The sequence below is a fragment of the Pseudomonas sp. BF-R-01 genome (genome assembly GCF_019946615.1).
In the GTDB taxonomy this organism is placed as follows: domain Bacteria; phylum Pseudomonadota; class Gammaproteobacteria; order Pseudomonadales; family Pseudomonadaceae; genus Aquipseudomonas; species Aquipseudomonas migulae.
The window spans coordinates 1-57559 of sequence record NZ_JAGYFX010000038.1; the positions used below are offsets into that span (position 1 = coordinate 1).

Consider the following 57559-nt stretch of genomic DNA (forward strand, 5'->3'; position numbering starts at 1 on the left):
GGCTCCTACAGTTTTTTTTAGCGTATGGGAGATTTTCGATTGTTCACACCAATCCCGGTCACGATCCTCAGCGGCTTCCTCGGCGCCGGCAAGACCACGCTGTTGCGCCACCTGCTCAAAGCCGAGCACGGCCTGAAAATCGCCGTGATCGAAAACGAATTCAGTGACGCCGGCATCGACACCCAACTGTTGGGCGACGAGCCGGTGCAAGTGATGACGCTGTCCAACGGCTGCGTCTGCTGCACCATCCACACCGACCTGACCAAAGCGCTTTACCTGTTGCTCGAACGCCTGGACAGTGGCGAAATCGCCTTCGACCGTCTGGTGATCGAGTGCACCGGCCTGGCTGATCCGGCACCGGTGGCGCAAACCTTCTTCATCGACGAAGAACTGCGTGAGCGTTACATCCTCGACGGCATCATCACGTTGGTCGATGCAGCGCACGCCGACGTACACCTGACCCAAACCATCGCCCAGGCGCAGATTGGTTTTGCCGACCGCTTGCTGGTGAGCAAACGCGATCTGGTGGACGAGCCGACCTTCACCGCGTTGAGCGAGCGCCTGACCCGTATCAACCGTCGCGCGCCGATTCGCGTGGTCGACCACGGCCAGATCGATCTGGCCGAACTGCTCGATGTGCGCGGCTTCAACCTCAATGCCGACCTGGGTGGCGGCGTGAGTTTGCGCCCGGTCAGCAAAGCGCCTTCCATCGACCGCATTTCCAGCCTGGTGCTGCGCACCGACAAGCCGCTGGATATCGACAAGCTCAGCGAGTTCATGAACGAACTGCTGGAAGAACATGGCAAGCAGTTGCTGCGCTACAAAGGCGTGCTGAACATCCTTGGCGAGCCGCGGCGCATGGTGTTTCAGGGTGTGCTGAAGTTGTATGGCTTCGACTGGGACACGGAGTGGGCAGAGGGCGAGGCGCGGGAAAGTGTGATTGTGTTTATTGCCGATGAATTGCCGGAAGAGAAGATTCGCGAGGGGTTTGCGCGGGTGGCGGCGGATTGAATCGTTTCGTTGGTCAGTGATAACGCCTTCGCGGGCAAGCCTCGCTCCTACAGTCGGTGATATCCGTAGGAGCGAGGCTTGCCCGCGAAAGCGATCTAACCAGCAACACGATCCTGACTAAGCCCAAGTCCTGAGTTCAGCAATATTTCCTCAAGATCATCCAGGTGCCCGCTTAGCAGCGAGACCGCCTTCACCGCATCCCCACGCGCCACCGCATCCAGAATTGCGGAATGCACCCGCCAATCGCAATAACCCTCCACCGATACATCAAACTGCGCAATCGCCAGTGAAGTGAGTGGCACCAGGCTGCCCAGAAAATGCGCCAACGGTGCATTCCCCGCCATTTCGGCCAGCTGCAGATGAAACGCCCCCGCCAACCTGATCGCCGAGCCATGCGCGGCACATTGGCGCTCGCGATCAATCAACCCACGCAGACACTTCAAGTCTTGCGCACGGGGCTGCTGGCACGCCAGCCGCACCACCGTGGTTTCGGTCAGCCGCCGCGCATGCAGCGTCTGCCGGACTTGCTCATGATCGAGCGCAGCGACTCGGGGACGATGGTGAGTGCGCAACACGATGATCTGCTGATGGGACAGCTGCGTCAGCACCCCGCGCATGTCACTGCGGCGAGCGCCGAACATCTGCGCCAGGCTTTCTTCGGTAAAGCGACTGGCCGCATCGATGCGCTGTTCAAGAATGGCGTCGAAGACTCGCGAGTAGAGATCATCCGTCGGCGCGGGGAAGGGCAGGGCAACAAGAGTTTGCGCTGAAGCGAAGCTGTTCATGGCCTGTCTCCGGTTCCAAGAGGGTTCAACTGCCGAGGTTGTCGTCCGGGATATTCAATTCGATGCCCATCCGCTGGCCTTCGCGAAGAATGTGCCGACGCATTTCGGCACTCGCCAGGGCGCTGTTTTTGCTGCGGATCGCGCGTACCACGGCTTCGTTTTCTTCGAGGCGTTCGGCCAGATGCTCGGGGGAGTTGCGCAGCACCTCGGCGCTTTGCTTGAGGGCGTTGCTGGTCTGCTGTACCACGCTCTGGAAAATCGGGTTCGAGGTCAGCGTGAACAGCTCTTCGTGGAACGCGATGTAGGCGTTGACCCCGGCTTCGCTGTCGTTCGCCTCCAGGGCTTCGCGCATGTCCATCAGGGTCAGGCGCAATTGTCCGACTTCCTTGCTGCTGATCGACTGCGCCACCAGGCCGACGATAAACGGCTCAAGGGTGTAGCGCAGTTGCAGCACGTCTTCCAGGCTCGCGCCGGCCACTGCACTGTCGTGGCTTTGGCTGTCAGCCAGTTGGGCATCGAGCACCACCACGCCTTTGCCCGGCATCGAGCGCACCAGGCCGAGGGTTTCCAGGACGATGACCGCCTCGCGCAGGCTCGGGCGGCTGATGCCCAGTTGCTCGGCCAGTTCACGTTGCCCCGGCAGCATCTCGCCGGAGCGCCATTGCCCACGTGCCAGCGCAGCACGAAGTTTTTCCACTACTGAATTTACGACGGTTGACGAGGTAATCACTGTTCGCTCCAAGTCGCGATAATGTGCCCGCCCAAAGGCAGGCACACGTTGTTTAAAATTCCTGCTGGTGCGCGGGCGCGACCGGTTTTCGAGGCTGGAAGGTATAACCCACCTGACCGGAAAGCACCTTGTTTGCGCGTTGGATATCGATGTCTTTTTCCCATCGGGCGATGGCCACGGTGGCCACGCAGTTGCCGATCAGGTTGGTCAGCGCGCGGCCGATGCCCATGAACCAGTCCACCGCCAGTACCAGCACCAGACCGACCACCGGAATCGCCGGGATGGCTGTCAGTGTCGCTGCCAGAATCACCAGTGCCGAGCCGGGAATCCCGTGAGCCCCTTTGGAGGTGATCAGCGACACCAGCAAAATGGTCAGCAAATCAGTCATGGCCAACGGCGTACCGGTGGCATTGGCGATGAACACAATGGCCAATGTCAGGTAGATCGAAAAACCGTCGAGGTTGAATGAGTAACCGGTGGGAATCACCAACCCGACCGTTGAACTGCCGATGCCCAGGTGTTCGAGCTTGCGCATGATTTGCGGCAGCACGGCGTCGGACGAGGCGGTGCCCATGACGATCATCAGTTCTTCGCGCAGGTATTTGAGCAGTGGCCACATGCGCAGGCCGGACAGGCGCATCACCAGGCCGAGAATCAGCGCCACGAACGCGACACACGTCAGGTAGAAAAGACCGACCAGGCTGCCCAGGTGTTGCAGGGAGTCCAGGCCATATTTGCTGGTGGTGAAGGCAATTGCGCCGAACACGCCGATCGGCGCCAGGCGCACGATCATGCCCATGATGCGGAAAATCACGTGGCTCAGCTCATTGATCAGCCGGGAAATGCCCGACGCGGCTTCGCCCACCAGGTTCAGTGCGCTGCCGAACAGCACTGAAAACAGCAGGACCTGCAGAATGTTGTTGTCGGCAAAGGCGCCGATCACCGAAGTCGGAATCAGGTCCATCAGGAACTGCGTAGTGGTGTGCATGTGCTGGCCGCGCTGGGCGATGTCGCCCATGTCGGCGGCAGACAGCTGCTCCAGATGAATGTTCGCGCCGCTGCCGATGCCGGTGCTGAAGGCGAACACCAGGCCAATCACCAGGGCGATGGTGGTCAGCACTTCGAAGTAGATCACCGATTTCAGGCCGATGCGCCCGACCTTCTTCAGGTCGCCGGCACCGCTGATGCCGCTGACCACCACGCAGAACACGATCAGGCCGATGAGCATCTTGATCAGTTTGATGAAACCGTCGCCGAGGGGTTTGAGCTGGGCGGAGTATTCGGGAAGGGTCAGCCCGCAGACGATGCCGAGCACCAGTCCGAGAACCACTTGAAGGAAGATTGAACGCGAGCACCATCTGAGCATGGGAGGAATCCTGGTCGGTGTCCTGGCTGCCGTGCGCTGCGCGCATCAGATTCAGGACTTAATTATTGTGGTCTTACCGGTATGTCCAGTGCAGGCGCAGTCTACGCCGGATTTTTTTACGATTACAAGTGAAAACCTGAAAATTGGCATGACCGGTCTGACCAGCGAAGCTGGGTGTGTAGGAGCCGGCTTGCTGGCGATGGCGCCCAAAAGATCAATGCAAGGCTCAAGAACAAGCGCTCCAGCCAGCCGGCACCCACAAATCGCAGGCGAAAAAAAACCGGCCATCACTGGCCGGTTTTTTCTAACTACGGTCTAGCGGTGCAATTAAGCGCCGTACACCGGCAGCTTCTTGCAGATAGCCTTGACCTTCTCACGAACGGCGTCGATCACCGCTTCGTTGTTCAGGTCAGCCAGGATGTCGCAGATCCAGCCGGCCAGCTCTTTGCACTCTGCTTCCTTGAAGCCGCGAGTGGTCACAGCCGGGGTGCCGAAGCGCAGGCCGGAGGTGACGAACGGGGAGCGTGGATCGTTTGGCACGGAGTTCTTGTTCACGGTGATGAATGCTTTGCCCAGAGCGGCGTCAGCGTCTTTACCGGAGATTTCCTGCTTGATCAGCGACAGCAGGAACAGGTGGTTTTCAGTACCGCCGGAAACCACGTCGAAACCGCGCTCGATGAAGACGCTGGCCATGGCCTGGGCGTTTTTCACCACTTGTTGCTGGTAAGCCTTGAACTCAGGCTGCAGCGCTTCCTTGAAGCAGATCGCTTTAGCTGCGATCACGTGCTCCAGCGGGCCACCCTGGGCGCCCGGGAATACTGCGGAGTTCAGCTTCTTCTCGATGTCGGCGTTGGCGCGAGCCAGGATCAGGCCGCCACGTGGACCGCGCAGGGTCTTGTGCGTGGTGGTGGTCACGACGTCAGCGAATGGCACCGGGTTCGGATAGACGCCAGCGGCGACCAGACCGGCCACGTGGGCCATGTCGACGAACAGGTAGGCGCCAACCTTGTCAGCGATTGCGCGGAAGCGCGGGAAGTCGAGGATCTGCGAGTAAGCAGAGAAACCGGCCACGATCATTTTCGGCTTGTGCTCAACGGCCAGGCGCTCGACTTCGTCGTAGTCGATCAGGCCATTGGCGTCGATGCCGTACTGAACGGCGTTGTACAGCTTGCCGGAGGACGAAACGCTGGCACCGTGGGTCAGGTGACCACCGTGAGCCAGGCTCATGCCCAGGATGGTGTCGCCAGCTTGCAGCAGGGCCAGGTAAACGGCGCTGTTGGCTTGCGAACCGGCGTGCGGCTGAACGTTGGCGTAATCGGCGCCGAACAGTTCTTTGGCACGGTCGATGGCCAGTTGCTCAACGACGTCGACGAACTCGCAACCACCGTAGTAGCGCTTGCCCGGATAGCCTTCGGCGTACTTGTTGGTCAGTACCGAGCCTTGAGCTTCCATCACCGCAGGGCTGGTGTAGTTTTCCGAAGCGATCAGCTCGATGTGTTCTTCCTGGCGCTGAGCTTCTTGCTCCATGGCGGCAAAAAGATCGGCGTCGTACTTGGCAATAGTCAAATCACGGCTGAACATGGCGGTCCTCAAGGATCGGGGCAGAAAAGGGGGGCATTCTAACCCAATGGGATTTAGATGGCATATGAAAGGGCATCATGTCGCAGACAAGTGGTGTTCATGCAGGAATCGGCGGCGATCGTGCCGGCCTCTTCGCGGGCAAGCCTCGCTCCTACAGTCGGTGATATCCGTAGGAGCGAGGCTTGCCCGCGAAGGGGTCATCTGCAGCACTACAAATTTCAATCGAACATGAACAACGCATCATTACTGAACTGCGCTTCAAACCGGCCCGCCGGCATCGGCCGCCCGAACAGGTAACCCTGAACCTCATCACAGCCATGCTCACGCAGAAAGTCCAGTTGCTCATGGGTTTCCACGCCCTCGGCGATCACCGCCAGGTTGAGGCTGTGGGCCATGGCAATGATTGCCCGGGCGATCTGCGCATCCTGTTCACCCGACGGCAAGCCATCGACAAAGGTTCGGTCGATCTTCAGCACGTCGATCGGGAACTGCTTGAGGTAGTTGAGCGACGAATAACCGGTGCCGAAGTCGTCGACCGCGATGCTCAGCCCGAGGTTTTTCAGCCCGGCCAGAATCTGCATCGCCTCGCTGACTTCGCGCATCAGGATACTTTCGGTCAGCTCCAGTTCCAGGCACGCCGGTGGCAGGCCTGTTTCCTTGAGGATGGTGGCGATCCGTGTGCCGAGCTGGCCGTCGGAGAACTGCCGGGCAGAGATGTTTACCGATACCTTCGGCACCCGCACCTTGGCCTGATGCCAGGTCTTGAGCTGACGGCACGCCTCGCTGATCACCCAGTCGCCGACGTCCACCACCAGACCCAGTTCTTCGAGCACCGGAATGAAATCCCCCGGCGGCACTAGGCCACGGCGCGGATGACGCCAGCGCAGCAAGGCTTCGGCGCCGGTCAGGCGTTTGCCGTCGCCGCTGAATTGCGGCTGGTAGTACAGAACGAATTCGTTCTGTTCCAGGGCGTGACGCAAGTCGCTTTCCAGCTCCAGGCGCTCGAGGGCGCTGGCGTTCATGTCCGCCTGATAGAACTGGAAGTTGTTCTTGCCGCGTTCCTTGGCGTGGTACATCGCGGTGTCGGCGTTCTTCATCAGCTGACTGAGTTCGTTGCCGTCCTGCGGGCTCAGGGCGATGCCGATACTGGCGGTGACGAAGAATTCGCGGCCTTCAAGCACGAACGGTTTCACCAGGCTGGCGAGAATCTGTTCGGCCACGTGAATCGCCCGATTGAGGGCGATTTCACGGTTGGCCCGCGGTTGCAGGAGCAAGGTGAATTCGTCGCCGCCCATGCGCGCCACGGTGTCGTCGTCATCGACGCAACCGAGCAGGCGCGTGGCCATTTCCTTGAGCATGCGATCGCCGGCGGCGTGGCCCAGGGAGTCGTTGATCGGCTTGAAACGGTCGAGGTCGAGGAACATCAGCACCACCCAGGACTTCTGCCGTTCCGCCGATTGCAGCGCGGTGTGCAGGCGGTCCTGGAATAGCGTGCGGTTGGGCAGGTGCGTCAGGGCGTCGTAATAGGCGAGGCGGTGAATCCGTTGTTCACTGGCCTTGCGCTCGCTGATGTCGCTGAAGAAACACACGTAACTGGCCAGATCGCCTTCATCGTCGAGCACCGCCGTGATGCCGACCCACGCCGGGTAATGCTCGCCGTTACGACGCCTGAGCCAGACTTCGCCTTCCCAGGTGCTGTGCTGATTCAATTGCTTGAGCACATAGCGCAGGTGCGCTTCCTGCTGCTCGTCGACGGTCAGCATGTTCGGCAACTGGTCGAGCACTTGCTCCACCGCATAGCCGCTCACGCGACTGAACGCTTCGTTGGCCTGCACGATGTAGCCTGCCGGGTCGGTGATCAGGATCGCCGACGTCGAGTGTTCGAATACCGTGGCCGCCATGCGCAGGTCTTTCTCGGCGCGGCGTTGCTGGCTGATGTCGCGACCGACACCGAGCACGCCTTCGAAGGCACCGTGTTCGTCCCAGACCAGCACCAGCCGCAACTCGATCGGAATCTTGCGCCCATCGGCACGCAGGCAGTCGAACAGGAACAGTTGGGTCTGCACCTGGCTGCGCAACAGCGCCAGTTGGTCGGGTTTGCCCAGCGCTTTGCTGACGCGGTCCATCAGGTTGTAGATGCCGGTCAACTGTTGCGGGTTGGCGATGGTCGACTGCCAGCCGTTCTGGAAAATCCAGTCGGTGTCGTAGCCCAGCACGGCTTGCACCGACGGGCTGACGTAGTTGAGCGAGAGCTTGCTGTCGGTGGAGAAAATCACGTCGCTGATGCTTTCGGCGAGCATCCGGTAGCGCTGCTCGCTGTCGCGCAGGGACTCACTGGCCTCGATTTGCTCGGTGATGTCCTTGGCCACGCCGATGATCCGTGTGACCTGGTCGTGTTTGTCCCGCGCCAGTGCCTGTTCACGAATATCGAAACGCCGCCATTTGCCGTTGCGGTGACGGAAGCGCAGTTGGCATTGCAGCAATTGCGTATAGCCCGCGTGCCGCTGGGTCTGTCGCGCGCGGTGGTAGTGGTCGGCATCTTCGGGGTGCAGCAGGATTTCCCAGAAGTACTCGCCCATCTGGTGCAGCTCGGTGCGGTTGTAACCGAGTGTCTGGCCCAGGTGGTGGTTGCTGAAGATCATGCGCTGGCTGATCACGTCCTGGACGTACAAATGATCCGGCACGGTGCGCACCACGTCGGACCAGAACCCTTCACGCTCAAGCAGCGACAGTTCGATGAGCTTGCGACTGGTGATGTCGCTGATGCTCAGGATCACCGCTTTATAGTCGTCCTGGTTTTCCGGCAGGCGCATCACCAGCCACAGGTGTTGATCGCGGCCATTGGCGTCTTGCAGTTTTATTTCCAGCTCGAACTGTTTCTGCTGGTTGAGTACCGCTTCGAGCACTTGATTGCCGATGGCGGTGCCATCCAGCGGATTGCCGTCGATCAGCAACTTCCAGGCTTGCTCACAGGAATTGACGTTGAGCAGTTGCAGGGCGACCTGGTTGACCTCGGTGATGCGCAGTTCCTGCAACAGTTGCTGGCGCTGTTCCGGGGTTTCCAGCCAGGCTTGCAGGTGTTCGGTGCTGAGCAACTGGTTTTTGTCGAAGACGTTCTTGAGGCCAGACACGTCGAGCACGCACAGGGCGACGCCGGTGCCTTCGAAAATATCCTGATAGCGCCGGCGACCTTCACTCACCTGGCGCTGACGACGGCGTATGTTCAACAGGGCGATCAGCGGCAGCAGAGAGAGCGCCAGCCCCAACAGGCATTTACCGATAAACGCCGGCAGCAGTTCTTCGATCACACGTTGCCGGTCGAACAACCCGCGCAGTTGCCAGTCGCTGCCGGTCAGGGGGACCGTCAGCACGCTGTTGGCCACATCATTCGCGGTCAGCTCGCTCGGCTTGGCCAGGGGCTGTGAATCATCGCGGCTGATGACCTGGTGATTGACGCGGTTTTCCACCAGCCACATTGGGCGGATGCCGGCCTCGCCTGGTTTGGTCAGTGACGAGAAAAAGCTCGGCGTCAGGCGCAGGACCCAATAGCCCCGAGAGCTGCCGCTGGCTTGATGCAGCAACAGGTGCACCACCGAACCGTTATCGGCGTTGCTGAAATAATGTGCCTGGGTACGGCTGCGGCGTACCAGTTCGACGAGGTAGTCGGCATCGTCGCTGTCGGTGGTGGTGTCGCTGATGACTTTTCCTGAGGGGCTCAACAACGCGAGGCTGCGCAGGTCGGGCAAGGACTTTTGCAGCTTGCGCAGCAGCTCCTGCTGTTCGTCGGCGCTTTGCGGCTGTTCGACGATCGGTAGCAGGTTGAGGGCGATCTGCGCATTGAGCGACATGTTCAGGCTGACTTGCGCCGCCAGATCGGCGGTGTAGTCGATGGTGTATTGGCGCTGGTTTTTCTGGGTTTCGCGCAGCTGATCCAGCAGTTGCCAGAACAGCAACGCGAGCAGCAAAAGCACGAGTGTCGCCAGCGCGCCCTTTAATGTTCCGCGCAGGGGGGAACCGGGCACAGCAGTCGGTGCACGGGTGGTCAAGGGCGGAGTGACATTAGACAAACTGTAATCCTGCGATTTAGCTGGACTGGCGCGACGTGCACTATAAGCCGGACGCCCGGAGGGCGGCTAGCATGCCTTGAGTTGTGGCAAAGTGCCAGACCCTCCCGGCTGGACTGCCTTCTGTCAATAAGGTAGCTTTGCCGGTTACGCGGGAGCGTTCCAGCTCCTAGAATCAGGTTTTTTCAGCGCGCAGCATTGATACCTATCAGTCGTCGACGCGCACGGCCTGGCCGGGCATCGCCTGCGCTCCAATCATTCATCTGTCACTGACCCAAGGTTCTCCATGGCTCAATACGTCTTCACCATGCATCGGCTGGGCAAAGTTGTTCCGCCGAAGCGGGAAATCCTGAAAAACATTTCGCTGTCCTTCTTCCCCGGCGCCAAGATCGGCGTGCTCGGCCTCAACGGTTCGGGTAAATCCACGCTGCTGAAAATCATGGCCGGCGTCGACACCGAGTTCGAGGGCGAAGCCCGTCCGATGCCGGAGTTGAACATCGGCTACCTGCCACAGGAACCGATCCTGGACCCGACCAAGACCGTGCGTGAAGTGGTCGAGGAAGCGGTCAGCGTGATCAAGAACGCCCAGGCACGCCTGGACGAGGTCTACGCGGCTTACGCTGATGAAGATGCCGACTTCGACAAACTGGCCGCCGAACAGGCCAAGCTCGAAGCCATCCTGCAAGCCAGCGACGGTCACAACCTGGATCGCCAACTGGAAGTCGCCGCCGATGCGCTGCGCCTGCCGGCCTGGGATGCCAAGGTCGAATTCCTTTCCGGTGGTGAAAAGCGTCGTGTGGCCCTGTGCCGCCTGCTGCTGTCCGCACCGGACATGCTGCTGCTCGACGAACCGACCAACCACCTGGACGCCGATTCCGTCGCCTGGCTGGAACACTTCCTCCACGACTTCCCGGGCACTGTCGTTGCGATCACGCACGACCGTTACTTCCTGGACAACGTTGCTGGCTGGATCCTCGAGCTCGACCGCGGCGCCGGTATCCCGTACGAGGGCAACTATTCGGGTTGGCTTGAAGCCAAGTCCGATCGTCTCGCTGCCGAATCCAAGCAGCAGTCGGCCCACGAAAAAGCCATGAAGGAAGAACTGGAGTGGGTGCGCAAAGGCGCCAAGGCCCGCCAGTCCAAATCCAAGGCACGTCTGCAACGCTTCGAAGAAATGCAATCGCAGGAATTCCAGAAGCGTTCGGAAACCAACGAGATCTACATCCCGGCCGGTCCGCGCCTGGGTGACAAGGTCATCGAGTTCAAGAACGTTTCCAAGGGCTATGGCGATCGCGTGCTGATCGACAACCTGTCGTTCTCCATGCCTAAAGGCGCCATCGTTGGCGTGATCGGCGGTAACGGTGCCGGTAAGTCGACGCTGTTCCGCATGCTGATGGGCAAGGAACAACCGGATTCGGGCAGCATCGAAGTCGGCGAAACCGTGCAACTGGCCTGCGTCGATCAGAGCCGCGAAGACCTGGACGGCAGCAAGACTGTGTTCCAGCAAATCTCCGACGGTTCGGATCAGATCCGCATCGGCAACTACGAGATCCCGTCGCGTACCTACGTCGGTCGCTTCAACTTCAAGGGCGGCGATCAACAGAAGTTCGTCAAGGACCTGTCCGGTGGTGAGCGCGGTCGCTTGCACCTGGCCCTGACCCTGAAAGAGGGCGGCAACGTCCTGCTGCTCGACGAACCGTCCAACGACCTCGACGTTGAAACCCTGCGTTCCCTGGAAGAAGCCCTGCTGGACTTCCCGGGCGCCGCCATTGTGATCTCTCACGATCGGTGGTTCCTTGACCGCGTCGCGACGCACATCCTGGCGTACGAAGACGATTCGCAAGCGGTGTTCTTCGAAGGTAACTACACCGAGTACGAAGCCGACCGCAAGAAACGCCTCGGCGAAGCGGCTTCCCAACCGCATCGTGTACGGCACAAGAAACTGGCCTGATTTCGGGTTGGTTGCATGAAAAAACGGAGCCTTCGGGCTCCGTTTTTTTTCGCATTTTTTCAGGTGTACCGAGGTGCATTCATCGCGAGCAAGCTTTGCTCCTACAGGGGACGCGATCAACTGTAGGAGCAAAGCTTGCTCGCGAAAGCGGAATCACTACTGGTGCATGATCCAATTTGTGAATCCCTTTTTAGGTGCGAAATCAGCCTGAAAATGGAGATTATTTATATCCTGCGCACCATTTAATTTCATAAACGCGACATTTTGCTCTATTACTGTGCGCACTCCGTTTGCTAAAGTCCGGCCCAATCTCTTCCAACGACAATAAATTTGCCGAGACTTTTCCATGATCGAATCCGTCGAAACCTTCCTTGCCCGACTGAAAAAACGCGACCCGGACCAACCTGAATTCCATCAGGCCGTCGAAGAGGTCCTGCGCAGTCTGTGGCCATTTCTCGAAGCCAATCCGCATTATCTGACCTCCGGCATTCTGGAGCGGATCTGCGAGCCGGAGCGGGCGATTGTGTTCCGTGTTTCCTGGGTCGACGATCACGGCAAGGTGCAGGTCAATCGCGGGTTCCGCATCCAGATGAACAGCGCGATCGGTCCGTACAAGGGCGGCTTGCGTTTCCATCCATCGGTGAACCTCGGCGTACTGAAATTCCTCGCCTTCGAACAAACCTTCAAAAACTCCCTGACCTCGTTGCCCATGGGCGGTGGCAAGGGTGGCTCGGACTTCGACCCGAAAGGCAAAAGCGACGCGGAAGTCATGCGCTTCTGCCAGGCCTTCATGAGCGAGTTGTACCGCCACATCGGTGCAGACGTTGACGTGCCGGCCGGCGACATCGGCGTCGGTGCCCGCGAGATCGGTTTCCTGTTCGGCCAGTACAAGCGCCTGAGCAACCAGTTCACCAGCGTGCTGACCGGCAAGGGCCCGAGCTATGGCGGCAGCCTGATTCGTCCGGAAGCCACCGGTTTCGGCTGCGTGTACTTCGCCGAGGAAATGCTCAAGCGCAGCGGTGAAGCCGTCGAAGGCAAGCGCGTAGCGATCTCGGGTTCCGGTAACGTTGCGCAGTACGCGGCGCGCAAGGTCATGGACCTGGGCGGCAAGGTGATTTCGCTCTCGGACTCCGAAGGCACGCTGTACTGCGAAGCGGGTTTGACCGAAGAACAGTGGCTGGCGCTGTTGGAGCTGAAAAACGTCAAGCGTGGACGGATCAGCGAGCTGGCCACGCGTTTCGGTCTGGAGTTCCGTGCGGGTCAGTGCCCGTGGGATCTGGCGTGCGACATCGCGCTGCCCTGCGCCACTCAAAACGAACTGGATGCCGATGCCGCGCGCACGTTGCTGCGCAACGGCTGCATCTGCGTGGCGGAAGGCGCGAACATGCCGACCACCCTGGAAGCCGTGGACCTGTTTATCGAGGCCGGGATTCTGTTCGCGCCGGGCAAGGCGTCCAACGCCGGCGGTGTCGCGGTGAGCGGGCTGGAGATGTCGCAGAACGCCATGCGTCTGCTGTGGACCGGCGGGGAAGTGGACAGCAAGCTCCACGGGATCATGCAATCGATCCACCATGCGTGCGTGCATTACGGCGAAGAGAACGGCCGCATCAACTACGTCAAAGGCGCGAACATTGCCGGTTTCGTCAAAGTCGCCGACGCCATGCTCGCCCAGGGCGTGGTTTAAGCCGGTTCGATGCAGATGATTTCGATCGTCTGATCGCCCGCCGGGCGTTGCCACAGCACCTCGTCGCCGAGTTGCGCCCCAAGCAATGCCCGGCCCAGCGGTGAACCCCAGTTGATCAGGCCCGCAGACGCGTCGGCCTGGTCTTCACCGACCAATTGCACGGTTTGCTCGGTGCTGTGCTCGTCGGCGAAGGTCACGCGGCTGCCGATCTGCACCTTTTGCGTTGAACTGGCGGCGGTCACGACCTGAGCGCTTTGCAGGCGCTGATTGAAGTAGCGCAAATCCCGCTCAAGGTCCACCAGGCGTTGCTTGTCGGCCTGTTCGCCTTGGGCCGATTGTTCATTGTGCAATTGTTGCAACCCGGCGACTTTTGCCTGCAACTGGGCAAGGCCTGCGGGCGTGACGTAATTGGGCTGCGTGCTGACCTGCCGTTCGACGGGCTGATCAACTTGCGCGGCGGCGTTATCTTCATTGACGAAGGCGCGACTCATGGTTTCCTCCCGTTATGAGGTTTAGGCCATGGTCACAGGCTTTTAGTTTCGGCGGATGTCTGTCAGCGACTCATTGCGAGCGAAACGCACGGGCGGCGTCCTGATCTTTCTGCTGTTGCCAGGCTTTTTCACGTTCGTCCCAGTGATGGCTGCGATAGTCCTCGCGGTCTTCGCTTTCGCGCATGGCCTGGCATTGGCGGAAACCATCGCTCCAGCCTTCGGCGTATGGCTTGTCCTTGAGATACCGCGGCACGTTCTTGCGAAATTCACCGGTGATCGCCCCGGCAGCCTGTCGACCACTGCTGCAGCCGTCATCGAAACCATCGGCGAAGGCCGGAGGATAACCCTTGGCAATCAGGTCTTCGTGAGTCGTCTGGCAACCCGCGCACAACAGCAACACACCCACCACACCCACACAACGCCACATCTCGGACTCCCGGCCGTTCAACGGCCTATGGTTCAAGTCTAGAAGTGCATTCGTGAGACCTTCGTGAAAGGCCTGTGATGAATCCGTTGAACAACACAGATCCCTTGTAGGAGCCGGCTTGCCGGCGATGGCATCAACACGGTCGCTCAGTTACACCGCAATGACGCCATCACCTGTAGGAGCCGGCTTGCTGGCGATCGCATCGACACGGTGTATCTGAATCACCGCAGTGATGCCATCGTCGGAACGCCGCCCGCAGCAAGCCGGCTCCTACAGGTCAGTAGTGATACCACTTCAGCTCAAGCATCACTTCATTCTCAGGTGTGGCCAGATGGCTGAATTCGCGCTGGGCGCTCAGACGCAGACCCAGGTTGCGCGACAATTCCCACTGCTGGTTCAGACTCAAACTACGGCGCACTTCGCCATTGGTGAAGAAATCCCCCTTGGCCTCCAGGCTGAAATTGCCCAGCGGGTTCTTCCATAGCACACCGCTGTTGAAACCCGCCGCGGGGGCGATGAAACCGGCGAAGTCGTTATTGTGTTCGACGCGCACGGTGCCCAAGGCAAAACCGAGCATGTCGTCGCCCAGTTGCCACGTGCCGCCACCACCGCCGTTGACATGACTGACGAGGGTTTCATCGTCATGTTTGCCCGGCACCCGCTCCAGGCCGCCGGTGACCTGCCACGACAGCGGTTGCAGCAGCTCGTTGCGCGGGGTCAGGGAGCGAATGGTCGCCAGATCCAGTTGCTGCAACTGCCACTGATTGCCTTCGTACTGGCGCAGTTTCATTTGCAGGATTTCGATCTGCGCGCCGAGGGGAAAGCTTTCCGAGTTGTCGTTGAGATCGTGATACGCCATGCGCAGGCCATATTCACCGAAGGCCTTGTCGCCCCGGGTGCCGAGGCCGGCCTGCCAGGTGCGCGATTCATGACCATCTTCGGGTAAGCCCGGTTGGGGGATGTCCAGCTCCGGCGCCGGGTTCTGGTTGATCGCCCGCAGCAATTCAAAACTGCGCTGAGCCCGCTGCGGGTCGCGTTCCTGGCCGTTGGCGCGGTAGCGTTCGAGTCGGTAAGCCGCGTCGATGATCAGCGCCTGACGTTCGCGCGGTTGGGCCTTGAACGCCGGTTCCTGCAACTGTTTCTGATCGGCGCTGACTTTCAGCACCCATTGCTGCTCTTCAGGATTCAACGGTTCGGCGCGGCTCAGCAGTTCGCGTTCGCGGGACGGCCGATACTGGATGGATTCCACCAGGCCGGCTTCTTTCACCGCTTTGACCGTGTCGGTGGGAATGGCGGTCAGCGGGAATTGTTCGGTCAGGCGCAGGCTTGGACGCGCCACTTGCAGCAGTTCCAGCAGGCGATAGGAGCAGTTTTCGTCGAAGAAGAAATAGTCGAACTGGATCTGCTTGAGTTCCCAGACGTGCTCGACCATGCGCTCGGTTTCCTGCTGCGTCAGGTTCAGCCGGTATTCCCACAGGTCACGATTTTCGAGGCTGCGGTATTCCGAGAGTTTTTCCTGATACGGCACCAGCGCAAACAGGCCCGGATAGCCGCCCATCAAACCTTTCCAGGCGTAGAGAATGCTGTTGTCGGAACCTTCGATGTAGGCGCCGAAGTTGATGGCGTAGCTGAGCAATGACGTCTTGTCGCTCTGCACATCCGCCTGATCGATGCGCAGCAGCGTGTGGCCGAACATCGATGACGGACTGTTCAAGTAGGCTGCCGGGAAAATCATCACCGCGCTGTGGGGCGAGACATCCTTGAACCATTGCTTGAATTCGGCACATTCCAGGGCCGGCAAGTCAGTCAGGTTAAGTTGCGCCTTGAGCCAGCGGGTACGCGCCGGGTAGACACATTGCGCATGCTTTTCGCCGGCACTGGCCGGTGCGTACAGCGCCTGTACGGTGGCCGCCAGTTCGTGGTCGGGGTGTTCGTTGCCATCGGGCGCCAGAAAGAACTTCCTGTCGCTGACATAGCTGCGCCAGCCACCGAGCTTGGCGGTTTCGTAATGCCCCAGGGAAATCCAGAAGGGGTCGTTGGCCAGTTGCTGCAAACGTTGATTGTCGATGTGAGGCGCGGCGGACAGCGGGGCGCAGACACAGAGCGCCAGCCAGGCAAGGCGTTTGAGCATAGTGGGCAACTTAAGTCGAAAAAAATAAAGACCCGGTACGGAAGATCCGTCCTTGTAGGAGCCGGCTTGCTGGCGATGGCAGCGCCGCGTTGTATCTGGACAACCGCGTTGATGCGATCGCCAGCAAGCCGGCTCCTACAATTGAACGGTATGGCCGAAAGAGGGCAGGTCCAAAAAATAAAACCCGCTCCCCGAAAGGAGCGGGCGGGTCGAGCTTAAGCTTGAGTTGCGTACTTGGCCAGACGAGGATCGGCCTTCAAAACGGCCAGGGTGTTGGTATGCACATCTTCTGCAGTCACGTCAGCCTTGCTGAAGATCTGCTGGAAGTGCTCGTGAGTCACAGCCGCGAAATGCGCACGGTCTTCCGGCGCCACGCCCAGTACCACGGCGTAGGTCGTCAGCGCTTCGCCGTTACCTTTAGCCATGTCTTCGGACAGCTCGTTCATCATGCCATTCATGGCAAACCAGGATTTGCCGCCATAAGTCAGCGACGCATTAGTCGCGCAACCGTTGGTACCTGAGGTCATACCGAACGTTGCGTTGCCGGAAGTGCCGTTGGTGGTGGATGCCAGGAAGTGTGCCGGGGTGCCACGCTGACCTTCGAACAGCATGTTGCCCCACCCGCAATCCGGGCCGCCTGGCGCCTGTGCCATAGCGTTGATGGATACAGCGGTGAAGAGAGTACCGAGAAGAATCCGTTTCATAGCTTTGTTCTCTTTATGTGCGTACCAATGGACAAGGGTTCTGGCCCGGCTCTGTACGAAAACTGCCTGCGCGACGATCAGGCTGCGTTGAAAATAGACTCGGAATGCTCATGTGGGTCCCCCACACTCCGCTTCCTCATCTGTTTTCGCCTTGCCTGATCGCCGCTCGGCGAGTTTTCGTACAGACCACTACGGCGCCAGTGGGCCGGTTATTGTTCCAGCCGCGCAGCTTGGAGTTTAGGCACGTTCCAAGGGTTCCGTTACTTTTTACGAAACATTCGTTGAAAACATTGATTTAGACCCGGCCCGCCTGGGGATGCCCGTTTGGCTATGCTTTGGCGAAAGGCGCGCCTTGCAAGTGGGGTATGGGCAGCGCCAGAATGCCGCTATCTGCCCCGCCTGATGTAAGGAAGCCCGATGCCTGATCCTGTTGCTGCCAGCTTGCGTCTAGCGCCCGAAGCGCTGACCCGTCCGTTTTCCGCTGAACAGTTCAGCTTCTCTACCACCAATGATCTGGAGCCCTTCCGCGGTGTGCTTGGCCAGGAACGTGCGGTCGAAGCCTTGCAGTTTGGTGTGGCCATGCCACGCCCCGGTTACAACGTATTCGTCATGGGCGAGCCTGGCACTGGCCGGTTTTCGTTCGTCAAACGCTACCTGAAGGCCGAAGGCAAACGCCTGCAGACCCCGGCCGACTGGGTCTACGTCAACAATTTCGATGAACCCCGCGAGCCGCGCGCCCTGGAATTGCCATCGGGCACGGCCGGCGCGTTCATCGGTGATATCAACGCTTTGATCGACAACCTGCTGGCGACCTTCCCGGCGGTCTTCGAACATCCGTCTTATCAGCAGAAAAAAAGCGCCATCGACCGCGCCTTCAACCAGCGCTACGACAAGGCGCTGGACATCATCGAGCGCCTGGCGCTGGAAAAAGAAGTCGCGCTGTACCGTGACGCGAGCAACATCGCGTTTACCCCGATGAGCGAAGGCAAGGCGCTGGATGAAGCGGAATTCGCCCAGTTGCCGGAAGCCGATCGCGAGCGTTTCCACGAAGACATCTCCGGCCTGGAAGAGCGTCTGAACGAAGAGCTTGCCAGCCTGCCGCAGTGGAAGCGCGAGTCGAGCAATCAGCTGCGCCACCTCAACGAAGAAACCATCACCCTGGCCTTGCAGCCGTTGCTGTCGCCGTTGTCGGAAAAATACGCCGAGAACGCGGCGGTGTGCGGTTACCTGCAAGCCATGCAGGTTTACTTGCTGAAAACCGTGGTCGAGCAATTGGTCGACGACAGCAAGGTCGATGCGGTGGCGCGCAAGATGCTGGAAGAGCAATACGCGCCGAGCCTGGTGGTCGGTCACTCGGCCAGCGGCGGTGCGCCGGTGGTGTTCGAGCCGCACCCGACCTACGAAAACCTGTTTGGCCGCATCGAATACAGCACCGATCAGGGCGCGCTCTACACCACGTATCGCCAGTTGCGTCCCGGCGCGTTGCACCGTGCAAATGGCGGTTTCCTGATCCTTGAAGCAGAAAAAATGCTCAGCGAGCCGTTCGTATGGGATGCGCTCAAGCGCGCCCTGCAATCGCGCAAACTGAAAATGGAATCACCGCTGGGTGAGCTGGGGCGACTGGCCACCGTGACCCTGACACCGCAACACATTCCGTTGCAGGTCAAAGTCGTCATCATCGGTGCCCGGCAGTTGTATTACACGCTGCAAGACCTCGATCCGGACTTCCAGGAGATGTTCCGCGTTCTGGTGGACTTCGACGAAGACATCCCGATGGTCGACGAAAGCCTGGAGCAGTTCGCCCAGTTGCTGAAAACCCGCACCTCCGAAGAAGGCATGGCACCGCTGACCGCCGATGCGGTGGCGCGTCTGGCGACCTACAGCGCGCGTCTGGCCGAGCACCAGGGGCGTTTGTCGGCGCGGATCGGTGACTTGTTCCAACTGGTCAGCGAGGCGGATTTCATTCGTCACCTGGCCAGCGATGAAATGACCGACGCCGGCCACATCGAGCGTGCGCTCAAGGCCAAGGCCACCCGCACCGGGCGCGTTTCGGCGCGGATTCTCGATGACATGCTGGCCGGGATCATCCTGATCGACACCGATGGCGCGGCCGTGGGCAAGTGCAACGGGCTGACAGTGCTGGAAGTCGGGGATTCGGCGTTTGGCGTCCCGGCGCGGATTTCCGCCACGGTGTACCCGGGTGGCAGCGGCATTGTCGACATCGAGCGTGAGGTCAACCTCGGCCAGCCGATTCACTCCAAAGGCGTGATGATCCTCACCGGGTATCTGGGCAGCCGTTACGCCCAGGAATTCCCGTTGGCGATTTCCGCGAGTATCGCCCTGGAGCAATCCTACGGTTATGTCGATGGCGACAGTGCGTCGTTGGGCGAGGCATGCACGTTGATTTCGGCGTTGTCGAAAACACCGCTCAAGCAATGCTTTGCAATCACCGGCTCGATCAACCAGTTCGGCGAAGTGCAGGCGGTGGGCGGGGTCAACGAGAAGATCGAAGGCTTCTTCCGCCTCTGCGAAGCCCGCGGGCTGACCGGTGAGCAGGGGGCGATCATTCCTCACGCCAACGTGGCGACGCTGATGCTGGACGAGAAAGTGCTGGCGGCGGTGCGCGCAGGGCAATTCCACGTTTACGCAGTGCGCCAGGCTGACGAAGCGCTGAGCCTGTTGGTCGGCGAGCCTGCCGGTGCGCCGGATGAAAATGGCGAATTCCCAGAAGGCAGCGTGAATGCGCGGGTGGTGGAGCGCTTGCGGGTGATCGCGGAAATGATCAGCGAAGAAGACCTGAAAGAAGCCGAGAAAGAAGCGGCACAGGAAGCGTTGGTCGAAGCCAAGCCGGCCTGACACAGAGGAGTCCCTGTAGGAGCGAGGCTTGCCCGCGAAGAACGATAACGCGGTTATTCCGGCAAACCGCGTCATGGCTTTCGCGGGCAAGTCGGATCGCCGCACCGCTCGCTCCTACAAGTGCCATCACTCTGACGTCAATATTCACACAATGACCATTCGGCGCCTTCTGGTCTCAGTTGGCGTGCGGGTCTGACTTTTCTTCTATTCTCAGCTCAAGGACATCGACAGTAATCACTGGATCGAGACAGTTCTCCCGTGGGAGCTGAATACCGGATCTACCGAGGGTCGCCGCCATGTCGCGCAACCTCTGCCTCACCCGTCAATGCCTGGGCCTTGTGACCCGTATCGAATGTGCCATCAAGCCATTGGCTGGTGATACGGGCATGTGGACTTTGCTTTTCGCCGCCGGAATGGCCGGCGAACAACCCTCAGCCATCAAAGCCCAAGGCCCGTTTCCTGGGCCCTTCGCGGCTGAATCGATCCTCGACACCATCGTTGAAAGCCTGACGTTGCATGGCTATGAACTGGCCGATGACCCGCAAATCTGGTGCCTGCACCTGCAAGCCCAGCTACGGGAAATCAATGGTGGGCGCTGCCGCAACATGGGCGGCTTCGAGTTCCGCCCCGATCACTGAGACGACTATTGGGCGAGGCTGGACGTATCAGCCTTGTCGAGTTTGACCTCGAATCCATATTGCACCGTGGTGAGATCGGTTCGCTGATAGGTTTCCAGCTGCGCTGGCTGGCCGTAGAAGTAATGCACGCTGAATAACGCCGGGCCCTGCGCACTTGCATCGTGAATGACCGAAAGAATCTCCTTGAGATAGTGGCCGCTGTCGTCCCTGGCGAAAAAGCGCCAGTCCTGGGCGGGGAACAGCTTCAGATCAACCACCAGTGCATTGCCTTTCAGTTCCAGGCCTTTGGGCAGCCGGTCTGTTTCAAGTGTCTGCTTGTCGACGGTGGCCAGGAACAGCGGCATGGAACCCACCGCAAACGCCGGCGTTTGTGCGAACAGGTTCAGGTCATAAGTGATGATGCCGCGCAGGGGATCGACCTGGTAAGCCTCGGGCGGCAGTTCGATCGGCTCGTCGCGTTGACCGCTGCTGTCCTCGGTAAAGAAACTGACCGGGCTATCGCCAGGGCTGAAGGACGTGCCGAGCAGTTCATCGTTGAAGCTTCGGGTGTGATCGAACTCGATGCGCGCCGCGCTCGGGTCGTCCACCGATTGGCGGATGCTGACGCTCTTCTTCAGTTGCTCCTCGCTGAGCGTTGCGCCTTTGAGCCAGGTCGGTGCCTGATCGTCGTACACGACCACGGGTAAAGTCAGTGGCTGGATGGTCTTTGCCGTGGTGTGTTGATCGAAGCGACGGATCGGCAGGTCCAGGTCCTTGCGCGTGACCGTGGCCGCCGAAAAGTCCAGCAGGCTGACTTCAAGGGTCTCGATCGCGCCGTTGAAATACACCTTGGAGTAATGCCTGGTTTGTTGCTTCTCAAACGCGCGTTGTTCCTCATCGAGCTGCCTTTCGAAGGCTTCGCTCCAGCTCTTCTGCTGTTGCATTTTCGCCAGTTGCTTCTGGTAGAAGGCAATTTGCGCGGCGGTTTGGTTGATCGAACCCGAGCGTGAGAGAAATTGCCCGGTGGCGTCCCTGGCCTGGACGACCGACGGGTTGAAGGGTATCTCGCTGACTTCCGGGGCCAGCGGCGCGCTGTTGCTGAACTCGATTTCGGCGTAGTTGTTTGTCAGCTTCAGCAGCGTGACGCTCAGGTTGTCATTGCTGCGAGTCTGGCCGACGTCTTTTTTGGTCAGGTCGAAGCTATAGAGCCTGCGCGGGGCGATGACTTCGACCTTGCCTTGCAGGCTGACGGGCTGCGGCTGGTTCTTGATTTCCATGCCCAGGCCGTCGATGAAGGGGTAAGTCACCGTGAGATCGTCGGGGCTGGTCAGGTTGGAGCTCGACGGGCTCAGTTGAATGCCCGGATCGGTTTCCGACCACTCCGGCTGGAACGGGATCACGCGTTTGTTGCTCAAGGTCACCGACTGCCATTCCAGGCCATGGGGAAAGAGAAACTCGGCCGGAATGTTGAAGTTGAACGGGAACACCGGTTGTAGATCGGTCAGGTAGTCGGAGCTGGAATCCTTGTGCAGCACAAACAGGCCGTTAATGTACGTGTCGACCAGCGCCTGTGGCGTGGGGTAGTGCTTGAGCACGGCGAGGACATCTGCGCCGTACTCGGTTTCCACCGGTTTGCTGTCGAGTTTGAGTTGCGCACGTTCGAGCAGCAGCAGGGAGCCACCGAGTTCGGCCACGGCATCCTTGAGTTTCGGGTCCTGGATCGCGTCGAGAGACGTTTCGAATTGCGCGGTCTTTTCCTCAAGGCTGACCTGGCGTTTGTCATCGTCCGGTGAACAGCCGCTCACCAGCAGGGCCAGACAAATCCCGGCGCTCATTAAAGGCAATCGCACATCCATTTCCCGTCGTCCTGTCCGATGTCGCAGAGGTGTCAATGCTTTGGACACTAGCAGAAAAACCTTGTCACACACGCGCAGGTGGCGGATTTTCCGAGTGTTTCTGGCTGTAACGGGTGGCTGGTATACTCGCGGCCATTTCCAGCCCACGTGTGAGATTCAATGGAACGCTTTATCGAAAATGCAATGTACGCCTCCCGCTGGCTGCTGGCGCCGATCTACTTCGGTCTGTCCCTCGGGCTGCTGGCCCTGGCGCTGAAATTCTTCCAGGAAGTCTTCCACGTCATCCCTAACGTGTTCTCGATGGCCGAATCGGACCTGATTCTGGTGCTGCTGTCGTTGATCGACATGGCGCTGGTGGGCGGTTTGCTGGTGATGGTGATGATTTCCGGCTACGAGAACTTCGTTTCCGAGCTGGATATCGATGACAACAAGGAAAAGCTCAACTGGCTGGGCACCATGGATTCGTCTTCATTGAAGATGAAGGTCGCGGCGTCCATCGTGGCGATTTCGTCGATTCACCTGCTGCGGATCTTCATGGACGCCAAAAACGTCGATCCCGAGCATTTGAAGTGGTACGTGATCATCCACATGACCTTCGTGGTATCGGCGTTTGCCATGGGGTATCTGGATAAACTCACCAAGCACTGATCCACGGGGCCCCTGTAGGAGCGAGGCTTGCCCGCGAAGGCGTCGTGACAGACAACACTTATGTCGACTGACACGACCTCTTCGCGGGCAAGTCGGATCGCCGCACCGCACGCTCCTACATGAACGGTGTGAAACAGACGGGCGGTGGCGTTTATGGCTTGTACTTTGATGCTGTGAGGCCTATGCCTGTATGAATGCTGGCTCGCCGCTGCGTGAGGTGCGTTCATGAACTTCGTAGAGTTACGTGCTTATGCCATCGCAGGGAAAGTCGATGAGCTGAACCTGATCTCCATGGAAGGCGGAATCTACCTGTTGGAGGCGCGCATGCACGGGGCCGCCTACCCGTTGAGTGATGCTCACGGCGAGATGGTTCACCTGCGCTCGGTCGAGCATGCGCGTGAAGTGCTGCATAACTTTCCCACCTTGCCATTCAACCTTGTGCATACATCGGTTCACGATGAAATGTGCGGGTTGGGTGCGAGTGCTGGGGAAAGCCTGAAGGTGCCGATTGCCTTCGGTTCTGCCTGGCAGCACTGACACCCCCTCATCAGCGCAACGACATCTGTGCTAGTCTGCTGGCCCTTTTGGTTCCGGGCGTTCCGGGACGCGCTGTGCACGCACGGCAAGTTCCAGGGCCGTCCGCACAGCGGAGCAGTGTCATGTCCGAAGTAAATCTGTCCACCGACGAAACCCGCGTCAGCTACGGCATTGGCCGTCAGTTGGGCGACCAACTGCGCGACAACCCGCCGCCGGGCGTTAGCCTGGACGCAATCCTGGCAGGTCTGACTGACGCTTTCGCCGGTAAGGAAAGCCGTGTAGGTCAGGAAGAAATGTCCGCCAGCTTCAAGGTTATCCGCGAAATCATGCAAGCCGAAGCAGCTGCCAAAGCTGAAGCGGCTGCTGGCGAAGGCCTGGCATTCCTGGCTGAAAACGCCAAGCGCGATGGCATCACCACCCTGGCTTCCGGTCTGCAATTCGAAGTGCTGACCGCCGGTGAAGGCGCCAAGCCGACCCGTGAAGACCAAGTGCGTACCCACTACCACGGCACCCTGATCGACGGCACTGTGTTCGACAGCTCCTACGAGCGCGGTCAGCCTGCAGAATTCCCGGTAGGCGGCGTGATCGCTGGCTGGACCGAAGCCCTGCAACTGATGAACGCTGGCAGCAAATGGCGTCTGTACGTGCCGAGCGAACTGGCTTACGGCGCTCAAGGCGTTGGCAGCATTCCGCCGCACAGCGTACTGGTCTTCGACGTCGAGCTGCTCGACGTTCTGTAAAACATGAGCCTGTAGGAGCGAAGCTTGCTCGCGAATGCATCACCTCGGTTTCAAGTCGGAACCGAGTTGTCGGGTTCGCGGGCAAGCCTCGCTCCTACAGGTTTTGTGGGGTTTCTCATATTTCCAGCTTGTGATGCAGTTCATGCGACGGGCGCAACGCCCGGGCATAGCAGAACAGAAACAGATTGCGCACCAGTTCCTTGAGCACCACCGGCTCGCTGGAACTCAAGCCGTTGACGTCCAGGTCGCCCTGATCCTGCAGCTCGTTCAAGGCTTCTTCTTCAAGCACCGCACAGACTTCCCCGGTTTCCCGATGCAGGATCCTGAGGTAGGGGTGTGGGCGGTCCAGCCAGGCATCGATCAAATAAGTCATGGGTCTCATCTCCATTGATTGGTTTCAATGAGAATAATTCTTATTCATCAAATAGCAAGGGCCTATTGGCGGTTTGTGATTTTTTCCGGGTAAAGATTGCGTAAGGTCAAAGCGGCTGGCGTTTGGCTATTGCGAGGAAATGCGAGGCGAAGCGGGGGAGGGCGAAGCACCATCCCACGCCGGGCGCGGGATGGAATACAGCAGGTTCAGACTTTTCTGACGAACTCGGATTTGAGCTTCATCGGGCCGATGCCGTCGATCTTGCAGTCGATGTCGTGATCGCCATCGCACAAGCGGATGTTCTTGACCTTGGTGCCGACCTTGACCACCAGCGATGTGCCTTTGACCTTGAGGTCCTTGATCACGGTGATGGTGTCGCCGTCTTGCAGGACATTGCCCACCGAATCCTTTTTCACGGCGTCATCGGACGCCGCTTCAGCTTCGCCGCTGGCAGACCATTCGTGGGCGCACTCCGGGCAGATCAGCTGCGCGCCGTCTTCATAGGTGTATTCGGAATTGCATTTCGGGCAGGGTGGCAACGTGCTCACTAAAGCTCCTTGGATTCAGGATCGCTAAAAAGCGCACATTATATAGGGTTTTAGGCGGGAGAGGGCGGAGCGCTGAATAACCTGTGGGAGCGAGCCTGCTCGCGATGGGGCACTCACATTCAACATTGTTGTCGACTGAAAGTCCGCTATCGCGAGCAGGCTCGCTCCCACAGGTAATCGATTTAGTGAGTGCGGGCGACCGCGAATTCACTCAGCTCGACCAATGCATCGCGGTATTCGCTGGCGGGCAGCGCGTCGAGGCATTTGATCGCACGGGCCACGTAGTCGCGGGCCAGTTGCGCGGTGTACTCAAGCGAACCGGAAGCATCAACGGCCTCGCGAATGCTTTCCAGGTCCTCGATGCCACCTTTCTGGATCGCCTTGCGCACCAGGGCAGCCTGCTCCGGCGTGCCTTCGCGCATGGTGTAGATCAGCGGCAGGGTCGGCTTGCCTTCGGCCAGATCGTCACCGACGTTCTTGCCCAGGGTCTCTGCGTCACCTTTGTAGTCCAGCAGGTCGTCGACCAGCTGGAAGGCTACGCCCAGGTGGTCACCAAACGTGCGCAGGGCTTCAGCCTGTTCCGGCGTGGCTTCGCAGAGGGCGGCGGCGCTGTGGGTCGAAGCCTCGAAAAGCATCGCGGTCTTGCCACGGATGACTTCCATGTAGGTTTCTTCGGTAGTGCTCGCGTCACGAACCTTCGACAGCTGCAACACTTCGCCTTCGGCGATGATGCGCGTGGCTTGCGAAAGGATCTTCATCACCGGCATGGAGCCCAGTTCGACCATCATTTCGAAGGAGCGCGAGTACAGGAAGTCGCCTACCAGCACGCTTGGTGCGTTGCCCCACATGGCATTGGCAGTCGAGCGGCCGCGGCGCATGCCGGACATGTCGACCACGTCATCGTGCAGCAGGGTGGCGGTGTGCAGGAACTCGATGGTCGCGGCCAGCAGGCGCAGGTCGTCGCCTTCGCGGCCAAGGGCCTTGCCACACAGCAGCACTAATAAAGGACGCAGGCGTTTACCACCAGCCGAGGTAATGTAATCGCCGATTTTCGATACCAGCGGCACTCGGGAAGTCAGCTGCTTCTTGATGATGCCGTCGACGGCGCTAAAATCGTCCGCCACCGCGCGGTAGAAAGCTTGGGGTTGCATCAGCGACAGTCGCTCCAGAAGGGTTGCGCGGCATGCTAGGACCCACGTCGGCGGGTGTCAAGGCGCGATGGACGGCCTCTTGCAACGCCACGGCAGCTTGCGTACAATCGCGCACCCTGAACTTCCTGGGCAGCACCTGCCTTACGCAATTGCAAACTGGCCTTCCAGCCATATGCAGCCATGCCAGCCAATACCTCTTCTTATAAAGAGCTGGGTGAGCAGGATTATCGGAGAAATACCATGTCGTACGCAGTAATTGTTACTGGTGGCAAGCAATACAAGGTCGCCCCAGGTGAATACCTGAAGATCGAAAAACTGGAAATCGCTACCGGCGAATCCGTTACTTTTGATCGCGTTCTGTTGGTCGCCAATGGCGATGACGTGAACATCGGCGCTCCAGTTGTTGCTGGCGCTACCGTTGTGGCTGAAGTGATCTCCCAAGGTCGTCACGATAAAGTCCGCATCATCAAGTTCCGTCGTCGTAAGCACCACATGAAGCGTATGGGCCACCGCCAGTGGTACACCGAGATCAAAATCACCGGTATTCAGGCTTAATTTCAGCCTAATTCCTCACTAGGAGAATTGACTCATGGCACACAAAAAAGCTGGTGGTAGTACCCGTAACGGTCGCGACTCAGAAGCCAAACGCCTTGGCGTGAAGATGTATGGCGGCCAGGTTATCATTCCGGGCAACATCATCGTGCGTCAGCGCGGCACCCAATTCCACGCCGGTTACGGTGTTGGCATGGGTAAAGATCACACTCTGTTCGCTAAAATCGACGGCGTGATCAAGTTTGAAGTAAAAGGCGCTTTCAATCGCCGTTACGTGAGCATTGTCCCGAAGACTGAAGTCGTCGCGGCATAATTACGTAGATGCTGGAAAAGCCCTGTCTCGCGACGGGGCTTTTTCGTTTGTGGGGTGAGTCTCTTGCAAAGCTGTTTGTAATGAGCTCCAGCGCTGGATTTGCGGTCGTTGATTGAGGTCGCTGCGCTCATTTTTGCAAGAGTCTTATGTCTGGATTTTTTCGGCTCGTCCGTATGGCGAGAGGCGTTTTGTTATGAAGTTTGTTGATGAAGTATCGATTCGAGTAAAGGCCGGTGACGGCGGCAACGGTTGCATGAGCTTCCGTCGCGAGAAATTCATCGAAAACGGCGGCCCGAACGGCGGCGACGGTGGTGATGGCGGCTCGGTCTACATGATCGCCGACGAAAACCTCAACACCCTGGTGGACTACCGTTACACCCGGCACTTCGATGCCGAGCGCGGTTCCAACGGCGGCAGCACCGACTGCACCGGTAAGAAGGGTGAAGAGCTGGTACTGCGTGTGCCGGTCGGCACCACGGTCATCGACGCTGCCACTCAGGAAGTGATCGGCGACCTGACCAAAGCCGGTCAAAAGCTGCTGGTGGCCCATGGCGGCTGGCACGGTCTGGGTAACACCCGTTTCAAATCCAGTACCAACCGTGCTCCGCGTCAGACCACTCCGGGTAAGCCGGGTGAGGCACGTGACCTGAAGCTGGAAATGAAGGTGTTGGCGGACGTTGGTCTGCTGGGTTTGCCAAATGCTGGCAAAAGTACCTTTATCCGTTCGGTATCGGCCGCCAAGCCGAAAGTCGCCGACTACCCGTTCACCACGCTGGTGCCGAACCTGGGTGTGGTCAGTGTTGATCGCTGGAAAAGCTTCGTGGTTGCGGACATTCCGGGCCTGATCGAAGGCGCTTCCGACGGTGCTGGCCTGGGGATTCGCTTCCTCAAGCACTTGTCGCGTACCCGTTTGCTGCTGCACCTCGTGGACATGGCGCCACTGGATGACACCAGTGCCCCGGATGCGGCCGAAGTGATCGTCAGTGAGCTGACCAAGTTCAGCCCGTCCCTGGCTGAGCGTGATCGCTGGCTGGTACTGAACAAGTGCGACCAGATCCTTGAAGAAGAGCACGATGCTCGCGTCAAGGAAATCGTTGATCGCCTGGAGTGGACCGGTCCGGTTTACGTGATCTCCGCCATCTCCAAGCTCGGTACCGAGCGTCTTTGCCACGACATCATGCGTTACATGGAAGATCGTGCTGACCGTCTGGCGAACGATCCGGCCTACAAGGAAGAGCTGGCCGAGCTCGATCAGCGCATCGAAGACGAAGCGCGCGCTCAGTTGCAGGCCCTGGATGACCAGCGTGCCCTGCGTCGCAGCGGCGTGAAGTCGGTCCATGACATCGGTGACGATGATTGGGACGAAGAAGATGTAGATGATGAAGACGGTCCGGAAATCATTTACGTGCGCGACTGATCTGTTGCGATAAACTTGAACGCCGCTCCCTGGAGCGGCGTTTTAGTATCTGGAAATCGATTGTTGGTAACAAATAGCCACGATTAACGTCACGGGTAGCGCTGGGTCGCGCTGCCCTCAAGCTAAGGTTGAAGATGATGCGGAGCAAGGTGACAGGTGCGCAGCGTTGGGTCGTGAAAATCGGCAGCGCGTTGCTGACGGCGGACGGCAAGGGCCTGGATCGCGCGGCAATGGGTGTCTGGGTTGAACAGATGGTGGCCTTGCATGAGGCGGGCGTCGAGCTGGTGCTGGTGTCCTCCGGGGCGGTAGCGGCGGGCATGAGCCGTCTGGGCTGGACCGTGCGACCCAGTGCGATGCACGAATTGCAGGCTGCTGCCGCCATCGGTCAGATGGGTCTGGTTCAGGCGTGGGAGTCGAGCTTTGCCGAGCATGGCCGGCACACTGCGCAGATTCTTCTGACTCATGACGATCTGTCCGACCGCAAGCGCTACTTGAATGCCCGCAGCACCTTGCGTGCCTTGGTCGAGTTGAAAGTGATCCCGGTGATCAACGAAAACGACACCGTGGTCACCGACGAAATCCGTTTCGGCGACAACGATACGCTTGCGGCGCTGGTGGCCAACCTGGTCGAGGCTGATTTGCTGGTGATCCTGACGGATCGCGACGGCATGTTCGACGCCGATCCGCGCAACAATCCCGATGCCAAGCTGATTTACGAAGCGCGCGCTGATGATCCGGCGCTGGATGCGGTGGCGGGCGGTACCGGTGGTGCGTTGGGTCGTGGCGGTATGCAGACCAAGTTGCGTGCGGCGCGCTTGGCAGCGCGTTCAGGTGCGCACACCATCATCGTCGGTGGGCGCCTTGAGCGTGTGCTGGATCGCCTGAAGGCCGGCGAGCGCATCGGCACCTTGCTGTCGCCGGAGCGTGGCATGCTGGCGGCGCGCAAGCAATGGCTGGCCGGGCATCTGCAAACTCGCGGCACGCTGGTGCTGGATGCCGGTGCGGTGACGGCCTTGTCCCAAGGCAATAAAAGTCTGCTGCCGGTGGGTGTCAAGCTGGTTCAGGGCAGCTTCCGTCGCGGTGAAATGGTGGTGTGCGTCGCGCCGGACGGTCGTGAAATCGCCCGTGGCCTGGCCAACTACAGCGCGCTGGAAGCACAAAAAATCATCGGTCAGTCGTCTGAGGCGATTGTCGGTCTGTTGGGTTACATGGCGGAGCCGGAACTGGTTCACCGCGATAACCTGATCCTGGTCTGAAGGAATATTTGAATGCGCGTGGCAAAAGGATTGTTGGGCCTGCTGTTGGCAATGCCGCTGCTGGCTTCGGCCGAGGAGATTGGTCAGGTGTCGACGGTGTTCAAGTTCGTCGGCCCGAACGACCGCATCGTCGTTGAGGCATTTGATGATCCGAAGGTCGAAGGCGTGACCTGCTACCTGTCCCGAGCCAAGACGGGCGGTGTGAAGGGTGGTTTGGGTCTGGCTGAAGATCGAGCGGAAGCGTCCATTGCGTGCCGTCAGGTCGGTCCGATCAACTTCAAGGGTGAGTTGAAGGATGGCGAAGAGGTGTTCAAGGAGCGTACGTCGCTAGTCTTCAAGACCATGCAGGTGGTGCGTTTCCTCGACAAGAAGCGCAATACGCTGGTGTATCTGGTGTACAGCGATCGCTTGATTGAGGGTAGTCCGCAGAATGCGGTGACGGCGATTCCTATCCTGCCTTGGGCTCATCAGTGATCTGAAGACCGCTATCGCCAGCAAGCTGGCTCCTACAAGGATTGCGCAATACCTGTAGGAGCTGGCTTGCTGGCGATCAGTTTCAATGGGATCTCAGGCGTGCAACACAATTCGCAGGCAATAAAAAACCGACCCTGAGGTCGGTTTTTTAACAAGCGTGTTACTTAGGCAGCAGCAAGGTTCAGAGCCTTGACGTGGCCATTCAGGCGGCTCTTATGGCGAGCAGCCTTGTTCTTGTGGATGATACCTTTATCGGCCATACGGTCGATAACTGGCACGGCCAGAACGTAAGCAGCTTGAGCTTTTTCAGCGTCTTTTGCGTCGATGGCTTTAACTACATTCTTGATGTAGGTACGAACCATGGAACGCAGGCTGGCGTTGTGGCTGCGACGCTTCTCAGCCTGTTTTGCACGTTTTTTGGCGGAAGGTGTGTTGGCCACCGTCGAGCTCCTCGAAAGACTTTTTAGGAAATAGCAAACAAAATAGGCCGCGAATCATGCCGATGAGTTGATGTCTTGTCAAGGGCGGTTGAGACGTTCCGCTAAGTGGTAGGTATAAAGAGGCGGGATATTTATTTCCGGCGCTTGACCTGTAAACTCGCGAGCTTTGGCTCTGTGCTGCTGCGGCGCGGAGTATCGCATAAGTGGGCGCTTTGTTCGCCTGCTGTTTATCGACAGGCACAAACTCTTTCAATGAATCTGCTCAAATCGTTGGCCGCCGTCAGCTCTATCACGATGCTTTCCCGGATTCTGGGGTTCGTCCGTGACACCCTCATTGCGCGTATTTTTGGTGCGGGAATGGCCACCGACGCCTTCTTTATCGCCTTCAAACTGCCCAATCTGCTGCGCCGGATCTTCGCCGAAGGGGCGTTTTCCCAGGCGTTTGTGCCGATTCTTGCTGAATATAAAAGCCAGCAAGGCGAAGAGGCGACACGAACCTTTATTGCCTACGTCTCCGGACTGCTGACCCTGGCGCTGGCAGTGGTCACTGCGTTGGGCATGCTCGCTGCGCCGTGGGTCATCTGGGTGACCGCGCCCGGTTTCACCGATACCCCGGAAAAATTCGAGCTGACCTCCAGCCTGTTGCGGGTGACATTCCCTTATATATTGCTGATCTCCCTGTCTTCATTGGCCGGGGCGATCCTCAACACCTATAACCGCTTCTCGGTGCCGGCCTTCGTGCCGACCTTGCTCAACGTCAGCATGATCATCTTTGCGGTGTTCCTGACACCGTATTTCGATCCGCCGGTCATGGCGCTGGGGTGGGCGGTGCTGGCGGGTGGTCTGGCGCAGTTGCTCTATCAGCTGCCGCACCTGAAAAAGATCGGCATGCTGGTGCTGCCACGCCTGAACCTGCGTGACAGTGGCGTGTGGCGGGTCATGAAACAGATGCTGCCGGCGATTCTCGGCGTTTCGGTGAGCCAGATTTCGCTGATCATCAACACCATTTTTGCCTCGTTCCTGGTCGCCGGCTCGGTGTCGTGGATGTATTACGCCGACCGCCTGATGGAATTGCCCTCCGGCGTGCTGGGCGTGGCGTTGGGCACGATCCTGTTGCCGACCCTGGCCAAGACCTACGCCAGCAAGGATCGCGCAGAGTATTCGCGGATTCTCGATTGGGGGCTGCGCCTGTGCTTTGTGCTGGTGCTGCCGTGCTCGCTGGCGTTGGGGATTCTCGCTGAGCCGCTGACGGTCTCACTGTTTCAATACGGCCAGTTCAACGCCTTCGATGCGTCCATGACTCAGCGCGCGCTCATTGCGTATTCGGTCGGGTTGCTTGGGATTATCGTGATCAAAGTGCTGGCTCCGGGCTTTTATGCGCAACAAAACATTCGCACGCCGGTGAAAATCGCAATTTTCACCCTGGTGGTTACCCAGTTGTTCAACCTGGTGCTGATCGGGCCGCTGGCCCATGCCGGTCTGGCTCTGGCGATCAGCGCCGGTGCCTGCCTTAACGCCGGGTTGCTGTTCTATCAGCTGCGCAAACAGCAGATGTATCAGCCGCAGCCGGGCTGGGCGAAGTTCGGTGCCAAACTGGTGGTAGCGGTCACGGTGATGTCCGCGGTGTTGCTGGCCGGGATGCATTTCATGCCGGCCTGGGATCAGGGCCACATGCTTGAGCGATTCCTGCGTCTGGGCGCTCTGGTAGGGGCTGGCGTGGTCTCGTATTTCGGCATGTTGCTGTTGATGGGCTTCCGTTTGCGCGACTTCAATCGCAAGGCGCTGAACTGAGGCTTTTGCCTCGATAAACACGGGCGGGCCGGCGGTTTTGTCGGTTCGATCACTTTGGGTTACGGTGTTGCCTGTCGTCGGCCGCCGGGTGTGGTTATAATCGACCACTTTATGAGCAAGAAGCGCGTTATGCAGCTGGTTCGAGGCCTCCACAACCTGCGCCCCCAGCATCGGGGCTGTGTCGCCACTATTGGCAACTTTGACGGTGTTCACCGTGGCCACCAGGCTATCCTGGCGAGGCTGCGTGAGCGAGCGCTCGAGTTGGGCGTGCCCAGCTGCGTGGTGATTTTCGAGCCGCAGCCACGGGAGTTTTTCGCCCCGGAGACTGCGCCGGCCCGCTTGGCGCGTCTGCGCGACAAACTGCAGCTGCTGGCTGACGAAGGCGTCGACCGGGTCCTGTGCCTGGCCTTCAACCAGCGCCTGAGCAAGCTCAGCGCCAGCGAATTCGTTGATACCATTCTGGTGGACGGTCTCGGCGTGCAGCATCTTGAGGTCGGTGACGACTTCCGCTTCGGCTGTGACCGGGTAGGGGATTTCGATTTCCTGCAACAGGCCGGCGTCATGCAGGGCTTCACCGTCGAAGCGGCGCAAACCGTTGAGCTGGACGGCATTCGCGTCAGCAGCACCCAGGTGCGAAATGCCCTGGCCGCTGCCGATTTTGCCTTGGCAGAGCGCCTGCTCGGTCGGCCGTTCCAGATTACCGGGCGAGTCCTGCATGGCCAGAAACTGGCGCGCCAGTTGGGTACGCCAACCGCCAACATTCAACTCAAGCGCCGTCGCGTGCCGCTCACCGGGGTTTACCTGGTCAACGTCGACATCGACGGCAAGACCTGTCCAGGCGTCGCCAATATTGGCGTGCGTCCTACGGTCCAAGGGGATGGCAAAGCCCACCTCGAAGTACATCTTTTAGATTTTGCCGGCGATCTGTATGACCGGCGTTTGACGGTGGTTTTCCACCACAAGCTGCGTGAAGAGCAGCGTTTCGCCTCTCTGGAGGCGCTTAAGACGGCGATCAATGCGGATGTCGCCGCCGCCCGTGCCCTGTCGCACCTAGCGCCAATCGCTAATGAAGAGCCATAAATGACCGACTATAAAGCCACGCTAAACCTTCCGGACACCGCCTTCCCAATGAAGGCCGGCCTGCCACAGCGCGAACCGCAGATTCTGCAGCGCTGGGACAGTATTGGCCTGTACGGAAAGTTGCGCGAGATTGGCAAGGATCGTCCGAAGTTCGTTCTGCACGACGGTCCTCCGTACGCCAACGGCACGATTCACATCGGTCATGCGCTGAACAAGATCCTCAAGGACATGATCATCCGCTCGAAAACCCTGTCGGGTTTCGACGCGCCTTATGTTCCGGGCTGGGACTGCCACGGTCTGCCGATCGAGCACAAAGTCGAAGTGACCCACGGCAAGAACCTGGGCGCGGACAAGACCCGCGAACTGTGCCGTGCCTACGCCACCGAGCAGATCGAAGGCCAGAAATCCGAATTCATCCGTCTGGGCGTGTTGGGCGACTTCGCCAACCCGTACAAGACCATGGACTTCAAAAACGAGGCCGGTGAAATCCGCGCACTCGCCGAAATCGTCAAGGGCGGTTTCGTGTTCAAGGGCCTGAAGCCTGTGAACTGGTGCTTCGACTGCGGTTCGGCCCTGGCTGAAGCGGAAGTCGAGTACGAGAACAAAAAGTCCTCGACCATCGACGTAGCGTTCCCGATTGCCGATGAAGCCAAGCTGGCTGCCGCTTTCGGTCTGCCGTCGCTGGGCAAGCCTGCTTCGATCGTGATCTGGACCACCACCCCGTGGACCATCCCGGCCAACCAGGCGCTGAACGTTCACCCGGAATTCAACTACGCCCTGGTCGATGTCGGCGACAAGTTGCTGGTGCTGGCGGAAGAGCTGGTTGAATCCTGCCTGGTCCGTTACAGCCTGGAAGGTTCGGTCATCGCGACCACCACCGGTAAAGAACTGGAACTGATCAACTTCCGTCACCCGTTCTACGACCGTCTGTCGCCGGTTTACCTGGCCGACTACGTTGAACTGGGCGCTGGCACTGGCGTGGTTCACTCCGCTCCGGCCTACGGCGTGGACGACTTCGTGACCTGCAAGAAATACGGCATGGTCAACGACGACATCCTCAACCCGGTACAAAGCAACGGCGTATACGCGACTTCGCTGGAGTTCTTTGGCGGCCAGTTCATCTGGAAAGCCAACCCGGCCATCGTCGACAAGCTGACCGAAGTCGGTGCGCTGCTGCACACCACCATCATCGAACACAGCTACATGCACTGCTGGCGTCACAAGACCCCGCTGATCTACCGCGCCACCGCGCAGTGGTTCATCGGCATGGACAAAGAGCCTGTCAGCGGCGACACCCTGCGCAAGCGCGCTCTTAAAGCCATCGAAGAGACTCAGTTCGTTCCGGCCTGGGGCCAGGCGCGCCTGCACTCGATGATCGCCAACCGTCCGGACTGGTGCATCTCCCGTCAGCGTAACTGGGGCGTGCCGATCCCGTTCTTCCTGAACAAGGAAAGCGGCGAGCTGCACCCACGTACCGCCGAGCTGATGGAAGAAGTCGCCAAGCGCGTCGAAGTCGAAGGCATCGAAGCCTGGTTCAAGATGGACGCTGCCGAGCTGCTCGGTGACGAAGCGCCGCAGTACGACAAGATCAGCGACACCCTGGACGTCTGGTTCGATTCGGGCACCACGCACTGGCACGTCCTGCGCGGTTCGCACCCGATGGGCCACGAAACCGGTCCACGCGCCGACCTGTACCTGGAAGGCTCGGACCAACACCGTGGCTGGTTCCATTCGTCGCTGCTGACCGGTTGCGCCATCGACGACCACGCGCCATACCGCGAGCTGCTGACCCACGGCTTCACCGTCGACGAGTCCGGCCGCAAGATGTCCAAGTCGCTGGGCAACGTGATCGCGCCGCAAAAAGTCAACGACACCCTGGGCGCCGACATCATGCGTCTGTGGGTCGCATCCACCGACTATTCGGGGGAAATGGCGGTTTCCGAGCAGATCCTGCAACGCAGTGCGGACGCCTACCGGCGTATCCGTAACACCGCGCGCTTCCTGCTCTCCAACCTGACCGGTTTCAACCCGGCCACCGACATCCTGCCGGCCGAAGAAATGCTCGCGCTGGACCGTTGGGCCGTGGATCGCACCTTGCTGCTGCAACGCGAACTGCAAGAGCACTACGGCGAATACCGCTTCTGGAACGTCTACTCCAAGATCCACAACTTCTGCGTGCAGGAGCTGGGCGGTTTCTACCTCGACATCATCAAGGACCGTCAGTACACCACTGGCGCCAACAGCAAGGCCCGCCGTTCGGCGCAAACCGCGCTGTACCACATCTCCGAAGCGCTGGTGCGCTGGATCGCGCCGATCCTCGCGTTCACCGCCGACGAACTGTGGGAATACCTGCCGGGCGAGCGCAACGAATCGGTGATGCTCAACACCTGGTACGAAGGCCTGACCGAGCTGCCGGAAAACGTCGAACTGGGCCGCGCCTACTGGGAGCGGATCATGGCGGTGAAGGTCGCTGTGAACAAAGAAATGGAAATCCAGCGCGCGGCCAAAGCCGTCGGTGGCAACCTGCAGGCCGAAGTGACGCTGTTCGCCGAAGACGCCCTGAGCGCCGACCTGGCCAAGCTGAGCAACGAACTGCGCTTCGTACTGATCACCTCGACCGCCAGCGTTGCGCCGTTCGTACAGGCTCCGGCCGATGCAGTGGTCACCGAAGTCAGCGGCCTGAAGCTGAAAATCGTCAAGTCGGCTTTCGCCAAGTGCGCCCGTTGCTGGCACTGCCGTGAAGACGTCGGCGTGAACCCGGAACATCCGGAAATCTGCGGTCGTTGCGTCGATAACATCAGCGGCACTGGCGAGGTTCGTCACTATGCCTAACGCCATTGGCCGTTTCGGACGGCTGGGCTGGCTCTGGTTGAGTTTGCTGGTCCTGGTCATCGACCAGGCCAGCAAGTTCTACTTCGAAGGCAAGCTTGAGATGTACCAGCAAATCGTGGTGATCCCCGATTACTTCAGCTGGACCCTGGCCTACAACACAGGCGCGGCGTTCAGCTTCCTGGCGGACAGCTCGGGCTGGCAGCGCTGGTTGTTCGCCCTGATCGCGGTCGTGGTCAGTGCGGTGCTGGTGGTGTGGCTCAAGCGTCTGGGGCGCAACGAAACCTGGCTGGCCATCGCATTGGCGCTGGTCCTGGGTGGTGCGCTGGGCAATCTGTACGACCGCATAGCCTTGGGCCATGTGATCGATTTCATCCTGGTGCATTGGCAGAACCGCTGGTACTTCCCGGCGTTCAACTTCGCCGACAGTGCAATTACTGTGGGTGCGGTGATGCTGGCGCTGGACATGTTCAAATCAAAGAAGACGGGAGAAGCAGTTCATGACTGAACAGGTATTGGCTGAGCAACGCATCCGCCAGAACACGGAAGTCACCTTGCACTTTGCACTGCGCCTGGAGAACGGCGACACCGTCGACAGCACCTTCGACAAAGCCCCGGCGACCTTCCAGGTCGGCGACGGTAACCTGTTGCCAGGTTTCGAAGCGGCCCTGTTCGGCTTCAAGGCCGGCGACAAGCGTACGCTGACGATTCAGCCGGAAAACGCTTTCGGTCAGCCGAACCCGCAAAACGTGCAGATCATCCCGCGTTCGCAGTTCAAGGACATGGACCTTTCGCCGGGTTTGCTGGTGATCTTCAACGATGCGGCGAATACTGAGCTGCCTGGCGTGGTGAAAGAGTTCGATGACGAGCAAGTGACCATCGACTTCAACCATCCGTTGGCCGGCAAGACATTGACCTTTGACGTGGAAATCATCAACGTCAAATCGCTGTAAACGCTGTTCTGTAGGAGCTGGCTTGCCAGCGATGGGGCCATCAGGCTCGCTGCAACGCCAAGGGCCTCATCGCCGGCAAGCCGGCTCCTACAAAGATCTAATTTTCCTGCGCGCAAGACACGAGGCACAGCATGCAAATCAAACTCGCCAACCCCCGTGGCTTCTGCGCCGGTGTGGACCGGGCGATCGAAATCGTCAACCGCGCCCTGGAAGTCTTCGGGCCGCCGATCTATGTGCGCCACGAAGTGGTCCACAACAAATTCGTCGTCGAAGACTTGCGCGCTCGCGGCGCGATCTTCGTTGAAGAGCTGGATCAGGTACCGGACGACGTCATCGTGATCTTCAGTGCACACGGCGTTTCCCAGGCGGTGCGTACCGAAGCCGCCGGCCGTGGCCTGAAGGTGTTCGACGCCACCTGCCCGCTGGTGACCAAAGTGCACATCGAGGTCGCGCGCTACAGCCGTGATGGCCGTGAATGCATCCTCATCGGCCACGCCGGTCACCCGGAAGTCGAAGGCACCATGGGCCAGTACGATGGCAGCAATGGCGGCGCGATTTACCTGGTCGAGGACGAGAAAGACGTCGCCGCGTTGCAGGTGAACAACCCCGAAAAACTGGCGTTCGTGACCCAGACCACCCTGTCCATGGACGATACCAGCCGCGTCATCGACGCCCTGCGTACACGCTTCCCGGCGATTGGTGGCCCGCGCAAGGACGACATCTGCTACGCCACGCAAAACCGTCAGGACGCCGTCAAGACGCTGGCTGACGAATGCGACGTGGTGCTGGTTGTCGGCAGCCCGAACAGCTCCAATTCCAATCGCCTGCGTGAGCTGGCCGAACGCATGGCCACTCCGGCCTACCTGATCGACGGCGCTGAAGACCTGCAAAAGAGCTGGTTCGACGGTGTCGAGCGCATCGGCATTACCGCAGGGGCCTCTGCACCGGAAGTACTGGTGCGTGGTGTGATCCAGCAGTTGCAGGCCTGGGGCGCTACCGGTGCCGATGAACTGGCGGGTCGCGAGGAGAACATCACGTTCTCCATGCCGAAAGAGTTACGCGTTCGTTCGCTGCTTTGATTTTTTTCCTTTCTCGCACAACGCCTGCTCAGCCTTGATGCTGCGCAGGCTGACGCGACCGCTCGGGGCCAGCACCACTTGGTGCTGACTCACTGGCTCGTGTTTTGCGCAAACATGCAATGTCCCCGCTTGAAAGCCTCCGTGCTGCGGTTCGCCGAGATGACTGAATCGTACTGAAGTCCTGACATAGTGATTGCCGATAACCGGCACCCGAGTGTCGCTTCGGCGCTCGACCAGCAGCGGATTGTTGCTGTCCTCATGTCCCTTGCCATTTAAATCCAGAATCATCCGCCAGCCTTGGCCCCAATCGTCGTTTATCCCGTGTATGACGACAGCCTGGTTTCGCGTGATCGCCTCGCTTCTGGCACTGCGCATGCCACTGACAAGCGACTTCGCTGCCTCCTCCTGATGGTTCGATTCCGTGAGCGCTGCAAACGCCGGACTGACCAGATGCAGAACAATCCCGACAATCGTCAGTCCCATGAGCAGTTCAATCAGACTGAAACCCTGCTGACGCATGACATCTCCCTCCCTGGAGTGCGGTGGCCCGCGCAATCCTTGCGCAGTAATGGCAAAACAACCGACACCTGTGGGTCGATTGTTCTAGCGTGTAACAGCAGGTATAGCCGACGGCAACGGAGGGCATTGATGGATCATCGTACAAAAGGTTTCACGCTGATCGAGTTGCTGGTCGCACTTGCGGTCTTTTTGATTCTGATCACCCTGGCAGTGCCGGCGTTTACCCGTTCGGTGCAAGGCACCAGGGCCGACACCGAGATCGGCGACCTGCAGCGCGCCTTGAATTTCGCCCGGCTTGAAGCCATCGACCGCGGCATCACCACCCGGGTGCGGCCGACGGCGGGTGGCAGCGTCTGGACGGGGGAATTGGCGGTGTATGACAGTACTGGCACTGTGGCCAATGTATTGCGGGTTGTTCCCGCGATGAGCAGCGGCGCGACTCTGACGCTAACCTCAGGCGTGACCGCCATCGATTTCAACAATCTGGGCGGTCTGTCGGCACCGTCCACGGCGGTGGTGATCAGCTACGTACTGGGGGCGCAAAGCAGGACGCTGAATGTGTGTTTGAACGGACGAATTCTATTGGGTGGAAGTTGCGGATGAGGGGATGGAGCAAGCGTGCACAGGAGGGCATGACGCTGATCGAGGTTCTCGTGGCGTTGTTGATTTTGAGCGTGGGGCTGTTGGGGGCGGCGGCGTTCCAGCTCAATGCGCTGAAGTACACCGACAGTTCGCGGATGACCAGCCAGGCCAGTTTTATCGCCTACGACATGATGGACCGCATCCGCGCCAACGCCGGAGCCGATTACACCGTCACGCCGCCGACGTCGGGCAACCTCAACGTTGCCCGGGATCAGGACCTCTACGACTTCACCACCAATATCGTCAGTATGCTCGGCGCCACCGCTACGGGCAGCGTCACCCTCAATCAGCGGGTGTACACCATCACCATTACCTGGGACGACTCGCGGGCTGCCAATGCCGCCAACTCCCGTCGCAGCTTTGTGCTGACCAGTCGCGCCGCCGTTGATCCGGTGGCGACACCATGAACCGTCTCAACAGAGGTTTCGGCCTGATCGAAATGCTGATCGCGTTGGCGTTGAGCCTGGTCGTGGTGCTCGGTGTGGCGCAGATTTTCATAGCGGCCAAGAACACTTATGTCAGCCAGAACGCGGCGGCGAACATGCAGGAAGACGCGCGTTTCGTGCTGAGCAAAATGATTCAGGAAATCCGCATGGTGGGGATGTTTGGTTGTCTGGGGGCTATTACTGATGCAAGCGCCGGGGCGAGTTTTACTGCCAGCCAGATAGCGCCGATCAGTTGGGACAATGCCAACCTCAAGCTGACCCTGGTGAGCGCCGATGTCGGAGCGGGTGGCGGTACGCCGACCTGGACGGTGGTTTCGGATTGCCGAAATACCGCGACGGCTTACTCCAACGTGCAGGCTCCCGCCACAGGACAATTGGCGTTTCCGATTCGACGACTGATCTACAGCCTCAAGAACGGCCAACTGACGATGGGCAGTGGCATCGGCACGCCGGCTCAGGCAGTGCTCGTCGACAACGTCAGCAAATTCGACGTGAGCTTCGGCCTCGCTGCGTCGGCCACCGATACGGCCGCTTCCAGTTACAGCACCAACCCGTCCGACCCTGCACGAATCCGTAGTGTGCGCCTGACGCTGACACTGAAAGATCCGAACAGCCGGGTCCGCGATCAAACATTCAACGTGGTTGCCGCTTTGCGCAACCGCTTGCCATGAGGGGAGGGCAGATGAGTTTTTCTCCCGCTACCCCTCACGCCCAGCGCGGCATGGCGCTGCTGGTCAGCCTGGTGTTCCTTCTGTTGCTGACGCTGATTGGCATTTCATCGATGCAGAACGCAACCCTGCAGGAAAAGATGGCCAGCAGCGTCACCCTGCGCAATCAGTCGTTCCAGATCGCCGAAGCCGCGTTGCGCATCGGCGAAAGTGCGGTTCAGCTCGATACCTATACATTGCCGGTTTGCAGCGGCAATCAATGTTTGCCGCCCGCCGAGTCATCGACCCTCACGGCTGCCGGTCTCAATTCCTCCTCGGGGGTCACCTGGATCGCGGCCGCGAACGGTTTCTATGGGGTACAGAACATCGGCACCACGTTGAATGCCGTGAATGTGCCGAGCAACACCTCTGCGACGCTTTATCGGGTCACGGCAGTGGCCATTGTGGGCAACAACGTGCGCAGTGTGGTGGAGAGCATCTATGCCAAATACTAATAGGTGCTCAGGGATCTGGCGGTTACTGAGTGGTATTGCATTGGGGCTGTACCTGTCAGCGCCTGCGTACGCGTTCACGCCTTCGGACTCGCCCCTGTTGAGCGCTGCGGCGGTTGCGCCCAACGTGATGCTGCTGATCGATGATTCGGGGAGCATGAACAACATCATCTGGGCGCCGGGTTTCGATCCGACGGTCAGTCGCCCGCAAATTGCCAATTGCAGTTCGAACAGCTCGTGTCTGACTGGTCAGAATCTGGACATGGACGATACCAACATCGCCTTGTCGAGCCTCAATCGCGGCGGTTGCTCCAACAATGGCAACTGGTACGGTTTTTATCGGGGCTTCCTCGGACTGTCATCGATATGCCTGAAGCTGCCCGACCCGGTGGGCAACGAAAACACGCGTTATACGGCTAACTATCTGTCTTATCTGGTCACACTGGCCAACGGTTCGAACAGGGATTTCACCACCGGTACCGGTGCGATCCCCAATGATTACCGCATCAGCGTTGCGCAGGATGTGTCCACCAATCTGGTCACCAGCAACCGTTCATTGAGAATAGGCCTCGCGACATTCAACCCTTCTGTCAGTGGCAACTCCGGCCCCGGCGGTTTTATCGCTCGCGCGGTCAGTGATCTGTCTCCCGTCAGTGGTAGCGTTTCCCAGGCCCAGGCGGACACCAACTACAACGCGTTGATCTCTTCGATCAATGGTTTGAGTGCAATCGCCAGTACCCCGTTGGCGGAAACCTATTACGAGATCACGCGGTACATGCGCGGCATGGCGCCGTACTACAACTCGACGCCAACCACTTACACCAGCCCGATCCAGTATCGCTGCCAGAAAAACTATGGCGTGGTGATCACCGATGGCCTGCCTACGTTCGACAGGACCTTCCCGACCAACGATCCGCTCGGTGGCGCCCGCTTGCCGAACTGGGACGGTAACAGCGCGAACGATGGCGACAACCTCTCCGGTGATGGCGAGGGGGACACGTTGTACCTGGACGACATCGCCAAATTCGCCTTCGACATCGATATGCGCACTACCGGTACCGACGCCGGTGGCAAAAACTGGAACGCCGCAGATTTCCCCAAACAGAACATGAACACCTACACCGTGGGCTTCACCGCCGCGAACCAGATGTTGTCGGACGCCGCCGGTTACGGGCAGGGCAAGTACTACCAGGCGACGGACAGTGCCGGCCTGAATACCGCGTTGTCATCAGCGCTGGGCGACATCACGTCGAAAGCCGGTTCCGGCGGGAGCGGCACCACCAGCAGCGCAATCGTCGGGGTCGGTTCCGCTTACTACCAGACCAGCTACGACCCCAAGGATTGGCGCGGCACCATCAAGTCCTACGGGTTCACCGCCACCGGCTCGGTCAATACCTCCACGGTGCTCTGGACGACTGACACGGCCATCGTGCCCGGCGCCACAGCGCCGATTTACCAGTCGTGGAACAACGTGAGCAATGCCCCCGTCACGCTGGCCTTCGCCAATTTCGCCCCGGCACAGCAGACGGTGCTGAATCAAGGCCTGCCCACCGGCATCACGGGCAGCGACCTTGTGGAGTGGAGCAAGGGCACCAACAAGACCGGGTTGAAAGTACGCAGCGTGTTGCTCGGCGACATCATCAACTCGCCTTTGGTGCTGGCCTCGCCAACGGAAAAAACCGCATCCGATCTGGTCAGTGACACCAGCTACAGCACCTATCTGGCCACCAAATCCAGCAACATGAACACCAGCCTTGTGGTCAATGCCAACGATGGTTTTGTCAGCGTCATCAACTCGGGTAACGGCGCCAGACGTTATGCCTACATGCCCTCCAGTGTTTTGCCATCGTTGCGCTATATCGCCGATACCGCCTACATCAGCGGCGTCAGCCACAAGTTTCTGGTCGACGGTCAGGTCGGCGTTTTTGATGCTCAACTCAACAGTGCCTGGAAAACCCTGGCGCTCGGCGGAACAGGCGCGGGCGGCAAGACGTTCTACGCCTTGCAGCTGTTTGACGCCTCGGCCGGTAACGTGACCAAGGCGTTGTGGGAAATCAGTGCACCTGCCACAGCAAACACGGCGAACGTTTTCAATGATCTGGGTTATGCCTACGCCCGTCCGGAAGTGGCACGCTTGGCGGATGGTCGTTGGGCGGCATTCATCTCCAACGGCTACGGCAGCAATTCGGGTGTGGCGGCGTTGTACGTGGTGGATATCCGCGATGGGTCGTTGATCAAGAAAATCGTCATCGATAGCACGGAAACCACCAACGGTTTGTCGTCGGTGAAACTCAAGGTCAACTCGCAGAATGTGGTGCAGGCCGCCTATGGCGGGGATCTGAAAGGACGTTTATGGAAGTTTGATTTGAGCGGCGCCACCACGGACACCTGGGGCGTGGCGTTTTCCGGCAAACCGTTGTTCACGACGGCGGGCGGCGCCACCCAGCCAATCACCGCGCAGCCGCTGTTGGCGGACAATTCACTGGGCGGCAAAGTGGTGTTTTTCGGTACCGGCAAATTCAATGAAACGGTCGACAAGACCAACAAGGACCTTCAGGCGTTTTATGCGGTATGGGATGCTGATGGCGGCTCTGGACAGATCACCACGTCCAGTTTGCAGGCCCAATCGGTGACCGGTGTGTTCTCGGGAAGTACGGGGCAGTTCACCACCACCAGCCAGAACGAAGTGACCTATCCGGCGGAGAAGGGCTGGTATTTGCCGCTGGTCTACAACAGCGTATTGACCGGTGAGCGAGTGATCAGCCAAGCGGCGCTGGTGTTGGGGCGAATCGTATTTACCACGGCCATTGTGGACACCACGGACCCTTGTGCCAGTTTTGGCACCGGCAAACTGGTCGAACTGGATGCGTTCAGCGGTAAGATGCTCAACTACGCGGTGCTCGACACCACTGGCGATGGGCTAGTCGACAGCAACGATGCGATATCCAGCGGGGTGATTTTCACTAGCGGGATGCCATTCTTGAGCGCCGTTACCAACGGCGGCACCGGCAAGATCGTAACCGATACAGGTTCAACGGTAACCAAGCTGACCGAAAAGGGCGGCGGTGGCAGCCGTCGCATCATGTGGCGACAAATACAGTAAGTGAGAGTTGAGGCATGCGCAGATCCAACCGAGGTTTTACCCTGATCGAAATCATGATCGTGATTGCGATCATCGGGATCGTCATCACCATCGGCTACCCAAGCCTCACCGAATACGTGAAAAAGGGCCGCCGGGCTGAAGTGGCCGGGCTGCTCTCCGAGCAGGCGCAGGTTCTTGAACGGTTTTACTCGAAGGGTAATGTCTACACCGGTGCCACCGGCCTGAGCGCCGGCAATGACTATTACACCATCACCCCGACCTTGACCGACCAGACCTTCCTGCTGACCGCTACACGCAAGGCCGGCAGCATGGCGACTGACAAGTGTGGCGATTTCACCATCACCAACACCGGTGTCAGAAGCATGGTCAATGCGACGGCCGGACTGACCACCAAAGATTGCTGGGGTCGCTGAGTTTTTTTTTCGGGCGCCTTTTGCGCCTCCTGTCTCTTTAACGGTTGGATCGGAACATGACCATGCAACAGCAAGTGGTGATAGTCGGCGGCGGTGTGATTGGCCTGCTGACAGCGTTCAATCTCGCGTCGCAAGTACAGAGCGTTGTGCTGCTGGACCGTTCGAATGTCGGTCAGGAATCGTCCTGGGCCGGTGGCGGCATCGTTTCGCCGCTCTACCCGTGGCGCTACAGCCCGGCAGTTACCGCGCTGGCCCATTGGTCTCAGGACTTTTATCCACAGCTGGGCGAGCGTCTGTTTGCCGCGACCGGGGTTGATCCCGAAGTGCACACCACCGGCCTGTACTGGCTGGACCTGGACGATGAAGCCGAGGCGCTGGCCTGGGCCGAGCGGGAAAACCGTCCGCTGCGGGCTGTGGATATCTCGGCGGCGCACGATGTGGTGCCGGTCCTGGGTGGCGGTTTCACCCGCGCGATCTACATGGCCGACGTGGCCAACGTGCGCAATCCGCGGCTGGTGAAATCCCTCAAGGCTGCCTTGCTGGCGATGCCGAACGTGACGATTCATGAGCAGTGCGAAGTCAGCGGGTTCGTTCGCGAAGGCGAAAAAGTCGTCGGCGTGCAGACTTCGACGGGCGCGATCCACGGTGATCAGGTGGTGCTGACGGCAGGTGCCTGGAGCGGTGATTTGCTCAAAAGCCTGGGTCTTGCGTTGCCGGTTGAACCCGTGAAAGGGCAGATGATTCTTTACAAGTGCGCGGCGGACTTCCTGCCGAGCATGGTGCTGGCCAAGGGGCGTTATGCGATTCCTCGCCGGGATGGACACATTCTGATTGGCAGCACGCTGGAACATGAAGGCTTCGACAAGACACCGACCGGCTCTGCGCTTGAGAGCCTGAAAGCGTCTGCAGTGGAATTGATTCCAGCGCTGGCGGATGCCGAGGTGGTCGGGCATTGGGCGGGGTTGCGACCGGGTTCGCCGGAGGGCATTCCCTACATTGGCCGAGTGCCGGGCTTCGAGGGGTTGTGGCTCAACTGCGGGCATTACCGTAACGGGTTGGTGCTGGCGCCGGCGTCGTGCCAGTTGTTTGCGGATGTGATGCTGGGCAGGACGCCGATCATTGATCCGGCGCCGTATGCGCCGGCCGGGCGTATCTAGTCGCGGGATATTGGGCGTCTGACAGACCGCCTTCGCGGGCAAGCCTCGCTCCTACAAGATCAACGACAGATTGACATCTGTAGGAGCGAGGCTTGCCCGCGAAGGGGCCCTCAATCCAGCCCGAATTTCTTCAACCTGTAACGCATCGACCGAAACGACAAATTCAATCGCTGAGCCGCTGCCGTGCGGTTCCAGCGGGTTTCCTCAAGGGCCTGGAGGATGAGTTTGCGTTCGACGTTTTCCAGATAGTCTTCCAGATTGTCGATCTGCGTCAGGTCCGGCACACCGCTGTCGGCGCTGCAATTGCCTTCGGCCAGTCGCAGGTCGCTGGCTTCGATCTGCTTGTTGTCGCACAGGGTGTGGGCGCGTTCGAGCATGTTCTCCAGCTCCCGCACATTGCCCGGAAAGCGATAGCTTTTCAGCGCTTCAAGCGCTTGTGGGTGGAGCTTCGGGGCGGGTTGGCCGCTGGCTGCCGCCAGACGCTTGAGTACATGACCGGCCAATGACTCGATGTCGTCGCGGCGCTCGCGCAAAGGCGGAACCCGCAGTTCAATCACATTCAGCCGGTAATACAAATCCTGGCGAAAGCGTTCAGCGGCGACTTCGGCGTCGAGGTCTTTGTGGGTGGCGCAGAGGATCCGCACATCGACCACGGTTTCCTGCTGGCCGCCAACGCTGCGAACGGCTTTTTCCTGAATCGCCCGCAGCAGTTTGACCTGCATCGACAGCGGCAAGTCGGCCACTTCGTCGAGGAAGAGCGTGCCACCCTGGGCGGCCTGGAACAGCCCGGGCTTGTCTTCGATAGCGCCGCTGAAACTGCCTTTGCGATGGCCGAAAAACTCGCTTTCCATCAGTTCCGACGGTATCGCCCCGCAATTGACCGGGACAAACGGCTGGTTGGCGCGCGGTCCTTGTTCGTGGATCAGTCGGGCGACCAGTTCCTTGCCGCTGCCGGACTCGCCGCTGATGTAGACCGGCGCCTGACTGCGGGCCAGTTTGTCGATTTGTTTGCGCAGGCTGCGCATGGGCAGCGAATCGCCCAGCAACCGTCGGTCGATGGCTGCGCCCGGTGCCGGCATGCGCAGGGCGCTGGTGACCAGTTCGCGCAGCCGCGTGAGGTCCACCGGTTTGGTCAGGAAGTCGAAGGCGCCGGCCTTGAGGGCGTTGATCGCCGTTTCGAGGCTGCCGTAGGCGGTAATCATGGCCACCGGCAGGTTTGGGGCGCGTTGCTGGATATGTTGCACCAGCTCAAGACCGGTGCCGTCCGGCAGGCGCATGTCGGTCAGGCACAGGTCGAAGGTCTCACGCTTCAACAGCGCCTGGGCTTCGCCGAGGTTACGGGCGCTGAAGGTGTCGAGTTTCATCCGTCCCAGGGTGATTTCCAGGAGTTCGCGGATATCCGGCTCGTCGTCGACGATCAGGACTTTTTGCCGTGGGCACATGTTCAACTTTGTTTCCGTCCGTGAGCAAAGGTGATGCGAAAGCAGCCGCCATCATGGCGTGGCTTGAAGTCTAGGCGGGCCTGATTGCTTTCGCACAGCTCACGGGACAGATACAGCCCCAGGCCTGTGCCTTGGGCGCTGGTGGTATAGAACGGTTCGAACAAATGCACCTGCTGGTCCGGTGCCACGCCGGGGCCATCGTCCCGAACCTCGATGATCGGCAACTGGCTGTCGGGGTCGACAAACAAATCGAGCCAGACTTGCGCCTGATCGTGGACCTGAGCGCTATGACGCCAGGCGTTGCGCAACAAATTGTCGAGAATCTGGGTGAGCTGGTTCGGGTCCATCAGGGTTTTGAAGTCGCCGGAACCGATGCGCAGGTGAATCTGCTGACGATCGAGCGCACTTTCGCGACTGTCGGCAACGAACTGTTCCAGCCACGGCTTCAGATCGAGTCGTTGCGGCACGGTTTGCTGGCGGCGGGACAGTTGCAGGACGTTTTCGATAACCCGATTCATTCGCTGAGAGTGGTCTTGAATAATCTGGGTCAGACGTCGATCCGCGCCGTTCAGTTCCTCCGATTCCTGCAATAGCTGAGCGGCATGACTAATGGCGCCCAAAGGATTGCGAATTTCGTGGGCGATACCGGCCGTCAGGCGACCCAAAGCGGCGAGCTTCAGTTGTTGGGCCTGTTGGGCTATTTGTGCGAGATCCTCAAGGAAGACCAGGGTCTGGTGGTGTGGGCTTTGGGCCAGGGCAATGAAGCTCGGTTGCAGTTCCAGGCCGCTGTTGGCGATTTTCAGGCTCTGGGGGCGCAGCGTCGGATTGTTCTGCCACAGTTGCAGGCGTTCGACCAGAATGGGCGAGCAGTCGTCGATCCGTTGGCCTTCGAGATTGTCTCGGCCCAGTAAGATCAGCGCGCTGTGGTTGGCCAATTGCACCCGCAGTTGGCCGTCGAGCACCAGGATGCCGGTGCGCATGCGTTGCAGGATCAATGCATTGAGGGCTTCGAGGCCCACCACTTCGCTGGCCCGTTGTTCGGCGAGGGTTTCGCTGACTTCCAGGCGCTGGATCAAGCCTTGCACCAGCAACGCCGCGGCAAAGCACAACACACCGAGGGTGCCGGCTTGCAGGTAATCGTTGGGGCTGGCGGGATGGCTGAAACTCAGGAGAAAGCTCAGCCCGACGATGCCGAGCGCGCCCACGGCGGCGATCAGCAGGCCGATGCGGCTTCGCAACAAGGTGTTGCTGATGGCCACCGAGACGATCAGCAAGTTGCCGATGGCGCTGGCGACACCGCCGGCGGCGTAGAACAAGCCACACAGCAGCAGGACATCAATCAGCGCCAGGCCGAACAATTGCGCCGGGCGGCGAGTGTTCTCGAAGAAGACCACCAGCAAGATGTTCAGCACCAGGTACAGCCAGCTGCCACTGCGCAACAGGCTGTCATTGGCGAACGTCAGCAACTGGTTGTCCAGGTTGCTGGAGATCAGCAGCACCAAGGTGATGCCGACGCTTAGGCGGTAGAGGTGATAAAGGCGCAGCAGTCGCTGAGCCTGTTTGCTGCCGGGACTGGACGTCTCAGCGATCACTGGAGCCCGGGCCTTGCTCGAGGTGAGCCTGGCTGCAATACCACTGTTGTTGAAGGCTCAGCGCGCGGTCGCGGGGCAGGTGTACGCCGCAATGGGCGCAGCGGACCATGGGCGCGGCTTCCAGTTCGGCGGGGGACTTGGGCGCAGAAGCCTGGCCCTTGAACTTGCGCCAGAACCATACCGCAGCGGCAATCAGGGCGATCCAGAACAGTAAACGAAGCATGATGAGCTGCTTTATGACGAGTGATTAAGCAGTTTAGCCAAGGACATGACGGGCGCACAGCCTGTTAGTGCTGCAATAAAAATCCGCCATAAAAAAAGGAGCCTCGAAAGGCTCCTTTTTGCACTACCGGTCGTATCAGTCGAACACGCCGAAGGTCATGTAGCTGAACCACGAGCGGTCGCTGTTGTTGCCTTCCGCTTCGTGATTTTCTTCTTCGATCACGTCGCCATTTTCATCTTTAGGCTTGAGATCGTTCGGAATCGCTTCTTTGGCGTCCCGGAATTGTCTCTGCACGTCCTGGTTGGCGCGGGTTTCGCCCGGCGGCAGCGGTGGACGGGATTCGATCAGGCCCAGAGTCGCCTTGCTCAACCACGAACGGTTGTCGGCTTCGTCGACCGATGGCACGAACTGACCGTCTACCAGCGTTGGGTGGTTCGGGTAGTTGAGCTTCAGGGTTTCGAGGCTGGTGGCTGCCAGGTCGTCCAGGTGCAGACGCTGGTAGGCTTCAGTCATCACCGCCAGGCCGTCGCCGACCGATGGGGTTTCCTGGAAGTTTTCCACCACGTAACGACCACGGTTCGCGGCAGCGACGTAGGCCTGACGGGTCAGGTAGTAGTCGGCGACGTGAATTTCGTAGGCCGCCAGCAGGTTGCGCAGGTAAATCATGCGCTGCTTGGCGTCCGGCGAGTAGCGGCTGTTCGGGAAGCGGCTGGTCAGTTGGGCGAACTCGTTGTAGGAGTCGCGGGCAGCACCCGGGTCACGCTTGGTCATGTCCAGCGGCAGGAAACGCGACAGCAGGCCGACGTCCTGGTCGAAAGAGGTCAGGCCCTTGAGGTAATAGGCGTAGTCCACGTTCGGATGCTGAGGGTGCAAACGAATGAAGCGCTCGGCGGCAGACTTCGCAGCCTCAGGCTCGGTGTTCTTGTAGTTGGCGTAGATAAGCTCGAGTTGAGCCTGATCGGCGTAGCGACCGAACGGATAACGCGACTCCAGCGCCTTCAGCTTGGCTGTGGCGGCGGTGTAGCTATTGTTGTCCAGATCTTGCTGAGCCTGCTGGTACAGCTCGACTTCGCTAAGGTTTTCGTCTACGACTTCCTTCGATGAGCAAGCAGCGGTCAATGCGAGGATGGCGATCAGCAGCAGGTGTTTCACTTGCATGGCGGCTTGCGTCCCTATGACGGCCGCTGTCTTGGGCGAGGCCGTCCTGTTATGATGAGCGCCCCGTTGAATAGCCTCGGGGCAAAAGACGCCGTATTTAACCACAAGCGCGCAGCCGAAACCAAAGGCTGTGCCGACGCCTAGTCTGAGCATGTCCGATAAAATTGAACTTCGCGCAGAGGTGCCGTCCGAATTGGGCGGCCAACGCCTCGATCAAGTCGCCGCACAATTATTCGCTGAGCACTCGCGCTCGCGCCTTTCCGCCTGGATCAAAGACGGCCGCCTGACTGTGGATGGGGCGGTTATCCGCCCGCGAGACATCGTTCACGGTGGCGCCATTCTTGAACTGACTGCCGAGCAGGAAGCTCAGGGCGAATGGATCGCTCAAGACATCGAGCTGGACATCGTCTATGAAGACGACGACATCCTGGTGATCAACAAGCCTGCGGGCCTGGTGGTGCACCCGGCTGCCGGTCACGCTGATGGCACCTTGCTCAACGCCTTGCTGCACCACGTGCCGGACATCATCAATGTGCCCCGCGCCGGTATCGTGCATCGTCTGGACAAGGACACCACCGGTCTGATGGTGGTGGCCAAGACCATTCAAGCGCAGACGCAGCTGGTTACACAGTTGCAGAGCCGCAGCGTCAGCCGTATCTACGAGTGCATCGTGATCGGCGTAGTGACGGCGGGCGGCAAGATCAACGCGCCGATCGGTCGTCACGGCCAGCAACGCCAGCGCATGGCCGTGATGGAAGGTGGCAAGCAAGCCGTCAGCCATTACCGTGTGCTTGAGCGTTTCCGCTCCCACACTCACGTGCGGGTGAAGCTGGAAACCGGTCGTACGCACCAGATTCGCGTGCACATGGCGCACATCAACTACCCGTTGGTCGGAGATCCTGCCTACGGCGGTCGTTTCCGTATCCCGCCAGCCGCCAGCCAGACCATGGTCGATTCCTTGAAGACGTTCCCGCGTCAGGCGCTGCATGCGCGGTTCCTGGAGCTGGATCACCCGACTACCGGTAAACGCATGAGCTGGGAATCGCCACTGCCGGACGATTTCGTCTGGTTGCTGACGCTGCTCAAGCAAGACCGCGAGGCGTTCATCGGATGAGTGACTGGCTGATTCCCGACTGGCCTGCGCCTGCCGGGGTGAAAGCCTGTGTCACCACCCGTGCGGGCGGCGTCAGTCTGGCGCCGTTCGACAGCCTCAACCTCGGCGATCACGTCGACGACAGCCCCGAAGCTGTTGCCGAAAACCGCCGTCGCCTCACCGATCATTTCTCCATGCAGCCGGCCTGGTTGAAGCAGGTTCACGGCATCGCCGTGGCTCATGCGGACCCAAGCCTTGTGGCCACCGCCGACGCCAGCTGGACGGCAACGCCCGGTATTGCCTGCGCGGCGATGACGGCTGATTGCCTGCCCGCGTTGTTCTGCGACCGTGCCGGCACTCGTGTCGCTGCGGCCCACGCCGGTTGGCGCGGGTTGGCGGCGGGTGTGCTCGAAGCGACGCTCGATGCGCTGGCCGTGCCCTCGGAAGACGTGCTGGTCTGGCTCGGTCCGGCCATTGGCCCGCAAGCCTTTGAAGTCGGCCCGGAAGTGCGGGCTACCTTCGTCGAGCAATTGCCCGAATCCGCGAAAGCCTTCGTGCCCAGCCAAAACGCTGGCAAATTCATGGCTGACATCTATGAGCTGGCGCGTTTGCGTCTGGCGGCTCGTGGTGTCACTGCTGTTTATGGTGGCGGTTTCTGCACCGTGACCGATCCCCGCTTCTTTTCTTACCGTCGCAGTCCTCGCACTGGTCGGTTTGCCTCCCTGGTCTGGCTCGAAAGCTAGACTCGACTGATCTGCATCAACGTCACGACGCTTGAAACTCCCAGAATCGACCACATCTATAGCGGTATCTGGCAGGTTTCTTCATTCAGGATGTTTTATAGGTCCGGCCTGCTCAAAAGGAAGGTGACCCATGCGTATAGATCGTTTAACCAGCAAATTGCAGTTAGCTCTATCCGACGCCCAATCGCTGGCCGTCGGCCTTGACCATCCCGGTATTGAACCGGCGCATTTGATGCAAGCCATGCTTGAACAGCAGGGTGGTTCGATCAAACCCCTGTTGATGCAGGTCGGTTTTGACGTCAACAGCCTGCGTAAAGAGCTGACCAAAGAGCTCGACCAGCTGCCAAAAATCCAGAACCCGACCGGCGACGTCAACATGTCGCAGGACTTGGCGCGTCTGCTCAACCAGGCGGATCGCCTGGCCCAGCAGAAGGGCGATCAGTTCATTTCCAGTGAGCTGGTGCTGCTCGCCGCCATGGACGAGAACAGCAAACTCGGCAAATTGTTGCTCGGTCAGGGCGTCAGCAAAAAAGCCCTGGAAAACGCGATCAACAACCTGCGTGGTGGCGAAGCGGTCAACGACGCCAACCACGAAGAGTCGCGTCAGGCGCTGGATAAATACACCGTCGACCTGACCAAGCGCGCCGAAGACGGCAAGCTCGATCCGGTGATCGGTCGTGACGACGAAATTCGCCGGACCATTCAGGTGCTGCAACGCCGCACCAAGAACAACCCGGTGCTGATCGGTGAGCCTGGCGTGGGTAAAACCGCCATCGCCGAAGGCCTGGCCCAGCGCATCATCAACGGCGAAGTGCCGGATGGCCTGAAAGGCAAACGCCTGCTGTCCCTGGACATGGGTGCGTTGATTGCCGGTGCCAAGTACCGTGGCGAGTTCGAAGAACGCCTGAAATCCCTGCTCAACGAGCTGTCGAAGCAGGAAGGGCAGATCATTCTGTTCATCGACGAACTGCACACCATGGTCGGCGCCGGTAAAGGCGAAGGCTCGATGGATGCGGGCAACATGCTCAAACCTGCGTTGGCCCGTGGCGAGTTGCACTGCGTCGGCGCGACCACGCTCAACGAGTACCGCCAATATATAGAGAAGGACGCGGCCCTTGAGCGGCGCTTCCAGAAAGTGTTGGTGGATGAACCGAGCGAAGAAGACACCATCGCCATTCTGCGTGGCCTGAAAGAGCGCTATGAAGTTCACCACAAAGTGGCGATCACCGACGGCGCGATCATCGCCGCGGCCAAGCTCAGTCATCGCTACATTACCGATCGTCAGTTGCCGGACAAGGCCATCGACCTGATCGACGAAGCCGCCAGCCGCATCCGCATGGAAATCGACTCCAAGCCGGAAGTGCTGGACCGTCTTGAGCGTCGTCTGATTCAGCTGAAGGTGGAATCCCAGGCTCTGAAGAAAGAGAGCGACGAAGCGGCGATCAAGCGCCTGGAAAAACTCCAGGAAGAAATCGTTCGTCATGAACGGGAGTATTCGGACCTCGAAGAAATCTGGAACTCGGAAAAAGCCGAAGTCCAGGGTTCTGCGCAGATCCAGCAGAAAATCGAACAGTCCCGCCAGGAACTGGAAGCCGCCCGCCGTAAAGGCGACCTGAACCGCATGGCCGAGCTGCAATACGGGGTGATCCCGGACCTGGAGCGCAGCCTGCAAATGGTCGACCAGCATGGCAAAAGCGAAAACCAGTTGCTGCGCAGCAAGGTGACCGAGGAAGAAATCGCCGAAGTCGTCTCGAAGTGGACCGGTATCCCCGTGTCGAAAATGCTCGAAGGCGAGCGCGACAAGCTGATGAAGATGGAAGGCCTGTTGCACCAACGTGTGATCGGTCAGGACGAAGCGGTGATCGCGGTTTCCAACGCGGTGCGTCGTTCGCGGGCCGGCTTGTCCGACCCGAATCGTCCAAGCGGTTCGTTCATGTTCCTCGGCCCGACCGGTGTCGGTAAAACCGAGTTGTGCAAGGCGTTGGCCGAGTTCCTCTTTGATACAGAAGAGGCGATGGTGCGGATCGACATGTCCGAGTTCATGGAGAAACATTCCGTGGCCCGGTTGATCGGTGCGCCACCAGGCTACGTAGGGTATGAAGAGGGCGGTTACCTAACCGAGGCGGTGCGTCGCAAGCCTTATTCGGTGATCCTGCTGGATGAGGTCGAGAAGGCCCACCCGGATGTGTTCAACATCTTGCTGCAAGTGCTGGAAGATGGCCGTCTGACCGACAGCCATGGCCGCACGGTGGATTTCAAGAACACCGTGATCGTCATGACCTCCAACCTGGGCTCGGTGCAAATCCAGGAACTGGTCGGTGATCGTGAGGCTCAGCGCGCAGCGGTGATGGATGCGATTTCCACGCACTTCCGGCCGGAGTTCATCAACCGGGTCGACGAAGTGGTGATCTTCGAGCCATTGGCGCGGGATCAGATCGCGGGCATCACCGAGATCCAGTTGGGTCGTCTGCGCAGTCGCCTGACTGAGCGCGAACTGAAACTGGAACTCAGCCCTGAGGCCATGGACAAGCTGATCGCGGTTGGCTACGACCCGGTGTACGGCGCACGGCCACTCAAACGTGCGATTCAGCGCTGGATCGAAAACCCGCTGGCGCAGCTGATTTTGTCGGGGCGTTTCATGCCCGGCGATACCGCCAAGGGTGTGGTGGAAAACGACGAAATCGTCTTCGCCTGATCCGCGTTAGCAACAAAACTGAAGAGGCCTCGCATTGCGAGGCCTTTTTTTCGTCAGGTTGTTGAACTCAAAGGAAAAGGCTTGTAAAGTGCGCCCCGCAGTAAGTCACCCGGAAGGGTTTCTGCTCCCCAAGCAGGAATCTGAAATAAGTTGCAAATCATTAACTTGAATGCAATTTAGGGGGTTGACAGAGGTGCTTAAGATTGTAGAATAGCGCGCCTCAGACACACGAACGCAGCGATGCGAACGGGTCGAAGAGAACGCAGTAAAGCTTCACCGTTGTAAATTGAAATATGTAGTTCCGTGATAGCTCAGTCGGTAGAGCAAATGACTGTTAATCATTGGGTCCCAGGTTCGAGTCCTGGTCACGGAGCCAATTTCAAACCGGGGTATAGCGCAGTCCGGTAGCGCGCCTGCTTTGGGAGCAGGATGTCAGGAGTTCGAATCCCCTTACCCCGACCATTTTTGGGTCGTTAGCTCAGTTGGTAGAGCAGTTGGCTTTTAACCAATTGGTCGTAGGTTCGAATCCCACACGACCCACCATTTTTGAAACCAGTTAACGCTGGAATCGAATCTTAAGATCAGACGCCAAAAGCTCTGTTCGCAGAAGGCGCCTTTTAAAGGTGCCTTTTTTTTACCGGGGTATAGCGCAGTCCGGTAGCGCGCCTGCTTTGGGAGCAGGATGTCAGGAGTTCGAATCCCCTTACCCCGACCATATTAAAAATCCTCGTATCGAAAGATACGGGGATTTTTTTTGCCTTTGAAAAAGCCGAATCCTTTCAAGTCATCGTACAACTAGCCGATAACGAGCTGTCGGGGCGCACTCGCGACCTCCCATTCAGGCCAACAACAAGAAAGGCACTCGTTATGTTTCTTCGTCAGCTGAATATTGCCCCTCGTGCTGCGCTGGGTTTTGCCTTGATTGCCGTGCTGGTGGCGTTGCTCGGAATATTTGCCCTGGGGCAGATGTCGAGCATTCGCGAGAGCGAGGTGGCGGTGGAGAAGCAATGGCTGCCGAGCATCCGTGGTGGTGATGAGATCCGCGAGCTGATGCTGCGCATCCGTACCATTTCCTTGCGCATGGCACTGGATCAAGACCCAAAGAACATTCCAACCTACCGCGGCCAGATGGACACCCGCGACAAGGAACTGAGCGAGAAGATTGCGGCTTACGACAAACTGGTCGACACCGCTGAAGGTCAGGCCTTGTACGACCAGTTCAAAACCACCTTCGCCGCCTATCGCACCGGCATTGCCCAGTCGTTCACCCTGGCCGAGCAAGGTCGCCGTGACGAGCTGACCAAACTGCTGTTGATCGACATGAAAACCGTGGTCGATGGTTCCGGCAAGCAGCTCAATGACCTGGCAGAACTGTTCGCCAAACAGGTCGCCGTTGAAAGCCAGAAATCCGCAGCGCACTACGAAACCTCGCGTTCCATCGTCAGCCTGTTCATCGCCCTCGCGGCGTTGGCGACTGTCGGCCTGGCAATGTTGCTGACTCGCAGTATCGTCCGTCCGCTGAACGAAGCCCTGAGTGCGGCGGAAAGCGTGGCGCAGGGCGATTTGACCCGACCTATCGCGACCCATGGCAACGACGAAGTGAGCCGTTTGCTCAAGGCGCTGGCGACCATGCAGCAGAACCTGCGGGAAACCCTGCAAGCCATCAGTGGCTCGGCGACGCAACTGGCCACGGCGGCAGATGAGCTGAACGCCGTCACCCTCGACAGCACCCAGGGCCTGCAACAACAGAACAACGAGATTGAGCAAGCCGCCACGGCGGTCAACGAAATGACCTCCGCCGTCGAAGAAGTTGCGCGCAACGCAGTGTCGACCTCCGATGCCACTCGCCAGTCCAGCGAGTCGGCGCATCTGGGGCAGGAGCGGGTCAGCGAAACTGCAAGTGCCATCAGCGACCTGGCCAATGATGTTCAGCACACCGGTGAGTTGGTGCAATCGCTGGCCAATCAGTCCCAGGACATCGGCAAGGTGCTGGATGTGATTCGGGCCATTGCCGAGCAAACCAATCTGTTGGCGCTCAACGCTGCGATTGAAGCGGCGCGTGCGGGTGAAAGCGGGCGCGGTTTTGCGGTGGTGGCCGATGAAGTGCGTGCACTGGCGCATCGCACGCAGCAATCGACCCAGGAAATCGAACAAATGGTCCAGGGCATGCGCAATGGTTCGAGCCTGGCGCTGGACTCCATGAACGCCAGCGCTTCCCGTGCTGCCGAAACTCTGGTGATGGCGAAGCGGGCGGGTGACGCATTGCAGACGATCACTGCATCGGTTCACGAAATCCACGAGCGCAACCTGGTGATTGCCAGTGCGGCGGAAGAGCAGGCTCAAGTGGCCCGGGAAGTGGATCGCAATCTGGTGAACATTCGTGATCTGTCGGTGCGCTCCGCTACCGGCGCGGATCAGACCAGTGCCTCCAGCCATGAGCTGTCGAAACTGGCCAATGCGTTGCAAGGGATGGTGCAGCGTTTTCGGGTGTAAAACCGCCAGACGAAAAAAAGCCGCACCTCTCGGTGGAGAAGCGCGGCCGGGTGCCTTGCTCGGATGTGGCCATTTAACGGGCGAGGTGTATCGCTGCTGTGTCGCGCAAGGGGGAGTTTGTAAGCGAAGGGGGAAAATCGCGGGGGGAGGTACAGTAAGACACGGATCTCCAAATCAGTGGAGATCAAATGTGGGAGCGAGCCTGCTCGCGAAGCGGTGTGTCAGCCAACTCATGTGGTGACTGAC

49 protein-coding genes and 4 tRNA genes are annotated in these 57559 nt (G+C 59.4%); 34 read left to right on the forward strand and 19 right to left on the reverse strand.

Annotated elements, in window-relative coordinates; genetic code table 11:
• The first annotated feature begins 24 nt into the window (after nt 1-24).
• Nucleotides 25-1011, forward strand: a complete 987-nt coding sequence (gene yjiA / locus KGB27_RS15785) for a GTPase (protein WP_223555237.1) — start codon at nt 25-27, stop codon at nt 1009-1011.
• Between the two features lie 95 nt (nt 1012-1106).
• Here yjiA and KGB27_RS15790 read toward each other — a convergent pair whose 3' ends face one another.
• The 5 genes from KGB27_RS15790 to KGB27_RS15810 all read right to left on the reverse strand — a co-directional run bounded on the left by KGB27_RS15790 (nt 1107) and on the right by KGB27_RS15810 (nt 9540).
• Nucleotides 1107-1796: a GntR family transcriptional regulator gene (locus KGB27_RS15790; RefSeq protein WP_223555239.1), complete on the reverse strand. Its 690-nt coding sequence runs from the start codon at nt 1794-1796 to the stop codon at nt 1107-1109.
• A gap of 25 nt (nt 1797-1821) precedes the next feature.
• Nucleotides 1822-2526 (reverse strand): FadR/GntR family transcriptional regulator, encoded by a 705-nt coding sequence (locus tag KGB27_RS15795; protein ID WP_223555242.1) that lies wholly within the window; start codon nt 2524-2526, stop codon nt 1822-1824.
• A 52-nt stretch (nt 2527-2578) separates the two neighbouring features.
• Nucleotides 2579-3892 carry a C4-dicarboxylate transporter DctA gene (locus tag KGB27_RS15800; protein WP_008040326.1) on the reverse strand — a complete coding sequence of 438 codons (1314 nt, stop codon included), beginning with the start codon at nt 3890-3892 and terminating at the stop codon, nt 2579-2581.
• A gap of 327 nt (nt 3893-4219) precedes the next feature.
• Nucleotides 4220-5473, reverse strand: a complete 1254-nt coding sequence (gene glyA / locus KGB27_RS15805) for a serine hydroxymethyltransferase (protein ID WP_008028869.1) — start codon at nt 5471-5473, stop codon at nt 4220-4222.
• A 218-nt stretch (nt 5474-5691) separates the two neighbouring features.
• A complete protein-coding gene (locus KGB27_RS15810) occupies nt 5692-9540 on the reverse strand; it encodes a bifunctional diguanylate cyclase/phosphodiesterase (protein ID WP_223555244.1) in 3849 nt (1282 codons plus the stop codon).
• Between the two features lie 283 nt (nt 9541-9823).
• Here KGB27_RS15810 and ettA point away from each other — a divergent pair, with 283 nt between their 5' ends.
• Together ettA and gdhA are read left to right on the forward strand one after the other, a co-directional pair.
• A complete protein-coding gene (gene ettA, locus KGB27_RS15815; RefSeq protein ID WP_008028865.1) occupies nt 9824-11488 on the forward strand; it encodes an energy-dependent translational throttle protein EttA in 1665 nt (554 codons plus the stop codon).
• 346 nt (nt 11489-11834) lie between these two features.
• On the forward strand, nt 11835-13172 hold the full coding sequence (gene gdhA, locus KGB27_RS15820) for an NADP-specific glutamate dehydrogenase (RefSeq protein ID WP_223480578.1): 1338 nt from the start codon (nt 11835-11837) through the stop codon (nt 13170-13172).
• Here the strand turns inward: gdhA and KGB27_RS15825 are convergent.
• The 4 genes from KGB27_RS15825 to KGB27_RS15840 all read right to left on the reverse strand — a co-directional run bounded on the left by KGB27_RS15825 (nt 13169) and on the right by KGB27_RS15840 (nt 16925).
• On the reverse strand, nt 13169-13663 hold the full coding sequence (locus KGB27_RS15825) for a GreA/GreB family elongation factor (protein ID WP_223555246.1): 495 nt from the start codon (nt 13661-13663) through the stop codon (nt 13169-13171). The genes gdhA and KGB27_RS15825 overlap by 4 nt on opposite strands.
• 70 nt (nt 13664-13733) lie before the next feature.
• The gene (locus KGB27_RS15830; protein ID WP_008028859.1) at nt 13734-14090 is read right to left on the reverse strand and encodes a hypothetical protein; all 357 of its coding nucleotides are present in this window, start codon (nt 14088-14090) and stop codon (nt 13734-13736) included.
• A 277-nt stretch (nt 14091-14367) separates the two neighbouring features.
• Nucleotides 14368-16221 carry a DUF4105 domain-containing protein gene (locus tag KGB27_RS15835; protein ID WP_223555248.1) on the reverse strand — a complete coding sequence of 618 codons (1854 nt, stop codon included), beginning with the start codon at nt 16219-16221 and terminating at the stop codon, nt 14368-14370.
• Between the two features lie 215 nt (nt 16222-16436).
• Nucleotides 16437-16925: a DUF3015 domain-containing protein gene (locus tag KGB27_RS15840; protein WP_008028855.1), complete on the reverse strand. Its 489-nt coding sequence runs from the start codon at nt 16923-16925 to the stop codon at nt 16437-16439.
• 417 nt (nt 16926-17342) lie between these two features.
• Between KGB27_RS15840 and KGB27_RS15845 the strand changes: the two genes are divergently transcribed.
• Both KGB27_RS15845 and KGB27_RS15850 read left to right on the forward strand, forming a co-directional pair.
• The gene (locus KGB27_RS15845) at nt 17343-19781 is read left to right on the forward strand and encodes a Lon protease family protein (protein ID WP_192228007.1); all 2439 of its coding nucleotides are present in this window, start codon (nt 17343-17345) and stop codon (nt 19779-19781) included.
• A gap of 296 nt (nt 19782-20077) precedes the next feature.
• On the forward strand, nt 20078-20419 hold the full coding sequence (locus KGB27_RS15850; protein WP_008028851.1) for a hypothetical protein: 342 nt from the start codon (nt 20078-20080) through the stop codon (nt 20417-20419).
• Nucleotides 20420-20424: 5 nt separating this feature from the next.
• Here the strand turns inward: KGB27_RS15850 and KGB27_RS15855 are convergent, their stop codons facing one another.
• Nucleotides 20425-22254 (reverse strand): hypothetical protein, encoded by a 1830-nt coding sequence (locus KGB27_RS15855; RefSeq protein WP_223555250.1) that lies wholly within the window; start codon nt 22252-22254, stop codon nt 20425-20427.
• 159 nt (nt 22255-22413) lie between these two features.
• Here KGB27_RS15855 and KGB27_RS15860 point away from each other — a divergent pair, with 159 nt between their 5' ends.
• The 3 genes from KGB27_RS15860 to KGB27_RS15870 all read left to right on the forward strand — a co-directional run bounded on the left by KGB27_RS15860 (nt 22414) and on the right by KGB27_RS15870 (nt 24179).
• Nucleotides 22414-22902 carry a TIGR00645 family protein gene (locus KGB27_RS15860; protein WP_008037914.1) on the forward strand — a complete coding sequence of 163 codons (489 nt, stop codon included), beginning with the start codon at nt 22414-22416 and terminating at the stop codon, nt 22900-22902.
• 225 nt (nt 22903-23127) lie between these two features.
• Nucleotides 23128-23439: a DUF6482 family protein gene (locus KGB27_RS15865; protein WP_008028846.1), complete on the forward strand. Its 312-nt coding sequence runs from the start codon at nt 23128-23130 to the stop codon at nt 23437-23439.
• Between the two features lie 122 nt (nt 23440-23561).
• Complete coding sequence (locus KGB27_RS15870) at nt 23562-24179, forward strand: FKBP-type peptidyl-prolyl cis-trans isomerase (RefSeq protein ID WP_008028844.1); 618 nt, start codon at nt 23562-23564, stop codon at nt 24177-24179.
• A gap of 115 nt (nt 24180-24294) precedes the next feature.
• Here KGB27_RS15870 and KGB27_RS15875 read toward each other — a convergent pair whose 3' ends face one another.
• From KGB27_RS15875 to KGB27_RS15885, 3 genes are all read right to left on the reverse strand, one after another.
• Entirely contained in the window at nt 24295-24552 is a 258-nt protein-coding gene (locus tag KGB27_RS15875) for a hypothetical protein (protein WP_008028843.1), read from the reverse strand.
• Between the two features lie 206 nt (nt 24553-24758).
• Complete coding sequence (locus tag KGB27_RS15880) at nt 24759-25100, reverse strand: zinc ribbon domain-containing protein YjdM (RefSeq protein WP_008028840.1); 342 nt, start codon at nt 25098-25100, stop codon at nt 24759-24761.
• Between the two features lie 182 nt (nt 25101-25282).
• The gene (locus KGB27_RS15885; protein ID WP_008028837.1) at nt 25283-26251 is read right to left on the reverse strand and encodes a polyprenyl synthetase family protein; all 969 of its coding nucleotides are present in this window, start codon (nt 26249-26251) and stop codon (nt 25283-25285) included.
• A 240-nt stretch (nt 26252-26491) separates the two neighbouring features.
• On the opposite strand from KGB27_RS15885, the gene rplU reads away from it, so the two are divergent.
• The 5 genes from rplU to KGB27_RS15910 all read left to right on the forward strand — a co-directional run bounded on the left by rplU (nt 26492) and on the right by KGB27_RS15910 (nt 30263).
• Entirely contained in the window at nt 26492-26806 is a 315-nt protein-coding gene (gene rplU, locus KGB27_RS15890) for a 50S ribosomal protein L21 (RefSeq protein ID WP_003176051.1), read from the forward strand.
• Between the two features lie 34 nt (nt 26807-26840).
• Nucleotides 26841-27116 carry a 50S ribosomal protein L27 gene (gene rpmA, locus KGB27_RS15895; protein ID WP_003215862.1) on the forward strand — a complete coding sequence of 92 codons (276 nt, stop codon included), beginning with the start codon at nt 26841-26843 and terminating at the stop codon, nt 27114-27116.
• A gap of 193 nt (nt 27117-27309) precedes the next feature.
• Nucleotides 27310-28533, forward strand: a complete 1224-nt coding sequence (cgtA, locus tag KGB27_RS15900; RefSeq protein WP_008037904.1) for an Obg family GTPase CgtA — start codon at nt 27310-27312, stop codon at nt 28531-28533.
• Nucleotides 28534-28670: 137 nt separating this feature from the next.
• A complete protein-coding gene (proB, locus tag KGB27_RS15905; protein WP_017340857.1) occupies nt 28671-29789 on the forward strand; it encodes a glutamate 5-kinase in 1119 nt (372 codons plus the stop codon).
• A 12-nt stretch (nt 29790-29801) separates the two neighbouring features.
• Nucleotides 29802-30263 (forward strand): CreA family protein, encoded by a 462-nt coding sequence (locus tag KGB27_RS15910; protein ID WP_008028828.1) that lies wholly within the window; start codon nt 29802-29804, stop codon nt 30261-30263.
• Nucleotides 30264-30427: 164 nt separating this feature from the next.
• Here KGB27_RS15910 and rpsT read toward each other — a convergent pair whose 3' ends face one another.
• On the reverse strand, nt 30428-30703 hold the full coding sequence (gene rpsT, locus KGB27_RS15915; protein WP_008028826.1) for a 30S ribosomal protein S20: 276 nt from the start codon (nt 30701-30703) through the stop codon (nt 30428-30430).
• A 252-nt stretch (nt 30704-30955) separates the two neighbouring features.
• On the opposite strand from rpsT, the gene murJ reads away from it, so the two are divergent.
• The 6 genes from murJ (at nt 30956) to ispH (ending at nt 38435) form a co-directional block, all read left to right on the forward strand.
• Nucleotides 30956-32494, forward strand: coding sequence for a murein biosynthesis integral membrane protein MurJ (murJ, locus tag KGB27_RS15920; protein WP_008037902.1), 1539 nt, complete (start codon nt 30956-30958; stop codon nt 32492-32494).
• Between the two features lie 129 nt (nt 32495-32623).
• Entirely contained in the window at nt 32624-33574 is a 951-nt protein-coding gene (gene ribF, locus KGB27_RS15925) for a bifunctional riboflavin kinase/FAD synthetase (RefSeq protein WP_008028822.1), read from the forward strand.
• Nucleotides 33575-36406, forward strand: coding sequence for an isoleucine--tRNA ligase (ileS, locus tag KGB27_RS15930; protein WP_008028820.1), 2832 nt, complete (start codon nt 33575-33577; stop codon nt 36404-36406).
• Nucleotides 36399-36911 carry a signal peptidase II gene (gene lspA, locus KGB27_RS15935; protein ID WP_008028819.1) on the forward strand — a complete coding sequence of 171 codons (513 nt, stop codon included), beginning with the start codon at nt 36399-36401 and terminating at the stop codon, nt 36909-36911. The genes ileS and lspA overlap by 8 nt, the downstream gene beginning before the upstream one ends.
• A 7-nt stretch (nt 36912-36918) precedes the next feature.
• On the forward strand, nt 36919-37356 hold the full coding sequence (gene fkpB, locus KGB27_RS15940; RefSeq protein ID WP_177318165.1) for an FKBP-type peptidyl-prolyl cis-trans isomerase: 438 nt from the start codon (nt 36919-36921) through the stop codon (nt 37354-37356).
• A 131-nt stretch (nt 37357-37487) separates the two neighbouring features.
• Nucleotides 37488-38435, forward strand: a complete 948-nt coding sequence (gene ispH, locus KGB27_RS15945) for a 4-hydroxy-3-methylbut-2-enyl diphosphate reductase (RefSeq protein ID WP_008028815.1) — start codon at nt 37488-37490, stop codon at nt 38433-38435.
• On the opposite strand, the gene KGB27_RS15950 is transcribed toward ispH, so the two are convergent.
• Nucleotides 38412-38954 carry a GspH/FimT family pseudopilin gene (locus tag KGB27_RS15950; protein WP_223555253.1) on the reverse strand — a complete coding sequence of 181 codons (543 nt, stop codon included), beginning with the start codon at nt 38952-38954 and terminating at the stop codon, nt 38412-38414. The genes ispH and KGB27_RS15950 overlap by 24 nt on opposite strands.
• A 129-nt stretch (nt 38955-39083) precedes the next feature.
• Between KGB27_RS15950 and KGB27_RS15955 the strand changes: the two genes are divergently transcribed.
• From KGB27_RS15955 to thiO, 7 genes are read left to right on the forward strand one after another with little or no spacing between them, the layout of a single operon-like run.
• A complete protein-coding gene (locus KGB27_RS15955; protein ID WP_008028811.1) occupies nt 39084-39557 on the forward strand; it encodes a GspH/FimT family pseudopilin in 474 nt (157 codons plus the stop codon).
• Nucleotides 39554-40003, forward strand: coding sequence for a type IV pilus modification protein PilV (gene pilV / locus KGB27_RS15960; protein WP_008037891.1), 450 nt, complete (start codon nt 39554-39556; stop codon nt 40001-40003). The genes KGB27_RS15955 and pilV overlap by 4 nt, the downstream gene beginning before the upstream one ends.
• Nucleotides 40000-40713 carry a PilW family protein gene (locus tag KGB27_RS15965; RefSeq protein WP_223555255.1) on the forward strand — a complete coding sequence of 238 codons (714 nt, stop codon included), beginning with the start codon at nt 40000-40002 and terminating at the stop codon, nt 40711-40713. Before pilV ends, KGB27_RS15965 begins: the two co-directional genes overlap by 4 nt.
• A gap of 11 nt (nt 40714-40724) precedes the next feature.
• Nucleotides 40725-41204 (forward strand): PilX N-terminal domain-containing pilus assembly protein, encoded by a 480-nt coding sequence (locus KGB27_RS15970; RefSeq protein ID WP_008037888.1) that lies wholly within the window; start codon nt 40725-40727, stop codon nt 41202-41204.
• A complete protein-coding gene (locus tag KGB27_RS15975; protein WP_223555257.1) occupies nt 41191-44304 on the forward strand; it encodes a pilus assembly protein in 3114 nt (1037 codons plus the stop codon). Before KGB27_RS15970 ends, KGB27_RS15975 begins: the two co-directional genes overlap by 14 nt.
• A gap of 14 nt (nt 44305-44318) precedes the next feature.
• A complete protein-coding gene (locus KGB27_RS15980; protein WP_008028801.1) occupies nt 44319-44717 on the forward strand; it encodes a type IV pilin protein in 399 nt (132 codons plus the stop codon).
• Nucleotides 44718-44773: 56 nt separating this feature from the next.
• Nucleotides 44774-45874, forward strand: coding sequence for a glycine oxidase ThiO (gene thiO, locus KGB27_RS15985; protein ID WP_223555259.1), 1101 nt, complete (start codon nt 44774-44776; stop codon nt 45872-45874).
• Between the two features lie 110 nt (nt 45875-45984).
• On the opposite strand, the gene KGB27_RS15990 is transcribed toward thiO, so the two are convergent.
• The 4 genes from KGB27_RS15990 to KGB27_RS16005 all read right to left on the reverse strand — a co-directional run bounded on the left by KGB27_RS15990 (nt 45985) and on the right by KGB27_RS16005 (nt 50289).
• Nucleotides 45985-47316, reverse strand: coding sequence for a sigma-54-dependent transcriptional regulator (locus tag KGB27_RS15990; protein ID WP_192227997.1), 1332 nt, complete (start codon nt 47314-47316; stop codon nt 45985-45987).
• A 2-nt stretch (nt 47317-47318) separates the two neighbouring features.
• Complete coding sequence (locus tag KGB27_RS15995; protein WP_192227996.1) at nt 47319-48908, reverse strand: sensor histidine kinase; 1590 nt, start codon at nt 48906-48908, stop codon at nt 47319-47321.
• Nucleotides 48898-49131, reverse strand: coding sequence for a PP0621 family protein (locus tag KGB27_RS16000; RefSeq protein WP_008028794.1), 234 nt, complete (start codon nt 49129-49131; stop codon nt 48898-48900). The genes KGB27_RS15995 and KGB27_RS16000 overlap by 11 nt, the downstream gene beginning before the upstream one ends.
• Nucleotides 49132-49266: 135 nt before the next feature.
• On the reverse strand, nt 49267-50289 hold the full coding sequence (locus tag KGB27_RS16005; protein ID WP_008028792.1) for an outer membrane protein assembly factor BamD: 1023 nt from the start codon (nt 50287-50289) through the stop codon (nt 49267-49269).
• A gap of 151 nt (nt 50290-50440) precedes the next feature.
• Here KGB27_RS16005 and rluD point away from each other — a divergent pair, with 151 nt between their 5' ends.
• The 8 genes from rluD (at nt 50441) to KGB27_RS16045 (ending at nt 57313) form a co-directional block, all read left to right on the forward strand.
• Nucleotides 50441-51403, forward strand: coding sequence for a 23S rRNA pseudouridine(1911/1915/1917) synthase RluD (gene rluD, locus KGB27_RS16010; protein ID WP_008028788.1), 963 nt, complete (start codon nt 50441-50443; stop codon nt 51401-51403).
• A complete protein-coding gene (gene pgeF, locus KGB27_RS16015) occupies nt 51400-52125 on the forward strand; it encodes a peptidoglycan editing factor PgeF (RefSeq protein WP_223555261.1) in 726 nt (241 codons plus the stop codon). Before rluD ends, pgeF begins: the two co-directional genes overlap by 4 nt.
• A gap of 130 nt (nt 52126-52255) precedes the next feature.
• On the forward strand, nt 52256-54820 hold the full coding sequence (clpB, locus tag KGB27_RS16020; protein WP_008037881.1) for an ATP-dependent chaperone ClpB: 2565 nt from the start codon (nt 52256-52258) through the stop codon (nt 54818-54820).
• A gap of 300 nt (nt 54821-55120) precedes the next feature.
• Nucleotides 55121-55196: transfer RNA gene (locus KGB27_RS16025), tRNA-Asn, on the forward strand.
• Nucleotides 55197-55205: 9 nt separating this feature from the next.
• Nucleotides 55206-55282, forward strand: a tRNA-Pro gene (locus KGB27_RS16030).
• 5 nt (nt 55283-55287) lie between these two features.
• Nucleotides 55288-55363, forward strand: a tRNA-Lys gene (locus KGB27_RS16035).
• A 95-nt stretch (nt 55364-55458) separates the two neighbouring features.
• Nucleotides 55459-55535, forward strand: a tRNA-Pro gene (locus tag KGB27_RS16040).
• Between the two features lie 152 nt (nt 55536-55687).
• Complete coding sequence (locus tag KGB27_RS16045; RefSeq protein ID WP_008037880.1) at nt 55688-57313, forward strand: methyl-accepting chemotaxis protein; 1626 nt, start codon at nt 55688-55690, stop codon at nt 57311-57313.
• The last annotated feature ends 246 nt before the right edge of the window (nt 57314-57559 follow it).

Bases quoted from the DNA above. Each gene is read 5' to 3' on its own strand.
- yjiA (WP_223555237.1), top strand. From the start codon at position 25: ATGGGAGATTTTCGATTGTTCACACCAATCCCGGTCACGATCCTCAGC.
- KGB27_RS15790 (WP_223555239.1), bottom strand. From the start codon at position 1,796: ATGAACAGCTTCGCTTCAGCGCAAACTCTTGTTGCCCTGCCCTTCCCC.
- KGB27_RS15800 (WP_008040326.1), bottom strand. From the start codon at position 3,892: ATGCTCAGATGGTGCTCGCGTTCAATCTTCCTTCAAGTGGTTCTCGGA.
- glyA (WP_008028869.1), bottom strand. From the start codon at position 5,473: ATGTTCAGCCGTGATTTGACTATTGCCAAGTACGACGCCGATCTTTTT.
- ettA (WP_008028865.1), top strand. From the start codon at position 9,824: ATGGCTCAATACGTCTTCACCATGCATCGGCTGGGCAAAGTTGTTCCG.
- gdhA (WP_223480578.1), top strand. From the start codon at position 11,835: ATGATCGAATCCGTCGAAACCTTCCTTGCCCGACTGAAAAAACGCGAC.
- KGB27_RS15825 (WP_223555246.1), bottom strand. From the start codon at position 13,663: ATGAGTCGCGCCTTCGTCAATGAAGATAACGCCGCCGCGCAAGTTGAT.
- KGB27_RS15830 (WP_008028859.1), bottom strand. From the start codon at position 14,090: ATGTGGCGTTGTGTGGGTGTGGTGGGTGTGTTGCTGTTGTGCGCGGGT.
- KGB27_RS15835 (WP_223555248.1), bottom strand. From the start codon at position 16,221: ATGCTCAAACGCCTTGCCTGGCTGGCGCTCTGTGTCTGCGCCCCGCTG.
- KGB27_RS15840 (WP_008028855.1), bottom strand. From the start codon at position 16,925: ATGAAACGGATTCTTCTCGGTACTCTCTTCACCGCTGTATCCATCAAC.
- KGB27_RS15845 (WP_192228007.1), top strand. From the start codon at position 17,343: ATGCCTGATCCTGTTGCTGCCAGCTTGCGTCTAGCGCCCGAAGCGCTG.
- KGB27_RS15850 (WP_008028851.1), top strand. From the start codon at position 20,078: ATGTCGCGCAACCTCTGCCTCACCCGTCAATGCCTGGGCCTTGTGACC.
- KGB27_RS15855 (WP_223555250.1), bottom strand. From the start codon at position 22,254: ATGGATGTGCGATTGCCTTTAATGAGCGCCGGGATTTGTCTGGCCCTG.
- KGB27_RS15860 (WP_008037914.1), top strand. From the start codon at position 22,414: ATGGAACGCTTTATCGAAAATGCAATGTACGCCTCCCGCTGGCTGCTG.
- KGB27_RS15865 (WP_008028846.1), top strand. From the start codon at position 23,128: ATGAACTTCGTAGAGTTACGTGCTTATGCCATCGCAGGGAAAGTCGAT.
- KGB27_RS15870 (WP_008028844.1), top strand. From the start codon at position 23,562: ATGTCCGAAGTAAATCTGTCCACCGACGAAACCCGCGTCAGCTACGGC.
- KGB27_RS15875 (WP_008028843.1), bottom strand. From the start codon at position 24,552: ATGACTTATTTGATCGATGCCTGGCTGGACCGCCCACACCCCTACCTC.
- KGB27_RS15885 (WP_008028837.1), bottom strand. From the start codon at position 26,251: ATGCAACCCCAAGCTTTCTACCGCGCGGTGGCGGACGATTTTAGCGCC.
- rplU (WP_003176051.1), top strand. From the start codon at position 26,492: ATGTCGTACGCAGTAATTGTTACTGGTGGCAAGCAATACAAGGTCGCC.
- rpmA (WP_003215862.1), top strand. From the start codon at position 26,841: ATGGCACACAAAAAAGCTGGTGGTAGTACCCGTAACGGTCGCGACTCA.
- cgtA (WP_008037904.1), top strand. From the start codon at position 27,310: ATGAAGTTTGTTGATGAAGTATCGATTCGAGTAAAGGCCGGTGACGGC.
- proB (WP_017340857.1), top strand. From the start codon at position 28,671: ATGCGGAGCAAGGTGACAGGTGCGCAGCGTTGGGTCGTGAAAATCGGC.
- KGB27_RS15910 (WP_008028828.1), top strand. From the start codon at position 29,802: ATGCGCGTGGCAAAAGGATTGTTGGGCCTGCTGTTGGCAATGCCGCTG.
- murJ (WP_008037902.1), top strand. From the start codon at position 30,956: ATGAATCTGCTCAAATCGTTGGCCGCCGTCAGCTCTATCACGATGCTT.
- ribF (WP_008028822.1), top strand. From the start codon at position 32,624: ATGCAGCTGGTTCGAGGCCTCCACAACCTGCGCCCCCAGCATCGGGGC.
- ileS (WP_008028820.1), top strand. From the start codon at position 33,575: ATGACCGACTATAAAGCCACGCTAAACCTTCCGGACACCGCCTTCCCA.
- lspA (WP_008028819.1), top strand. From the start codon at position 36,399: ATGCCTAACGCCATTGGCCGTTTCGGACGGCTGGGCTGGCTCTGGTTG.
- ispH (WP_008028815.1), top strand. From the start codon at position 37,488: ATGCAAATCAAACTCGCCAACCCCCGTGGCTTCTGCGCCGGTGTGGAC.
- KGB27_RS15950 (WP_223555253.1), bottom strand. From the start codon at position 38,954: ATGCGTCAGCAGGGTTTCAGTCTGATTGAACTGCTCATGGGACTGACG.
- KGB27_RS15955 (WP_008028811.1), top strand. From the start codon at position 39,084: ATGGATCATCGTACAAAAGGTTTCACGCTGATCGAGTTGCTGGTCGCA.
- pilV (WP_008037891.1), top strand. From the start codon at position 39,554: ATGAGGGGATGGAGCAAGCGTGCACAGGAGGGCATGACGCTGATCGAG.
- KGB27_RS15965 (WP_223555255.1), top strand. From the start codon at position 40,000: ATGAACCGTCTCAACAGAGGTTTCGGCCTGATCGAAATGCTGATCGCG.
- KGB27_RS15970 (WP_008037888.1), top strand. From the start codon at position 40,725: ATGAGTTTTTCTCCCGCTACCCCTCACGCCCAGCGCGGCATGGCGCTG.
- KGB27_RS15975 (WP_223555257.1), top strand. From the start codon at position 41,191: ATGCCAAATACTAATAGGTGCTCAGGGATCTGGCGGTTACTGAGTGGT.
- KGB27_RS15980 (WP_008028801.1), top strand. From the start codon at position 44,319: ATGCGCAGATCCAACCGAGGTTTTACCCTGATCGAAATCATGATCGTG.
- thiO (WP_223555259.1), top strand. From the start codon at position 44,774: ATGACCATGCAACAGCAAGTGGTGATAGTCGGCGGCGGTGTGATTGGC.
- KGB27_RS15990 (WP_192227997.1), bottom strand. From the start codon at position 47,316: ATGTGCCCACGGCAAAAAGTCCTGATCGTCGACGACGAGCCGGATATC.
- KGB27_RS16000 (WP_008028794.1), bottom strand. From the start codon at position 49,131: ATGCTTCGTTTACTGTTCTGGATCGCCCTGATTGCCGCTGCGGTATGG.
- KGB27_RS16005 (WP_008028792.1), bottom strand. From the start codon at position 50,289: ATGCAAGTGAAACACCTGCTGCTGATCGCCATCCTCGCATTGACCGCT.
- rluD (WP_008028788.1), top strand. From the start codon at position 50,441: ATGTCCGATAAAATTGAACTTCGCGCAGAGGTGCCGTCCGAATTGGGC.
- pgeF (WP_223555261.1), top strand. From the start codon at position 51,400: ATGAGTGACTGGCTGATTCCCGACTGGCCTGCGCCTGCCGGGGTGAAA.
- clpB (WP_008037881.1), top strand. From the start codon at position 52,256: ATGCGTATAGATCGTTTAACCAGCAAATTGCAGTTAGCTCTATCCGAC.
- KGB27_RS16045 (WP_008037880.1), top strand. From the start codon at position 55,688: ATGTTTCTTCGTCAGCTGAATATTGCCCCTCGTGCTGCGCTGGGTTTT.